50 protein-coding genes are annotated in these 53806 nt (G+C 73.5%); 19 read left to right on the forward strand and 31 right to left on the reverse strand.

Annotated features, from left to right (window positions below):
• Window positions 1-76 precede the first annotated feature (76 nt).
• Both pknB and B056_RS0111170 read left to right on the forward strand, forming a co-directional pair.
• Window positions 77-2047 (forward strand): Stk1 family PASTA domain-containing Ser/Thr kinase, encoded by a 1971-nt coding sequence (pknB, locus tag B056_RS0111165; protein ID WP_018501944.1) that lies wholly within the window; start codon window positions 77-79, stop codon window positions 2045-2047.
• 188 nt (window positions 2048-2235) lie between these two features.
• Complete coding sequence (locus tag B056_RS0111170; protein ID WP_026239566.1) at window positions 2236-4593, forward strand: DUF5667 domain-containing protein; 2358 nt, start codon at window positions 2236-2238, stop codon at window positions 4591-4593.
• 42 nt (window positions 4594-4635) lie between these two features.
• Here B056_RS0111170 and B056_RS0111175 read toward each other — a convergent pair whose 3' ends face one another.
• The 5 genes from B056_RS0111175 to B056_RS0111195 all read right to left on the reverse strand — a co-directional run bounded on the left by B056_RS0111175 (window position 4636) and on the right by B056_RS0111195 (window position 10269).
• On the reverse strand, window positions 4636-5994 hold the full coding sequence (locus B056_RS0111175; RefSeq protein WP_018501945.1) for a class II 3-deoxy-7-phosphoheptulonate synthase: 1359 nt from the start codon (window positions 5992-5994) through the stop codon (window positions 4636-4638).
• 81 nt (window positions 5995-6075) lie between these two features.
• Entirely contained in the window at window positions 6076-7101 is a 1026-nt protein-coding gene (locus tag B056_RS0111180; protein ID WP_018501946.1) for a 6-phosphofructokinase, read from the reverse strand.
• A 125-nt stretch (window positions 7102-7226) separates the two neighbouring features.
• Window positions 7227-7763 carry a polyadenylate-specific 3'-exoribonuclease AS gene (locus B056_RS0111185; protein ID WP_018501947.1) on the reverse strand — a complete coding sequence of 179 codons (537 nt, stop codon included), beginning with the start codon at window positions 7761-7763 and terminating at the stop codon, window positions 7227-7229.
• Between the two features lie 110 nt (window positions 7764-7873).
• Window positions 7874-9256, reverse strand: a complete 1383-nt coding sequence (locus B056_RS0111190; RefSeq protein ID WP_018501948.1) for a hypothetical protein — start codon at window positions 9254-9256, stop codon at window positions 7874-7876.
• Window positions 9257-9363: 107 nt separating this feature from the next.
• Window positions 9364-10269, reverse strand: coding sequence for a lysophospholipid acyltransferase family protein (locus B056_RS0111195; protein WP_018501949.1), 906 nt, complete (start codon window positions 10267-10269; stop codon window positions 9364-9366).
• Window positions 10270-10951: 682 nt separating this feature from the next.
• Between B056_RS0111195 and B056_RS0111200 the strand changes: the two genes are divergently transcribed.
• The 3 genes from B056_RS0111200 (at window position 10952) to B056_RS0111210 (ending at window position 14240) form a co-directional block, all read left to right on the forward strand.
• Entirely contained in the window at window positions 10952-11770 is an 819-nt protein-coding gene (locus B056_RS0111200; RefSeq protein WP_018501950.1) for an alpha/beta hydrolase, read from the forward strand.
• A complete protein-coding gene (locus B056_RS39400; protein ID WP_051105595.1) occupies window positions 11763-12881 on the forward strand; it encodes a hypothetical protein in 1119 nt (372 codons plus the stop codon). The genes B056_RS0111200 and B056_RS39400 overlap by 8 nt, the downstream gene beginning before the upstream one ends.
• A gap of 123 nt (window positions 12882-13004) precedes the next feature.
• Window positions 13005-14240: an ornithine cyclodeaminase family domain gene (locus tag B056_RS0111210; RefSeq protein WP_018501951.1), complete on the forward strand. Its 1236-nt coding sequence runs from the start codon at window positions 13005-13007 to the stop codon at window positions 14238-14240.
• A gap of 50 nt (window positions 14241-14290) precedes the next feature.
• Here the strand turns inward: B056_RS0111210 and B056_RS0111215 are convergent, their stop codons facing one another.
• The 5 genes from B056_RS0111215 to B056_RS0111235 form a co-directional block, all read right to left on the reverse strand.
• Window positions 14291-15262 (reverse strand): ROK family glucokinase, encoded by a 972-nt coding sequence (locus tag B056_RS0111215; RefSeq protein ID WP_018501952.1) that lies wholly within the window; start codon window positions 15260-15262, stop codon window positions 14291-14293.
• A 7-nt stretch (window positions 15263-15269) separates the two neighbouring features.
• Window positions 15270-15995, reverse strand: coding sequence for a hypothetical protein (locus B056_RS0111220; RefSeq protein WP_154676977.1), 726 nt, complete (start codon window positions 15993-15995; stop codon window positions 15270-15272).
• Window positions 15992-17206 carry an ArsA family ATPase gene (locus B056_RS0111225; protein WP_026239567.1) on the reverse strand — a complete coding sequence of 405 codons (1215 nt, stop codon included), beginning with the start codon at window positions 17204-17206 and terminating at the stop codon, window positions 15992-15994. The genes B056_RS0111220 and B056_RS0111225 overlap by 4 nt, the downstream gene beginning before the upstream one ends.
• A gap of 7 nt (window positions 17207-17213) precedes the next feature.
• Window positions 17214-17660, reverse strand: a complete 447-nt coding sequence (locus B056_RS0111230) for an SRPBCC family protein (RefSeq protein ID WP_026239568.1) — start codon at window positions 17658-17660, stop codon at window positions 17214-17216.
• Window positions 17661-17854: 194 nt separating this feature from the next.
• Window positions 17855-18622 (reverse strand): metallophosphoesterase family protein, encoded by a 768-nt coding sequence (locus B056_RS0111235; RefSeq protein WP_026239569.1) that lies wholly within the window; start codon window positions 18620-18622, stop codon window positions 17855-17857.
• 323 nt (window positions 18623-18945) lie between these two features.
• Here B056_RS0111235 and B056_RS0111240 point away from each other — a divergent pair, with 323 nt between their 5' ends.
• Window positions 18946-20760 (forward strand): AMP-dependent synthetase/ligase, encoded by a 1815-nt coding sequence (locus B056_RS0111240; protein ID WP_026239570.1) that lies wholly within the window; start codon window positions 18946-18948, stop codon window positions 20758-20760.
• A gap of 64 nt (window positions 20761-20824) precedes the next feature.
• On the opposite strand, the gene B056_RS0111245 is transcribed toward B056_RS0111240, so the two are convergent.
• The 3 genes from B056_RS0111245 to B056_RS0111255 all read right to left on the reverse strand — a co-directional run bounded on the left by B056_RS0111245 (window position 20825) and on the right by B056_RS0111255 (window position 23845).
• The gene (locus B056_RS0111245) at window positions 20825-21964 is read right to left on the reverse strand and encodes a glycosyltransferase family 4 protein (protein WP_020572440.1); all 1140 of its coding nucleotides are present in this window, start codon (window positions 21962-21964) and stop codon (window positions 20825-20827) included.
• Window positions 21965-22133: 169 nt separating this feature from the next.
• On the reverse strand, window positions 22134-22364 hold the full coding sequence (locus tag B056_RS36140) for a hypothetical protein (RefSeq protein ID WP_026239572.1): 231 nt from the start codon (window positions 22362-22364) through the stop codon (window positions 22134-22136).
• Between the two features lie 167 nt (window positions 22365-22531).
• On the reverse strand, window positions 22532-23845 hold the full coding sequence (locus tag B056_RS0111255) for an NYN domain-containing protein (protein ID WP_018501961.1): 1314 nt from the start codon (window positions 23843-23845) through the stop codon (window positions 22532-22534).
• 429 nt (window positions 23846-24274) lie between these two features.
• Between B056_RS0111255 and B056_RS0111260 the strand changes: the two genes are divergently transcribed.
• Window positions 24275-25600 carry a DUF4352 domain-containing protein gene (locus tag B056_RS0111260; protein WP_026239573.1) on the forward strand — a complete coding sequence of 442 codons (1326 nt, stop codon included), beginning with the start codon at window positions 24275-24277 and terminating at the stop codon, window positions 25598-25600.
• Window positions 25601-25696: 96 nt separating this feature from the next.
• Here the strand turns inward: B056_RS0111260 and B056_RS0111265 are convergent, their stop codons facing one another.
• Window positions 25697-26107, reverse strand: a complete 411-nt coding sequence (locus tag B056_RS0111265) for an HIT family protein (RefSeq protein ID WP_018501963.1) — start codon at window positions 26105-26107, stop codon at window positions 25697-25699.
• 302 nt (window positions 26108-26409) lie between these two features.
• Between B056_RS0111265 and B056_RS0111270 the strand changes: the two genes are divergently transcribed.
• Together B056_RS0111270 and B056_RS0111275 are read left to right on the forward strand one after the other, a co-directional pair.
• Window positions 26410-26901, forward strand: a complete 492-nt coding sequence (locus B056_RS0111270) for a VOC family protein (RefSeq protein ID WP_018501964.1) — start codon at window positions 26410-26412, stop codon at window positions 26899-26901.
• A 60-nt stretch (window positions 26902-26961) separates the two neighbouring features.
• Window positions 26962-28743, forward strand: coding sequence for a DEDD exonuclease domain-containing protein (locus B056_RS0111275; RefSeq protein ID WP_026239574.1), 1782 nt, complete (start codon window positions 26962-26964; stop codon window positions 28741-28743).
• Window positions 28744-28842: 99 nt separating this feature from the next.
• Here B056_RS0111275 and qcrB read toward each other — a convergent pair whose 3' ends face one another.
• The 8 genes from qcrB to B056_RS0111315 all read right to left on the reverse strand — a co-directional run bounded on the left by qcrB (window position 28843) and on the right by B056_RS0111315 (window position 35748).
• Window positions 28843-30477, reverse strand: a complete 1635-nt coding sequence (gene qcrB / locus B056_RS0111280; protein ID WP_018501966.1) for a cytochrome bc1 complex cytochrome b subunit — start codon at window positions 30475-30477, stop codon at window positions 28843-28845.
• Window positions 30474-31802, reverse strand: a complete 1329-nt coding sequence (gene qcrA / locus B056_RS0111285; protein WP_018501967.1) for a cytochrome bc1 complex Rieske iron-sulfur subunit — start codon at window positions 31800-31802, stop codon at window positions 30474-30476. The genes qcrB and qcrA overlap by 4 nt, the downstream gene beginning before the upstream one ends.
• Window positions 31799-32683, reverse strand: coding sequence for a cytochrome bc1 complex diheme cytochrome c subunit (qcrC, locus tag B056_RS0111290; protein WP_035751289.1), 885 nt, complete (start codon window positions 32681-32683; stop codon window positions 31799-31801). The genes qcrA and qcrC overlap by 4 nt, the downstream gene beginning before the upstream one ends.
• Window positions 32684-32688: 5 nt before the next feature.
• Window positions 32689-33327 carry an aa3-type cytochrome oxidase subunit III gene (gene ctaE / locus B056_RS0111295; RefSeq protein ID WP_018501969.1) on the reverse strand — a complete coding sequence of 213 codons (639 nt, stop codon included), beginning with the start codon at window positions 33325-33327 and terminating at the stop codon, window positions 32689-32691.
• Window positions 33328-33607: 280 nt separating this feature from the next.
• On the reverse strand, window positions 33608-34006 hold the full coding sequence (locus B056_RS0111300; RefSeq protein WP_018501970.1) for an SseB family protein: 399 nt from the start codon (window positions 34004-34006) through the stop codon (window positions 33608-33610).
• A gap of 137 nt (window positions 34007-34143) precedes the next feature.
• Window positions 34144-34755 (reverse strand): DUF3501 family protein, encoded by a 612-nt coding sequence (locus tag B056_RS0111305; protein ID WP_018501971.1) that lies wholly within the window; start codon window positions 34753-34755, stop codon window positions 34144-34146.
• 94 nt (window positions 34756-34849) lie between these two features.
• Window positions 34850-35290, reverse strand: a complete 441-nt coding sequence (locus B056_RS0111310; RefSeq protein ID WP_018501972.1) for a rubrerythrin family protein — start codon at window positions 35288-35290, stop codon at window positions 34850-34852.
• A 32-nt stretch (window positions 35291-35322) separates the two neighbouring features.
• Window positions 35323-35748 carry a Fur family transcriptional regulator gene (locus B056_RS0111315; protein WP_018501973.1) on the reverse strand — a complete coding sequence of 142 codons (426 nt, stop codon included), beginning with the start codon at window positions 35746-35748 and terminating at the stop codon, window positions 35323-35325.
• Window positions 35749-36176: 428 nt separating this feature from the next.
• On the opposite strand from B056_RS0111315, the gene B056_RS0111320 reads away from it, so the two are divergent.
• Complete coding sequence (locus B056_RS0111320) at window positions 36177-36602, forward strand: response regulator transcription factor (RefSeq protein ID WP_026239576.1); 426 nt, start codon at window positions 36177-36179, stop codon at window positions 36600-36602.
• A 129-nt stretch (window positions 36603-36731) separates the two neighbouring features.
• Window positions 36732-37955, forward strand: coding sequence for an anthranilate phosphoribosyltransferase (trpD, locus tag B056_RS0111325; protein WP_018501975.1), 1224 nt, complete (start codon window positions 36732-36734; stop codon window positions 37953-37955).
• Between the two features lie 106 nt (window positions 37956-38061).
• Here the strand turns inward: trpD and ctaF are convergent, their stop codons facing one another.
• The 3 genes from ctaF to ctaC are packed head-to-tail and all read right to left on the reverse strand — an operon-like array spanning window position 38062 to window position 41023.
• Entirely contained in the window at window positions 38062-38463 is a 402-nt protein-coding gene (gene ctaF / locus B056_RS0111330) for an aa3-type cytochrome oxidase subunit IV (protein ID WP_018501976.1), read from the reverse strand.
• Window positions 38460-40166 (reverse strand): aa3-type cytochrome oxidase subunit I, encoded by a 1707-nt coding sequence (gene ctaD, locus B056_RS0111335; protein ID WP_018501977.1) that lies wholly within the window; start codon window positions 40164-40166, stop codon window positions 38460-38462. The genes ctaF and ctaD overlap by 4 nt, the downstream gene beginning before the upstream one ends.
• Window positions 40163-41023 carry an aa3-type cytochrome oxidase subunit II gene (ctaC, locus tag B056_RS0111340; protein ID WP_020572442.1) on the reverse strand — a complete coding sequence of 287 codons (861 nt, stop codon included), beginning with the start codon at window positions 41021-41023 and terminating at the stop codon, window positions 40163-40165. Before ctaC ends, ctaD begins: the two co-directional genes overlap by 4 nt.
• Window positions 41024-41526: 503 nt before the next feature.
• On the opposite strand from ctaC, the gene B056_RS0111345 reads away from it, so the two are divergent.
• Together B056_RS0111345 and B056_RS0111350 are read left to right on the forward strand one after the other, a co-directional pair.
• Window positions 41527-42693, forward strand: coding sequence for a cysteine desulfurase family protein (locus tag B056_RS0111345; protein ID WP_018501979.1), 1167 nt, complete (start codon window positions 41527-41529; stop codon window positions 42691-42693).
• Window positions 42690-42989 (forward strand): sulfurtransferase TusA family protein, encoded by a 300-nt coding sequence (locus B056_RS0111350; RefSeq protein ID WP_018501980.1) that lies wholly within the window; start codon window positions 42690-42692, stop codon window positions 42987-42989. The genes B056_RS0111345 and B056_RS0111350 overlap by 4 nt, the downstream gene beginning before the upstream one ends.
• Window positions 42990-43020: 31 nt before the next feature.
• Here B056_RS0111350 and B056_RS0111355 read toward each other — a convergent pair whose 3' ends face one another.
• Together B056_RS0111355 and erpA are read right to left on the reverse strand one after the other, a co-directional pair.
• The gene (locus tag B056_RS0111355) at window positions 43021-44001 is read right to left on the reverse strand and encodes a carbohydrate kinase family protein (protein WP_026239577.1); all 981 of its coding nucleotides are present in this window, start codon (window positions 43999-44001) and stop codon (window positions 43021-43023) included.
• A 286-nt stretch (window positions 44002-44287) separates the two neighbouring features.
• A complete protein-coding gene (erpA, locus tag B056_RS0111360) occupies window positions 44288-44650 on the reverse strand; it encodes an iron-sulfur cluster insertion protein ErpA (protein WP_018501982.1) in 363 nt (120 codons plus the stop codon).
• A gap of 383 nt (window positions 44651-45033) precedes the next feature.
• On the opposite strand from erpA, the gene nadA reads away from it, so the two are divergent.
• From nadA to B056_RS0111375, 3 genes are read left to right on the forward strand one after another with little or no spacing between them, the layout of a single operon-like run.
• The gene (gene nadA / locus B056_RS0111365) at window positions 45034-46221 is read left to right on the forward strand and encodes a quinolinate synthase NadA (protein ID WP_018501983.1); all 1188 of its coding nucleotides are present in this window, start codon (window positions 45034-45036) and stop codon (window positions 46219-46221) included.
• Window positions 46221-46850, forward strand: a complete 630-nt coding sequence (locus tag B056_RS0111370; RefSeq protein WP_018501984.1) for a DUF3043 domain-containing protein — start codon at window positions 46221-46223, stop codon at window positions 46848-46850. The genes nadA and B056_RS0111370 overlap by 1 nt, the downstream gene beginning before the upstream one ends.
• A gap of 53 nt (window positions 46851-46903) precedes the next feature.
• Window positions 46904-47878: an aldo/keto reductase family protein gene (locus B056_RS0111375; RefSeq protein WP_018501985.1), complete on the forward strand. Its 975-nt coding sequence runs from the start codon at window positions 46904-46906 to the stop codon at window positions 47876-47878.
• A gap of 69 nt (window positions 47879-47947) precedes the next feature.
• Here the strand turns inward: B056_RS0111375 and B056_RS0111380 are convergent, their stop codons facing one another.
• The 3 genes from B056_RS0111380 to B056_RS0111390 all read right to left on the reverse strand — a co-directional run bounded on the left by B056_RS0111380 (window position 47948) and on the right by B056_RS0111390 (window position 49482).
• Window positions 47948-48574, reverse strand: a complete 627-nt coding sequence (locus tag B056_RS0111380; protein ID WP_084647138.1) for a TetR/AcrR family transcriptional regulator — start codon at window positions 48572-48574, stop codon at window positions 47948-47950.
• Window positions 48574-49092, reverse strand: a complete 519-nt coding sequence (locus tag B056_RS0111385; RefSeq protein WP_076784680.1) for a nitroreductase/quinone reductase family protein — start codon at window positions 49090-49092, stop codon at window positions 48574-48576. Before B056_RS0111385 ends, B056_RS0111380 begins: the two co-directional genes overlap by 1 nt.
• A gap of 177 nt (window positions 49093-49269) precedes the next feature.
• A complete protein-coding gene (locus B056_RS0111390; protein ID WP_018501988.1) occupies window positions 49270-49482 on the reverse strand; it encodes a hypothetical protein in 213 nt (70 codons plus the stop codon).
• 313 nt (window positions 49483-49795) lie between these two features.
• Between B056_RS0111390 and B056_RS0111395 the strand changes: the two genes are divergently transcribed.
• Window positions 49796-49978 carry a hypothetical protein gene (locus tag B056_RS0111395; RefSeq protein ID WP_018501989.1) on the forward strand — a complete coding sequence of 61 codons (183 nt, stop codon included), beginning with the start codon at window positions 49796-49798 and terminating at the stop codon, window positions 49976-49978.
• Window positions 49979-49997: 19 nt separating this feature from the next.
• Entirely contained in the window at window positions 49998-51428 is a 1431-nt protein-coding gene (locus B056_RS0111400; RefSeq protein WP_018501990.1) for a bifunctional adenosylcobinamide kinase/adenosylcobinamide-phosphate guanylyltransferase, read from the forward strand.
• 9 nt (window positions 51429-51437) lie between these two features.
• Here the strand turns inward: B056_RS0111400 and B056_RS0111405 are convergent, their stop codons facing one another.
• On the reverse strand, window positions 51438-52145 hold the full coding sequence (locus tag B056_RS0111405; RefSeq protein ID WP_018501991.1) for a TetR/AcrR family transcriptional regulator: 708 nt from the start codon (window positions 52143-52145) through the stop codon (window positions 51438-51440).
• A 208-nt stretch (window positions 52146-52353) separates the two neighbouring features.
• Between B056_RS0111405 and B056_RS0111410 the strand changes: the two genes are divergently transcribed.
• On the forward strand, window positions 52354-53793 hold the full coding sequence (locus tag B056_RS0111410; RefSeq protein WP_018501992.1) for an aldehyde dehydrogenase family protein: 1440 nt from the start codon (window positions 52354-52356) through the stop codon (window positions 53791-53793).
• Window positions 53794-53806 lie beyond the last annotated feature (13 nt).

Consider the following 53806-nt stretch of genomic DNA (forward strand, 5'->3'; position numbering starts at 1 on the left):
TCGGGTACATCTCACAGCTAATTGCGCAGTAAGACCACTGTCTGGCCGATGGGGCGGCCGATCGTAAACTGTGCATGTGGATTCCACCGTGGCCGACCCCGTCATAGGTCGACTCCTGGACGGCCGGTACACCGCCCAGGAGCGGCTCGCCGTCGGCGGTATGGCGACGGTGTACGTAGCCCACGACAACCGGCTCGACCGGTTCGTCGCCCTGAAGATCATGCATCCGAACCTCAGTCACGACCCGGAGTTCGTGGCCCGGTTCCACCGGGAGGCGAACGCGGTCGCGCGGCTGAACACGCCGTGCGCCGTCTCGATCCTCGACCAGGGGTCCGACACCAGCCCGGCCGGTGTCCTGCACTACCTGGTGATGGAGCTGGTGCGCGGGCGCTCGCTGCGCCAGCACCTGGGGATACGCGGGCGGCTCACCGTCCCCGAGGTCGTCGAGATCTTCGAGCCGGTGGCCGAGGCGCTCGCCGCGGCGCACGCGGCCGGCATCATCCACCGCGACATCAAGCCGGAGAACATCCTGCTCGGTGACGACGGCCGGGTGAAGGTCGCCGACTTCGGCCTGGCCCGGCCGGTCACCAACCCCACCGCGGCCCTCACCGGCGGGGTGGTGATGGGCACGGTCGGCTACCTGGCCCCCGAGCAGGTCACCCACGGCACCGCCGGCATGCGCAGCGACGTCTACGCGGCCGGGGTGATGCTCTTCGAGATGATCACCGGCAACCTGCCGCACACCGGCGAGACACCGATGTCGGTCGCCTACCAGTCGGTGCACGGCGACGTGCCGGCGCCGTCCACGGTCGCGCCGGACGTCCCCGCCGAGCTGGACGCGCTGACGCTGCGGGCCACCGCCCGCGACCCGAACCACCGGCCGGCCGACGGCGCCGCGCTGCTGGCCGAGCTGCGCGCGATCATGCCCTACCTGCCGGAGCCGGACGCCGGCGACGAGTACCACTCCGGTTTCACCGGGCCGCTGGCCACCCCGTCGCGACCGGCACCGCCGCGACCGCCCGCCGGGCCGCCGATCGCCCCGACGAGCATGCTCGGGACGAACCCCGGGTCGTCCTCGGGCGGGCGGCGGCGGGCCCAGCGGACCGGGCGCGGCTCGCGACTGCCGGTCGGCCCCGCCGTCATCGCCGTGGTGGTCGTCGTGTGTCTCGTGCTCGGGGTGCTCATGCTGCGGGCGCTCGTCGGCGGCGGCAAGCCCGAGGTGCCACTGCTGATCGGCCTGTCCAAGGCCGACGCCGAGCAGGACCTGCGCGACGCCGGCCTCGCGTTCACCTACGGCCCGGAGATCGCCAGCGCCACGGTCCCGCAGGGGCTCGTCGTCGAGCAGGACCCGAAGGACGGCGCCGCCGTCAGCGACGGCGCCGTGGTGACGCTGCGGCTGAGCTCCGGCGCGCCGAAGGCCACCGTGCCCGACCTGGCCGGGCTGACCGTCGACCAGGCGCTGGCGAAGCTGACCGAGGCGAAGCTGGCCGACGGCGGGCGCACCAGCGAGGCGAGCGACACTGTGCCGCAGGGCCAGGTGGTCCGCACCGAGCCCCAAGCCGGGAACGTCGTCGACCCCAGCACGCCGGTGAAGCTCGTGCTCAGCAGCGGGCCGAACTCGGTCGTCGTCCCCAGCGACATCATCGGGATGACGTTCGACGCGGCCAGGTCACGCCTGGAGTCGCTGAATCTCAACCTCACGGTCCAGCAGAGCGCCGTCGCCAGCGACAGCGTCGATCCCGGCAAGGTGGTCCGCTCGTCGCCCGACCCCGGCCAGCGGGTGAACGCCGGCGGGTCGGTGACGCTCTTCGTCGCCCAGGAGGCCGACTCCGGGGACGGCGACGGCAGCGGCGTCGTGGTCACGGTCCCGAACGTGGTGGGCAAGTCCTGGTCGGAGGCCGAGCGCGCCCTCGGCCGCCTCGGGCTGAACGCCGACCGGACGAACTGGTTCGCGGAACGGGTCACGGGGCAGAGCCCCCGGGCCGGCAGCAAGATCGAGAAGGGCAGCACCGTCCATCTCAAGACGGAGTTCCGCGTAGGCAACTGATCCCCGGGCCGGGTGCGGGCCGCGGTGCGTGCTCCGCCCGCACCGGCCACGCCGCCCGGTGAGGGTCTCGCTCGTCTCCGTGACGAGACACGCCCGGGATCGCGGTTGCCGGCACCCCCGATCGGGTACGGTCGATCTTCACCGGGACCGCGGGCCGGGGCAGGGGAACGAGGAGCGCGGGGGGCGACGTGGCGGCAGGGCGCGGACCACGCTGGCACGGCGGGCGGGCCGGCCGCGCCGCCGAGATGCTCGACGGCCGCCGGCCGCCCCTCGACGAGTCCGAACGGCAGCTGGCGCGCACGGTCGCGGCCCTGCGGGCGCTGCCCGGCGCGCTGCCCGCGCCGGCGATGTCGCCCCGGGTCCGCGCCGAGATCCGCGCGATGCTCCTCACCGAGCCGATCGGCGCCCCCGGCGCGCACCCGCGCGGCACCCACGGCACCCGTGAGACCGCCGCCCGGCTCCCGGCAGCCAGCGACTCCCCCAGCGCGCCCGGCGCGGACGCCACCGAAGGCGACGGCAGGGGAACCGCCGGTCCGATCGAGGGCACCCGGCGGGCCCAGCCGACTCGACCGGTCCGACCGCCGCGGCCCGCCGCGGTCGTCACCCGGCCGGGCGGGATGGGCGTCCGGCAGGCGCTGCGCTTGGCCCGACCGGCCCTGATCGGGGCGCTGGCCGCCTCGGTCACGACGGTGGGCGTCGCGGTGAGCGCCGAGCAGGCCCTGCCCGGCGAGCTGCTCTACGGGGTGAAGCGGCAGGTCGAACAGATCCAGGTCAGCCTGGCCGGCAACCGCGTCGACCGCGCCAAGCTCCAGCTTTCGGTCGCCCGGAACCGGATGGACGAGCTCGTCGCGGTCGTCCATCCGCAGGCCCGGCCGGCCCAACGGCCGCCGGGCGACCCGGCCGGCGGCGACCCGGCCGGCGGCGACCCGGCCGGCGGCGACCCGGCCGGCGGCGACCCGGCCGGCAGCGGCCCGGATGGCAGCGGCACCGCGCACGGCTCCGGCGCCCCGGTCGGTACCGCGGCCGGCGGGAACGGGGCCGGCGGGAACGGCGAGGCTGGCTGGAACGGCGGGCCGCCGGCGGGCGACACCGCCGGATCGCCCCCGGGCCAGCCACCTCCGGCGACGACCCCGGGCCTCGGATCCACCGGAGAGCCCCGGGCAGCGGCCGCGCCGGACCAGCCGGACGGCCCGGTGCCGACACTCTCCGCGCCCCCCGCTCCGGCCACCGCCTCCCCCGGCCACCCGACGCCGACGGGACGTCCGGCCGCGGGTGGGGAAATCGACACAGTGACCAGGTTGCTGCGTGACTGGTGCGACGAGGCCGGGGCCGGTAGCGAGGTGCTGATCGCGGAGGCCCTCGCGGGCAGCCGCGACGCCCGGGTAACCCTGAACGAGTTCGCCGCGGACCAGTCGACGCGCCTCGAGGCGCTGCTCGACGCGCTGCCGGACGGCCCGGTACCCGGCGCGGACGAGGCTCGACAGATCATCCACCAGGTCGACTCCGCGCTGACTGTCACCACCGGGGCGGGCGACGGCTCGTCCGAGACCGGCACCGCGGCGGGGCACGGCGACGCCGGCACAGTGGGCACGGCCGGAACAGCCGGCGGCGGTACCTCGCCCGACTCGATCGGCCGGGCCCGGTCCGCCGGCGGGGCGACCAGGCCGGCGGCCACTGAACGTGGTGGCTCCCGGCGGCCGCCCGCCGGGCCGCAGGCGCCGCCCACGCCGACCGCCCCGGCGACGATCGGCGGCATCGCCGGTGGCTTCCTCCCCGGCCTGCCCTTCCTCACCCCGGCCCAGTCACTGACACCGGTCCAGTCACTGACACCGGCGCAGTCGGCACCGGCCCAGTCGCTGACACCTGAGCAGCCACCGGCGTCCGGGCAGTCCTCGGCGCCGGCGCCGGCCTCGGCGCCACCCGGAACGCCCGCGGACGGCGTCCCGGCTCCCGGCGCGGCTTCCGGGGGTCCGGGCACCGCCCCGGCCGCCGATCTCCCGCTCGTCCTGGAGCCGGAGCCGTCGACACCTTCGTCGACGGACGGACCTCCTCGAGGCGACGGGACGGCGCAGGCCTCCTCGGAGCCCACCGCACCGCCGGGCGTTCTCGAGACGTTCGACGCGCCCGCGAAGGCGGCCGGCCCCGACGACGGTTCTCCCGCCGACGACCCCGGTGATGATCCGGCCGGCGGCCCCGCGGACGACGAGCCCGCCGGTCGCGGGGCCGAGCGGGCTCCAGCGGAGGGTTCGTGGTCGGACGGCCCGCGGCCGGCGGAATCCCCCGTCACGCAACCGTCACCGGCGGCGTCGGACGAACCGCTGGTGGAGGAGACCGCCTTCGGGGAGTGGCCGACCGGGGCACCGACCAGCGCGGCGGCGGCACCGGCCGGCGAAACGACACCGGCCGCCGAGACCGCGCCGAACGCGGTAACCACGGCCACCCCGAAGACCACGGCCACTCCGAAGACCACGGCCACCCCGACGGGCGAGGCCCCGGCGGCCACCGGGGATGACACCGACGAGACCGCGCCGGCCTGGCAGCCGTGACCGCCCCGCCCCGGGCCGTGCCGGGGGCGGGCGGGAGGCGGGTCAGCGGTTGTGGGTGTCGCGCTCCGCGCGGGCCTGCTGCAGCGACTCGGCCACCAGGAACGCCAGCTCCAGCGCCTGGCCGGTGTTCAGCCGCGGGTCGCAGGCCGTCTCGTAGCGGCCCCCGAGGTCGGCCTCGCCGATCATCTCCGCGCCGCCCAGGCACTCGGTGACGTTCTCGCCGGTCAGCTCGATGTGCAGGCCACCGGGGTGCGTCCCGAGCCCCTTGTGCACCTCGAAGAAGCCGAAGACCTCGTCGAGGACGTCGTCGAAGTGCCGGGTCTTCACGCCGCCGACGTCGCGGGTGTTGCCGTGCATCGGGTCGCACGACCACACCACCGGATGCCCGGCGGAGTTCACCTTGTCGATGATCGGCGGAAGCGCGTCGCGGACCCGCTTGGCACCCATCCGCGCGATCAGCGTCAGCCGGCCGGGGATGTGGTCGGGGTTGAGCCGCTCGGTGAGCTCCAGGACCTCGTCCGGCGTCGCCTTCGGGCCGATCTTGCAGCCGATCGGGTTGCCGACCCGGGAGAGGAAGTCGACGTGGGCGCCGTCGAGGTCACGGGTACGCTCGCCGATCCAGATCATGTGCGCCGACAGGTCGTAGACCTCGCCGGTCGCCTCCTCCGTCCGGGTGAGCGCCCGCTCGTACTCCATCAGCAGGCCCTCGTGGCTGGTGAACATCTCGACACCGGTCAGCGCGGCCGTCCGGTCGAGATCGATGCCGCAGGCGGCCATGAACGCCAGGGCGCGCTCGATGTCGACCGCCATCAGCTCGTAACGGCGGCCGGCGGCCGAGTCGCGCACGAACGCCTTGTTCCACTCGTGGACCTTGGACAAATCGGCGAAGCCGCCGGTCGCGAACGCCCGCACCAGGTTCAGCGAGACGGCGCTCTGGTGGTAGGCGTCGACCATCCGCCGCGGGTTCGGGCGGCGGGCCGCCGCGGTCGGCGCGATGTCGTTCACCGCGTCGCCCCGGTAGGAGGGCAGGCCGGTCGAGGACTCGATGTCGGCTGAGCGCGGCTTGGCGTACTGGCCGGCGATGCGGGCCACCTTGACCACCGGTGTGCTGGCGCCGTAGGTCAGGGCGACCGCCATCTGCAGCAGGGTCTTGACCTTGTCGCGGATCTTGTCCGCGGTGTTGGACGCGAAGGTCTCCGCGCAGTCGCCGCCCTGGAGCAGAAACGCCTCGCCGCGGGCCACCATCGCGAGACGGTCGGTCAGCGAGCGCACCTCCGGCGCGGTCACCAGCGGCGGCAGGGCCGAGAGCTCGGCGAACGCTGCCGCCAGCTCCTCCTGGTCGGGCCAGGAGGGCTGCTGCCTGGCTGGGAGGCTCCGCCAGATGTCCAGGTCGTTGCTCACGAGTCACCAGGGTACGGGTACGGCGCCGACATCTCCCGCGGTTCGGGCTCAGCGCCGCGCCCGCCGGTCACTCCCGTGACCTCACCCGAAGAAGACCTCCGCCTCGCCGTACAGGTGCTCGGGGACGGTCTTGAGCTCACCGGTCGCCTCGCGCAGCGGCACCCGGTCGATCCGGGTGCCGTGCAGGGCGACCATCGTCCCGAAGTCGCCCTCGTGCACGGCGTCGACGGCGTGCAGTCCGAACCGGGTGGCCAGCCAGCGGTCGAAGGCGGTCGGTGTCCCGCCGCGCTGGACGTGCCCGAGCACCGTCGCCCGGGTCTCCCGGCCGGTCCGGCCGCGGATCTCGGTCTCGAGCAGACCGGAGATGCCCTGCAGGCGCACGTGGCCGAAGGCGTCCAGCTCGCCCTCCCGGGCCATGGCGGTGCCGGCGATCGGCCGGGCACCCTCGGCCACCACGATGATCGGCGCGTAGCGGGTGGCGAAGCGCTGCTCGACGAAGGCGCAGACCTTGTCGATGTCGAAGGGCCGCTCGGGGATGAGGATGACGTTCGCGCCGGCGGCCATCCCGCTGTGCAGGGCGATCCACCCGGCGTGGCGGCCCATGACCTCGACGACGAGGACGCGGTGATGGCTCTCCGCCGTCGTGTGCAGGCGGTCGATGGCCTCCATCGCGATGTTCACCGCGGTGTCGAAGCCGAACGTGTAGTCGGTGGCGGAGAGGTCGTTGTCGATCGTCTTCGGGACCCCGACGACCGGGATTCCCTCCGCGTGCAGGCGCGCGGCGGCGCCGAGGGTGTCCTCGCCGCCGACGGCGACGATGGCGTCCACGCCGGTGCGGTCAAGGGTCTCCCGGATCCGGGACGGGCCGTCCGCCGCGGCGAACGGGTTCGTCCGGCTGGAGCCGAGGATCGTCCCGCCGCGGGGCAGGATGCCGCGCACGGCCGTCACGTCCAACGGGACGGTGTCGTTCTCCAGCGGTCCCCGCCAGCCGTCCCGGAAGCCGACGAAGCTGTGGCCGTACACGCCGACGCCCTTGCGGACGACGGCACGGATCACCGCGTTCAGACCAGGACAGTCGCCACCGCCGGTCAGTACACCGATCTTCACGCCCCAGGGCCTCTCTGTTCGAGTCGCCCCCGATCTGCGGCACGTCGCCGGCGGCAGCCTAGCTCCCCGCGGGCCCCGAAAGACCCCACACCACAAACACGGCGCGGCAAACCGAACCCTCTCCGTCAGTCGGCGGCGGGCCCAGGGGACTTCGGGGCGAGGCCGGCGCGCAGTGGCGCGAGGATGGCCCAGCGGGCCAGGTTGTGCCGCGCGTCGGCCAGTGCGTCGTGCGCGTCGGGCGGCGGCGGGGGCAGCCCGGGGCTGCCGACGTCCTCCCAGAGCTGGCGCAGGTCGCGGGTGAACCGCGGCAGCCGACGCGGCAGCGCGGGCATCTTCCCGAAGAGCTGGCAGAGCACGACGTGGTCGTAGGCGGCGTACCAGGCCCACAGCTCCGGCGAGCCGTCCGCGGTCAGGAAGCGCGCGACCTCGTCGCGGATCCGTTCCCGCGACATCCAGGCCGGGCTGGCCGGCGAGGGCAGCCGGTCCAGGACGTTGCGGCGCACCCAGGGGACGGCGTGCGCGGGGTCGAACTCCGTCGAGACTGCGTAGAGCTCCCGCGTCCCGTCCTCGCTGACGATCCCGATGCTGACCAGGTCGAGCCAGTGATGGCCGCCGTCGTCGCGCTCGATGAACTCGGTGTCGTAGAAGAAACGGCCGCCCACGCCTCCAGTGTGCTCCGCCCGCCCGACCCGCCGGAGACCGCCCGTCCCCAGCCCGGAACTGCGCCGGTCAGGCGCTGGTCAGGCGCCGGTCAGCGGCCGGGCGGCCACGGTCAGCGGCGGCGCAGCCGGACGAACACAGGGCCGAGCGCGGCGGCCGCGGCGGCGGCGCCCAGCAGCGGCAGGACCAGCAGGAGCAGGACGGGGTCGTCGTCGGCACCGTCGGCCCCGTCGGAGTCGTCGGCCGCGGAGGTCGCCGCGGGTGTCCCGGCGGCTCCGGCGGCTCCGGTACCCGCACCCGCGGCGGACCCCGCGGCGGCGGCGCAGTTCACCGCGCCGGCGCGGGTGGGCGCGGCCGGCGCCGGACCGCCCGCGGCCGGCACCACCTCCACGCTGACCCGGGTCGCGCCCGTGACCGCGACCACGCACAGCACCCCGGCTCCGGGCGCGGAGGTGACCTGGCCGCCGGTGACCCGCGCCTGGTAACCCGACGGATAGGCCCACGCAGGCAGGACGACCGCCGTCGGCGTGCCCGGAGGGAACGTCCCGCCGCCGGCCCGGGACGGCCGGAAGGTGAGCCGGAAGACTCCCGCGCCGTCGCGCCTGGCCGACTCCGGCACGCCCGCCACGGCGGCCGGGTAGGGCCGTACGATCTCCGCCGGCGGCGCGGCGGGGGCCCGCACCTCGCCCGGCCCGATGCCGGTCGCGGTGGGCTCGGCGGCCGGGCCGTCGAAGAACCAGCCCAGTCCGAACGTGTCCCCGGCGTCGGCCAACGCGGCGGCCCGGCGCGCGGAGCCGTCCACCCAGCCGGTGACGTACCCGGCTCCCTCGGTGGCCGCGACCCGCGCCGCCGGGTCGAACGGCGCCGGCTGCTCGACCCAGAGCGTGTGGTTCGCGTCGGCGGCCCGCACGGCGCCGGCGAGCTCCGTCGCGTCGGCGCCGGCCGGTACCTCGTAGCCGATCAGCCCGGTCACCCCGCCGAACCGGCCGGCCAGGCGGGTCAGGCCGGACGTCAGGTCGGCGCCCGAGGGGGTGTAGCCGGCGGCGCCCGGGACGATCCGCAGCACCACGGCGAACCCGCGGCCGGTCAGCTCCCGGACGACTGCGCCCGCCTGGTCGAGACCGCCCAGTTCCTGGTCGCCCGGTGGCGGGGCCTCGCCCGACGGCGGGAACAGCCCACCGCGGGTCATCGGGATCTCCAGCCGCAGGCCGGTGAAACCGAACTCGAGCCACTGCGCGATCTCGCCGGCGCTGGGAACCCGCCCGGCCGGGACGGTGACTCCGCGCGGCAGGACGACCCGTCCGTCACTGTCAGTGAGATTGGTGCCGGTGCGCGTCACGGTGCCCGGCGGCACCCGGGGGCCGCCGACGGTCGACGCGGCTGGCGCGGTCGTGGTGGCTGGGGTGGCTGGGGTGGTCGTGGCGGCGGCCCGGCCGGACAGACCGATGCCGATGTAGGACGGGAGAGGCGCGGCGACGAGGGCGGCCGCGAGCACCGCCGTCGCCCACCTGGGCGGGCGGCCGCCCCGACGGCCGTCTGCGTCTCGCGAACCACCAGCAAAGCCGCGCACCGTGCAATCTTGCCGTGCGGGTGTGGAACCGCTCAGACCGCCCTGCGGACCGGCGGCTCACCGGTGGGCGGTACGGCGTCGGAGGAGGACTCCCCCGCGCGCCGGTCCTGCAGCGGACGCGGGCCGGTATCGGAACCCGAGGTGGCCTCAGCGCGCGGGCCGGTCTCGGGGCGCGGGTCCGCCCGCGGGTCCGTCTCGGCGCGGGTGGCGACCTCGGCACGCGGGTCGGCCGGCGTCTCGGCGGCGGCCTGGGTCTCGCGGGCCGCCGCCAGGTCCTCCTTGCGCCGCTGCGCGTACATGTCGACGTACTCCTGGCCGGACAGCGACATCAGCTCGTACATGATCTCGTCGGTCATCGAGCGCAGCACGAAACGGTCGTCGGCCATCCCGGCGTACCGGCTGAAGTCGAGCGGACGGCCGATCCGGATGCCCACCCGGCGGATCCGCGGGACGAGCCGGCCCAGCGGCTGGACCTCGAACGTGCCGATCATCGCGACCGGGATCACCGGCACCCCGGCCTCCAGCGCCATCCGGGCGACACCGATCTTGCCGCGGTAGAGCCGGCCGTCCGGCGAACGGGTCCCCTCCGGATAGATGCCGAGCAGGTCGCCGTTGCCGAGCACGCGCACACCGGTGCGCAGCGCGCCCTCGCTCGCCTTCCCGCCGCTGCGGTCGATCGGGACCTGGCCCACACCGGAGAAGAACTTCCGCTTGCTCCAGCCCTTCAGCCCGACACCGGTGAAGTAGTCACTCTTCGCGAGGAAGGTGATCCGCCGCGGCACGACCAGCGGCAGGAAGAAGGAGTCGAGGAAGCTGAGGTGGTTGCTCGCCAGGATCGCCGGCCCACGCGTGGGCACATGGTCGAGACCCTCGACCCACGGACGCCAGAACACCCGCAGGATCGGCGTCAGGATGGCCTTGACGACCCAGTACAACACGCAAGCTCCCCGCTTCGTCGCACCGCCGCCCACTGACGGCATTCCCGGACGTCCGCGCCCGAACCCACCCGGCGACCGGGCGCGGGCCCGACACGGTGGGTCAGGGCGAGCGCCACGACCCCGGGACGGGGATCGGACCTGAACGGGTTGCCCGGGGTGACCATATGGACCCCTCACGACGTCGTCCACCCACGCGGCACCGACATCGGTGTGTCATTGTCCGGCGCGGGCCCGGCGAGCCGGGAGCGGGCCCGCCGCGTGTCCCACCGACAGCGCCGAGACGTCACGGCGACGTCACGGCGACGGGACGGTGGCGGAGTGGTGACGGCGAGGCGACGGCGTGCCGACATCCTGCCGGTCGGTGCCGCTGGAACGCGCCGGGCCCGCGGAGCGCACCGGAGGGAACACACTCCGGCGACGACCGGTTCGTCCGGGATGATGGAAAGGCACACGGCCATGGCCAGTCGGCCCGGGGCGTGCGAGCATGCGAGGGTCGGCGTCGTTTCCCAGCGCGGCGACGGGCGGCGCAGGTCGGCGACACAGCCCGGGCGACACAGGCCGGCAGTACAGGTCGGCGACACAGGCCGGCATGGAGCACGGCGCACGCACGGTCACCGAGGCGCCCACGTCATGAACCGCGGCGGGCGCGCGCGGGCGCTCGACGCGGAGGGAGCGGATCACCATGGCGGGAGTCCAGGGGCCGGCGATCCTGCCCGGCGCCGAGCCCTTCGATCTCGACGGCGGGAGTGCCGACGGCGTCGGCGTCCTGCTCGTCCACGGCTTCACCGGCTCGCCGCAGAGCATGCGGCTGTGGGGGGACCACCTCGCCGCGGCCGGCCTGCGGGTGAGCTGCCCACGACTGCCCGGGCACGGCACCCGGTGGCAGGACATGGCCGGCACGACCTGGCAGGACTGGTACGGCGCCGCCGACGCGGCCTTCGGCCGGCTGAGCGCCTCCTGCGACCGGGTCTTCGTCATGGGCCTGTCGATGGGCGGGACGCTCACGCTGCGCCTCGCCGAGGAGCACGGTGCCAAGGTGGCGGGGGCGGTCACCGTCAACGCCAGTCTCGGCACGGACCGGCGAACGGCCGCGCTGGCGCCGCTGCTGTGGCGGATCCTGCCGACGGTTCCCGGGGTCGCGAACGACATCCGTGATCCCGCCGCGACGGAGGTCGGCTACTCGCGCGTACCGACCAGGGCGTTCGCCTCGCTGCGGGAACTGTGGGCGGTGACCCTGGCGGACCTCGGCCGGGTGATGTGCCCGGTGCTGGCCTACCGCAGCGTGACCGACCATGTGGTCGAGCCGACGTCCGGACGCCTGCTGCTGGCGGGCCTCACGGCCGCGCCCGTCGAGGAACGGCTGCTGCACTACAGCTACCACGTGGCCACCCTCGACCACGACAAGGAAACGATCTTCAAGGGGAGCATCGACTTCGTCGCCGCGGGGGCGGGGCCGGCCGGCTCCGGTCAGCCCGAGCCGGGGCCGGGTCGTCATGCCTGAGAACCCGGCGGGTTTCGGGCAGCCGGACGCGGATCCCGACGAGATCCCCACCGAACCGACGTCACCTCCCGCCGCGGGCGCCGCGGGCGAGCCCGGGCAGGCCGGTGGTTCGGGCGCCGTGGGAGCGTCGGCATCGGGCCGTCCGGCGGAGCCGTCGAAGGCGGAGCCACCCCGGGCGGAGGCGCCGAGCGCGGAGGCGGGCGCCGCCGGCCCGGGTGAGGCGCGGGAGGACCGCACGGAGCCGGACACCGGCCCGCCGCGGACGGCGGGTTCCACCGATACCGCCGGTGCCCCGGGGCGGGCGGGGGCGGGCCAGCGCTCTCCCGGTGAGCGCCGCTCACCGGCCGCCGACGAGGCGGCCTTCCTTGAGCTGATCGCCCGGTTCGACCAGGAGCCACCGACCGGCGAGCGGCTGTGGCCGGCCGCCGAGGACGTCGACGAGCCCCGTCGGCCGTCCGTCATCATCGTCAGGCCGGCGGGCCGCCAGCCCGACGGCATGCCGCCGGACGGGCGCCACCTCGCCGACCCGGACGCCGAGCGCACCGACCCGCCGACGCCGCCCGGCACCGGCGCGGCCGACGCCGCCCCGGCGGACCTCGACGGGACAGGCCCGGACCGCGCCGGCAGCGACCCGGCCGACACCGACCGCACCGGTGCCGGCGCCGGGGACGCCGGTACGGACCACCGGCGGAGCACCGACCGGGACGAGGCCGCGGCGGCCGACGAAGCGGACCGCGCGCGACACGGCCGCGGCCGGGACAGCCGCTCCCGGCTCGACGGCATCGCGGGGCTCGACGCCGCCGTGCGGGCCGCGTTCGGCACCGCGGGCCGCGACACCCCCGACTATCCGGGCGCGGACGACGACCACTACGTGCCGCCGCCACCGCCGCCGGTCCCGAAGCTGCGGCCGGTCACCCGCTGGGCGCTGGGGTCCATCGCGCTCGGCGTCGCCATCCTGGTGGTCCCGACCCTGATCGGGCTCAACCAGTCACGTTCTCAGGACGTCGCGGGCGTCCTGCTCATTCTCGGAGGCGTCGGGACGCTCGTGGCCCGCATGGGCGACCGGCCGCCGACGGACTTCGACGGACCGGACGACGGCGCGGTCGTCTGATCGCGCCGACGGACCGGACGCGCCCCAGGCGCGTCCGGTCCGTCGGCGTTGCTCCAACCAGCCCGACCTGCCGGCGCGGCGTCGGGTACGGCGACCGACAGATGACGGCGGAAGGACGGCGGCGTGCGTTTCCACGAGCAGGTCGAGGTGCACGGGCACCTGATGGACACCGGTGTGCTGGCGCGGGTGCTGGACGACGTCGTGGCCTACGGCGGCGACTACCGGGTCGACAAGATCGACCTGGGCCGGACCCACGACGACGAGTCGCACGCCGTGATCACGGTCGGGGCGGAGTCGGCGTCCACGCTGGCCCGGATCCTGATGCGGGTCCAGGTGCACGGGGTGAACAAGCTGGTTCCCGGCGAGGCGCGGCTGTGCGTGGCCGACGCGGACGGCGTGTTCCCGGAGGACTTCTACTCGACGACGAACCTGGAGACCGTCGTGCACCTCGACGGGCAGTGGGTGCCCGTCGAGCACCCGGAGATGGACTGCGGGCTCGTCGTCTCCGGCGGCCGGGTGCGCACCGTCCCGGTGGCCGACGTCCGCGCCGGCGACGCCATCGTCTGCGGCATCGACGGGGTCAAGGTCGTCCTGCCCGTCTCGGACCACTCGACCCGGCTGCACGGCGAGTTCGCGTCGATGTCGACGTTCAGCTCCACCGCGGCCCAGCCGCAGGCCGTGCTGGTCAAGGCGATCGCCCGCCAGATCCGCGAGGTCAAGGCCGAGGGTTACCAGGTGCTGTGGGTGGCCGGGCGGGCGGTGGTCAGCACCGGTGCCTCCCGCGCGCTGACCGCCCTGGTCGAGGCCGGCTACGTCGACGTGCTGTTCGGCGGGAACGCCCTGGCCACCCTCGACCTGGAGCGGGCCCTGTTCGGCAGCACCCTGGGCCTGGGCTCCCCGCACAGCCGGCGGGTGCAGCGCGGCAACGAGCAGCACATCCGCACCGTCAACACGATCCGCCGGGCCGGGTCGATCCGGGCCGCGGTCGAGTCCGGCCTGGTCACCAAGGGCGTCATGCACGCGATGGTGAAGGCCGGCAAGTCGTTCGTCCTCGTCGGCTCGGTGCGCGACGACGGCCCGCTGCCCGACGTGTACACCGACGTCGTCGCCGGGCAGCGCGCGATGCGGGCCGCGCTGCGCGGCGTCGGCTTCACCGTGATGGTCGCGACCACCCTGCACTCGGTCGCCACCGGCAACATCCTGCCGGCATCGGTCCCGGTGGCCTGCGTCGACACGAGCCCGTCGATCGTCTCCGGCCTCACCGACCTCACCTCGGCCCAGGCCCTCGGGGTGGTCGCCGACGCCGGCCTCTTCCTCGAACAGCTGGCGACCGAGCTCGTCCCCGACTACCGGACCTGATCCGCCCCGATCCGCGCGGGAGCGCCCCGGGCGGCAGCCCGGTCGGTCGGCTACCGGCGGGCGAGGTCGGCGGCGCCGACGATGCCGGCGGAGGAGCCGAGGGTGGCCACCACCACGTCGGCCTCCGGCCGGTGCCCGCGGCCCGACAGCCCGGCCCGGTACTGGGCGCGGGCCGGCCCGACCAGCAGCTCCCCCGCGTCCGAGACGCCGCCGCCGATGACGAAGCGGCCCGGGTCGAGGATCGCCGTCAGGCTCGCCAAGCCCTGGCCGAGCCAGTGGCCGATCTCCTCGAAGCACTTCACCGCGGCCGGGTCGCCGTCCTGGGCGGCGGCGGTGACGTCCGGGCCGCTCAGCTCCTCCACGGTGCGCCCGTCCAGCATCTGGCGGGCCGCCTCCGGGGACGCGGTAGCCATCTCCTGGGCCACCCGGACGAGGGCCCGTCCGCTGGCGTACTGCTCCCAGCAGCCGCGGTTGCCGCAGCCGCACAGGTGGCCGCCGGGGACCAGCTGCATGTGGCCCATCTCGGCGCCGATGCCGAACGCCCCGCGGTGCAGCCGGCCGTCCAGCACGATGCCGCCGCCGATACCGGTGCCGACGGTGACGCAGACGAGGTCGGTCTGGCCGCGCCCGGCGCCGAAGCGGTACTCGGCCCAGGCCATCGCGTTGGCGTCGTTCTCGACGACCACGGGCAGCCCGACCCGTTGCGCGACGTCCTCGCGCAACGGCTCGTCGCGCCAGGCGAGGTTCGGGGCGAACAGCACGGTGGAGCGGTCGCGGTCGATCCAGCCCGCGGCACCGATGCCGACGGCGCGGACGTCGTACTCCTGGCGAAGCCCGGCGACGAGCTCGGCGATGGCGTCCGCGACTTCGGCCGGGGCATGGCTCGGGGTGGGTCGTCGGGCGGAGGCCAGCATCCTGCCCTGGGCGTCGACGACACCGGCGGCGACTTTCGTCCCGCCGACGTCGACTCCGATCGCCAGGTCGCCGTCCCCCTCGGGGGCGGTCGCTGACCCGGTGGTCACTGTGCGCTCACCTCACATCGATCTTCTGGACGCGGGGTCGGTTCGACCCCGCGGACGGTGTGCCGCCGGCTCCCGTCTCGCGGTGCCGGCCTGGTGCCGGAAACTCGTGTGCCGGGAAGCCGTGTGCCGGAAAGCCCGGCACCGGGAACGGCTCGTGGCCGGTGCCGCCACCCTGCCCCCTCTCGGCCGGACGAATCCGATCCTCGGTGGGCCTTTCGCCACCTTCCCGGCCGGTCGACTCGGGTCGCGGGCCAGCCGGGTCGGCCCGGTCGGTCTGGCCGGCCCGATCGGGCCGGCCGGTCGGGTCGCCCGCGGCCTGATCGTGGTGGCCGCCGGCGCCCCGGACGGCCCAGGCGGTGCGCACCGCCGCGCCCAGTGAGACGGCCGCGTCGATCAGATGGCCCGCGACCTCTGCGTGCTCCTCCCGGACGCTGGCGAGGACCCGGCAGACCGGGCAGGCGCAGCACGGCCAGGAGTCGTCCCGGCCGCCGTGCGCGTCCGGTCCCTCCGGACCGGGGGCCGTGGCGCCGGAGGCCGTGGCGCCGGAGGCTGAGCCGGCGGGCGCCGCCACGTTGGGCTGCCCGTCGGCGGTGTCGAAACGACCGTCCGCGGTGTCCGGGCCGCCGTTGGCCGCCGCCCAGTCCCGGACGGCCGCGGCCAGCAGCGCCGCCTCCTGGGCGAGCGAGCCGACGACCTCCCGGGGCGCCCCGTGGGTCCCGTCCGGCGGGCTCACGCGCGCACCCACTGGGCCGGGTCCGGGACGAACGACACGACGAGCCGCTCGTCGGCCAGCCGGGCACCTGACACGTCACATCTGCGCAGCGCGGCGGGCAGCGGGACGAGCCGCCGGTGCGCGCCGACGCTGACGACGAGGTCGTCACCGACCCGGGTGAGGTCGACCTCCGACCGGTCCACGAAGGGCAGGCCGAACGACATGGCGTAGCCGCCCTCGGTGCGTTCGACCCGTGGGGCCGCCCCCTCCCCGGACCGGTGGGCGCTGAGCACCGCGGCCGGGTCGAGGTCGCCGTAGGCCGCGGCGCCGAACGCGGCGAGCTCCTCCAGCCCGAGCGGCTCGCCGGCCCGGTACGCGGCGGTGAGCACGGGCAGCGGCGCGACGAACTCGCCGATCTCGATCAGCTGCTGACGGTGCGCCGCCGCCCAGCCGGCCCGCCAGGCGTCGCCGCCGGCCGAGGCGATCACCCGGTTCGCGACGACCGCGTCCACGCCGATGCCGTGCAGCGCCAGGGCGCTCAGGGTCCGCCGGGCCTGGGCGAGCGCGGCCGTCTCGGGGGTGAGCACCAGGCGCACGCTGGTCACGACGGGATCCGCGAGCAGGGCGCGCATGTCCCGCGCCAGGCGTGCCAGCCACGACACCGCCTCGTAGGCGGGCCCGGCGATCGCGGCCACCCGACCCGTGAGCCGGCCCGGCAGCGCCAACGACGGGCGCATCCAGCGGGCGAGCGCGCCGTCCGGGGCACCGAGCCGGCGACAGCCCCACGCGAGCGTCTCCGGGCTGGCCAGCAGCCGCAGCGCGGCGCTGGCCGGACCGGCGTCGACGACCACGACGTCGTAGCGGTCCGACTCGAGCCGGTCGCGCAGCTCCAGCAGGGTGAGCGCCTCCAGGGCGCCGGGCAGGCCGGCGAGCTCCTCGACCTCCAGGAGGTCGACACCGGCGGCGGGGGCCGCGGCCGAGATCAGCGCGCGCACCTGCGGCCAGCGTTCGGCGAACGCGTGGCGCAGGTCCAGCTGGAGGCCCGACAGCCCGGACTCGAGCTCGACCTCACCCGGGCCGAGCGGATGGTCGAGGATGCCGGCCAGGCCCGCCGCCGGGTCGGTGCAGACCACGAGCGTCCGGTGGCCGCGCTGGGCCGCGAGGGTCGCCGTCGCCGCCGCCACGGTGGTGGTCCCACCACCACCCTTGCCCGTCAGGAGCACACATCGCACCGGATGGTCAGCTCTCGGTGAGCTTCTCGACGTGCTTCCTGAGGTCCTTGAGCGCCGCGTCGACGATGCCGCCCTGCACCTTCCGGCGAAGCAGGCCGGGAATCTTGATCTTGAGTTCGACGGTGAGGTCGTAGGTCACCTCGGTACGGCCGTCACCGAGATCACGCAGCGTGTAGGAACCGTCCTGGGTGGACATCGCCTCACCGGAGACAAGGCTCCAGCTGACGTGCTCGTCGCCCTTCCAGGTGTACTCGTTGACGAACTCGTCCTTCACCACGACGGCATTGATCCGGAACCGTGCCTGCCGCGGGCGGCCGTCCGGCCCGACCTCGAGGATCTCGGCCTGCTCGATCTGACCGACCCAGGTCGGGTAGGCGGCGATGTCGGCGATGGCCCCCATGATGACGGCCGGCCGGGCCTCGATGACGATCGACGACTGCGCGTGGTCCGCCATAGCCGCCAGCACCTCCACATCTCATTGCCCCGGCGGGGCCTGGTCGGACCCGCCGGCCCCGTCCGGGCCGGGCCGCCGGCCCGTCTCGACGAGCCGTTCGGCGGACCCGTTCGGCGGACCCACGTCCCGGGCCGCCGGACGATTACCCGATCGATCGTTGAGGCTACCGGAACCCGGGCGCGGTGCCGGGTGCCCTACCACTCGAGGACGTACGGCGCGCCCCGCGCGTTGAAGTGACCGACGTTGACACATCGGGTCGCGCCGATCTCGAGCTCGGCGACCAGGGGCTGGTGCACATGACCGAACAGCACGTACCGCGGCTGTGTCTCGTGGATGGCCTCCAGCACCGCGACGCTGCCGCGCTCGAACCGGCGGGCCTGCGTGTCGTAGACCAGCTCCGGGACGTGCGGCGGGATGTGGCAGCACAGGACGTCGACCGCGCCGACCGCGGCCACCTTCGCCGCGTAGGTCTCGTCGTCGATCTCGTACGGGGTGTTCATCGGCGTGCGCAGCCCACCACCGACGAAACCGAACGTCAGCCCGCCGATGTCGACGGTCTGGCCGTCGAGGAGGGTGATCCCGTCCCGCAGGAAGTCGGGGTAGAGGTGGGGGAGGTCCACGTTGCCGTAGGTGAGGTACGTCGGCGTCGGGAACGCGGCGAACATGGCCGCGTACTGCCGCCGGATCGCCGCCTCGACGATGTCGGCGCGGTCGCCCTCGACGCTCGCCCAGAGCTTCCTGGACCACTCCCGGGCCTCGTCGAAGCGCTGCTCGGTGCGCAGTTCGATCATGCGGCCGACAGCCTCCGCGCCGAACAGGTCGCCCATGATCCCGCGGCCGTGGTCGAAGTAGTCGATGAACAGGATCAGGTCGCCGAGGCAGACGAAGGCGTCGGCACCCGCGGCGGCGCCCGGGAGCGCGTCCGACCGTCCGTGAACGTCGCTCACCACATGCACTCGCACGTCAGAGAGCTTAGGGCGAGTTGGGTCTCCTCCACAGCACCCGCACCCGAAAGCGCACAGGCGGGTCGATGCCGCGGCACCGAGAACAGCCGGGCCCGGACGGCTCGCCGTGGCCGCGCTCACAGGCTAACGTCACTTGACCAACCGCTCTCCGATCACCGACCGCCCTCCCGTCAGTGCCCCCAGGTCCGGTTCCACTCAGGTCCAGCGCCACTCATGGTCCAGTGTCACGCAGGCCCGGTGTCACGCGGCGCCAGGACAGCGTGACCCAGTGCCACACGGCACGCCACCCGGAACGGCCCGCCGCCAGCCAAGGAGTTCCCGTGCGCGAGTACACCTCTCCCGCCCGAGTCACCGTGGCGGATGACATGACTCTCAGCGATGCCGTGTTCGCCAACGCGTCACGGATTCCCGAGAAGGTCATCGTCCGCCACAAGTCGGGTGGCCAGTTCGCCGACGTGACCGCGCGGGAGTTCCGCGACCTGGTGGTGAGCACGGCCGCCGGCCTCGCCGCCCGCGGCGTGCGGCCTGGGGACCGGGTCGCGATCATGAGCCGCACGCGCTACGAGTGGACGGTCGTCGACTACGCGATCTGGGTCGCCGGCGCGGTCACCGTGCCGATCTACGAGACGTCCAGCGCCAGCCAGATCGAGTGGATCGTGTCGGACTCGGAGGCCGTTCTCGCCGTCGTCGAGTCCGACGCCAACGCCGCCCTCGTCGCCACGGTGAGCGACCAGCTTCCCACCCTGCATGAGGTCCTCGTCCTGGACGGCGGCGCGCTCGCCACCCTGGCCGAGGCCGGGGCCGCCGCCGGTGTCAGCGCGGAGGACCTCGCCGCCGCACGGGCCGGCGTGACCGCGGCCAGCATCGCCACGATCATCTACACCTCCGGCACCACCGGACGACCGAAGGGCTGCGAGCTCGCCCACCGCGCGCTGCTGTTCAACGCGATGAGCTCCGCGGCGACCATGCCGGAGGTGTTCACCGAGGACGCGTCCACGCTGATGATCCTGCCGCTGGCCCACGTGCTGGCGCGGACGATGCAGTGCACCATCATCAACAGCGGGCGCTGCATCGCCTACGCGCCGGACACCACCACGCTGCTGGCGGACCTGGCGCAGGTCCACCCGAGTTTCCTGCTCGCCGTCCCGCGGGTCTTCGAGAAGGTGCACGCCGGCGCCCGGGCGAAGGCGCACGCCGAGGGCAAGGGCCGGATCTTCGACGCCGCCGAGGCCACCGCCATCGCCTACAGCGAGGCGCTCGACCACGGCGGGCCCGGCCTGTGGCTGCGCGCCCGGTACGCGCTGTTCGACCGCCTCGTCTACGGCAGGCTGCGGGCCGCGATGGGTGGCCAGGTCGACCACTGCATCAGCGGCGGCGCGCCGCTGGGCTCCCGGCTCTGCCACTTCTACCGAGGCATCGGGCTGGTGATCCTCGAGGGGTACGGGCTCACCGAGTCCACCGCGGCCGCGACGGTGAACCGGCCGGACACCCTGAAGATCGGCACGGTCGGCCTGCCGCTGCCCGGCGTGACGGTCCGCATCGCCGACGACGGCGAGATCCTCATCCGCGGCGACCTGGTCCTCAGCGGCTACCGCAACAACGAGACGGCGGCCAAGGAGGCGATCGACGCCGACGGCTTCCTGCGGTCCGGCGACCTGGGCTCCCTCGACGAGACTGGGCACCTGCGCATCACCGGCCGGAAGAAGGAGCTGCTCGTCACCGCGGGCGGCAAGAACATCGCGCCGGCACCGCTCGAGCACCGGATCCAGGACAACCCGCTGATCAGCCAGGCGATGCTGATCGGCGACCAGCGGCCGTTCATCGCCGCCCTGATCACCCTCGACCCGGACGCCTTCGCCTCCTGGCGCGACGCCCACGGGCACCCCTCGACAGTGACCCCCGGCGACCTCGCCACCGACCCGGAACTGCTCGCCGAGGTCCAGAAGGCCGTGGACGCGGCGAACGCCACCGTCTCGCACGCCGAGTCGATCAAGAAGTTCGTGATCCTGCCGAACGACTTCACCGTCGCCGGCGGCGAGCTCACCCCGAGCCTGAAGGTGAAGCGCAACCTCGTTCTGGAACGCCACGCGGCAGTTGTGGAGACCATCTACGCGGGGGCCCGGGCCGCCTCCTGATCCCGGGCCGCCGGGGCGGGAGGCCAGGAGGCACGTGGACGTGCCGGCGCGCAGCCGGCTTCCGTCAGGCGAGCAGCAGGTCGCGCAGGTCAGCGGCCAGGACGTCCCAGCGCCAGCGGAGCTCGACCCACGCCCGCCCGGCGGTCCCCATCGAGCGGGCGCGGTCCGGATCGGCCAGCAGATCGCCGACGGCCCGGGTCAGCGCGCGCGGGTCGCGGCCGTCCACGACCACCCCCGTCCGCTGGTCGAGGACCGCGTCGGGGGCTCCCCCGCTGCGCCCGGCGACCACCGGCAGCCCGGTCGCCGAGGCCTCGAGGAAGACGATGCCGAGGCCCTCGACCTCGAGCCCGGCGCGCCGGTTGCGGCACGGCATGGCGAAGACGTCCCCCGCCGCGTAGTGGGCTGGCAGCTCCGCCCACGGCACCGACCCGGTGAACACCACGTGCTCGGCGACGTCGTTCTCCCGGGCGAGGCGGGTGAGCTCCTGCCGGTAAGGCCCACCGCCGACGAGCAGCAGCGCGGTGCCCGGGATCCGCCGGCGCAACGCCGGCAACGCCCGGATCAGCATGTCCTGCCCTTTGCGCGGGACCAGCCGGCTCACGCAGACCACCACCGGACGGCCGCCCAGCCCGTAGCGACCACGGGTCTCGTCCCGGCCCTCCCCCGGCCGGAACAGGGTCGGGTCGACACCACTGGGCAGCCGGGCCAGGTCCGGATGCGGCCCGAAGGCCGGGCCGAGGCGGCCGCGGGTGTAGTCGGTGAGATAGGTGATCACGTCGGTGGTGGACCCGATGCGCCGCAGCAGCTGCCGGGCACCGGGCAACGCGGCCCAGCCCACCTCGTGGCCGTGGGTGCTGGCCAGCACCCGGCGGGCGTCGAGATCCCGGCGTAGCCGCGCCCCGAGCAGGCCCAGCGGGGCCGCAGCGCCGAACCACAGCGTGTCGCACTTCTCCGACCGGGCGATCTCCCGCGCGCGGCGGAAGACGTCCGGCGTGGGCAGCATCAGCGACGTCGGGTGGCGCACCACCGGGAACCGCTGCGCCGCGTCGAACTCGGCGGCCCCCCGCCAGGCAGGGGCATACACCACGATCTCGTCGTCGGGCAACCGCGAGGCGAAATTGTGCACATACGCCTGGATGCCACCGGGCCGCGGAGGGAAATCATTGGTCACAGCGAGCACCCGCACGCCGCCATGCTCCCGCATCACCTCCGTCAGGACGCAGGTGGGACGCCTCCGACCAGGTACGCGCCAGCTCAGCGCCTCCGCCCGCACACAGAGCGCTGCTCCTCCCCCGGAACCGGCCGCGCCGCGCGTGCCCCGGGCACGCCCCCGGCACCCACCGACCACGGAACGGCGCCGCCCCGGGCGGGGGTCAGCCGGCGCGGCGGCGCGGCAGGGGCCGCGGCGGCTCCGGGCCGGTCGGCCGCCCGCCGGGGGCGAGACGCAACCGCGGAATGAGCCCGGCGTCGGCGAGCGCGGCCAGGGCGCGGCGCTCGTCCTCGTCCCACTCCACGCCGGTGGACGGCGGGGCCAGCAGGACGGTCACCACGCAGTCCCCGCACGCGACGCCCCGCACGGCGCACGCATCACAGTCGATCAGCATCATGCTCACCTCTCGGCTCGCCGCCCGGCTCCGCCTGACCTTTCCCCGCACCCGGCCGATCGCCGAGCCCTGTCGATCACCGCGGAACCGGACACCAGTTCGACGCGGACGACGCTAGGTGAGGGGTCCGACAGTTCCCGACGCCCGCGTGCGGGGAACGGGCGGGGCTAGCGGTCGAGGCGGGCCAGGAGGGCGTCCGAGGGGACGGTGCGGGCGCCCTGGGAGGCGCAGTTCTCCGCCACCTCGCGGTCGGAGGTCACGACGGCGACCGGTCGGCCGACGGGCTCCGCGCGCACGAGACGTCCGATCTCGTCGTCGGCCAGCTCGCCGGCCTGGCTGAAGACGACCCGCACGCCGCGGGGCATCGCGACCCCGACCGGCCGGGCCACCACCGCCGTCGCGTCGAAGACGACGGTGACCTCGGTGTCGAGGGAGCGGCCGGCCAGGGCTCCCAGCCCGGCCAGCAGGCGGGCCCGCTGGGCCTGGAGGGTCAGGGTCCCGTAGCCGCGTTTGGTGACGTTGTAGCCGTCGATGATCAGATGCAGGCCGGGGATGGCGAGGACGTCGTCGATGATGGCCGGATCGTCGGCGGAGCGCCCGCGGCCGCCGACCGCGGAGAACGGGTCGAAGGCCGGTCCGCTGTCGGAGCGGCCGACCAGGTCGGCGGGGCGCGCGACGGTGGTCGGCAGCGCCAGCTCCCGCCGGACCCCGTTCGCCGCGGCCATCAGCGTGTCGAGCAGCACCCGCAGCCGCGCCTCGTCGAGGCCGCGGGACTCGCGGGTGTCACGGCGGGTCACGGAGGCGGCGGTCTCGAGGTCGCCGACCCGCGCGCGCAGCCGCCGGACCTCGGCCTCGCTCTCCCGGGCCGCGGCCAGCGCGGCGTCCCGGGCGGTCTCGGCGGCCACGCTCACCTCCCGGGCGGCGAGCTCGGCACGCCGGACCCGGTCCGCGGAGGACCGCAGCCGGCGGCGGGCCTCCTCCGCCTCGGCCCGGGCCTGGTCGAGCTGGCCGCGCAGTTGGTCCTGCTCGGTCCGGGCGAGCCGGCGGACGGCCTCCACCTGCTGGTGCAGGCGGTCGATCTCGCGCTCGGCGTCGACGAGCCGCGCGGAGGAGACCGCCTGCTCGGACGAGCGGGCCGCCTCCTCGACGAACTCCTCCCAGTCGGGGAGCCGCAGGATGTAGGCGACCGCCGCGACCTGCGCGGGCGGGGCGGCCGGCGGCGGGCCGCCCTCGCCGGTGATCGCGGTGACCAGGTCGGGGTAGGTGCGACGCACCCATTCGGCCACCCTGCCGCGGAACTGCGCGTCATGCTCGATCGCGGCCGCCAGCGGGACGGCGCCCAGCCGCGCGCGGCGGGACGGCTTGAACCGGCGCACGGCGACCAGGCTCGGCGGGACGACCGTCTCGGCGATGTCGGCCAGGGTCTCGGCGGCGTAGGCCACGACCTGGGCCCGCACGTCCACGGGCAGCGTCTCGTTCATGTGGCGGGCCCGGCCTGGCCGGCGGGGGTGCGGATGCCGACTCCCCGTGACCGGCCGAGTGGTCGGGGCATTACCACTGGCACGGGGGACTCCGGAGCGAACGACGACAGCGACGGTCCAGGGTATCGGTCGACCGCCGGGACCTCTTCGGACACCATCGGTTAATCCGTGCCCAGCCCGCCTCGAACGGGCGCGCACCGCGCCGCCCCGACCACCGGACCCGGCGCCGCCCGGCCGCGGGACACAGCGGCGCGGGCCCGGGACACGACGGCGGGGCCCGGGACACCACGGGCACCGGCGTACCTACCGCATTTCCCGACCCAGCCGGCCATTGTGTCATGTGATATCCGGCTTATGTAGCCTCGCCGTGTCCGTCACCCTTACTCCGCTTCGTGAGAAACACGGCAATGGCCGTCGAGAGGACACCCGTTGACCGACCAGACCCCTCCTGGCCAGCCCTCCCCCGGTCCGGAGAACCAGGAGACCTGGAGGGCCCCCAACACCTCGTGGCAACAGCCACCCGATGCCGGCGGCCAGGCGGGTGCGGCGCCCGGGAGTCCCGGTAATCCCGGCGCTGCCGGCTCGGGCCAGGGCGGCGCGCCGTCCACCACGCCGCCGGCGCCCGTGCCGCAGTGGGGCACCGGTACACCGGGGCGGGAGGGCGGCGGATGGCCGTCCACCACGCCCGGCGGCGGGGTGGGCGGCGGCTGGGGCACGCCGCCGGCCGGCGGGCCCAACCCGGACGGCTCGTGGCCCGGGGCGGGACAGCAGCAGTGGCCCCAGCAGGGCACCGACACTCCGTGGGGTCAGCCAGGTCAGTCCGGCACCGGATGGCAGCAGCCCGCCGGCTATCAGCAGGGCGGCACGCCGGGCCAGTACCAGCAGGGCTACCAGCAGCCGGCCGACTACCAGCAGCAGGGCTACCAGCAGCCCCCCGCCGACTACCAGCAGGCGGGCTACCAGCAGGGCTACCAGCAGCCGGCCGACTACCAGCAGCAGGGCTACCAGCAGGGCTACCAGCAGCCCGGTTACCAGCAGGGATTCCCCCAGCAACAGGGCAACTGGCCGCAGCCCGGCGGCCCGCCCCCGGGCCGGCCCCGCCGGAATCCAGCGATGATCATCATTCCGGTGGCCGTCGTCGCGGTCATCGTCCTGGGAGTGGTGATCGCCCTCGCGGTCGGCGGTGGCGACGGCTCGAATCCGACGGCCACACCGCCGGCGGTCACGAACCTCGGACCAGGCACGGTGCCCACCCTGACGGCACCCGCCGTCCCGGGCGCCACGACGGCCCCGCAGCAGCCGTCCGGTCCCGCCGGATGCACGCCGGTCGTGCCGCAGGGCGCGCCGCCCGCCGGCGCCCTGACCCTGGGCGGGACGGGCACGGTGGTCGGGACCGCGAGCTCGTCGGTCAGCGACTTCGAGGCCAAGGTGACGCTGAACAGCATCTGCAGCACCACCGGCCCGGCCGCCGACTACTCCGATCCGCCGGTGCAGGGCGCCAACTACATCCTGAACGTGACCGTCGAGGTCGTCCGCGGCGAGACGTCGGCGTCACCGGACGACTTCTACGTCCAGACCTCGGACGGCAGCCGCTACGACGGCTCCTTCACCACGGTCGAGCCGAAGCTGTTCACCCTCGATCTGAAGGCCGGGCAGAAGGTGCGCGGCAACGTGGTCATCGACGCCCCGCCAGGTCATCACGTGCTGTCCTGGGAACCGCTGTTCGCGACGCAGCCTGCCAAGTTCCAGTTCTGACCCGGCAGGGGCCCCGTCCGGGCCCGTTCCAGCGCTGGAACGGGCCCGGACGGGGCCTCGGCGGCCCACCCGCGGCAGGGCCCGATCGTGGCCGGGTCAGACCCGGCGTGGCTCCGCCAGGGCCGCCCGAAGGCGCTCCGCGACGTCGTCCATCATCGCCGGATCGGGATCGGCGTCGGCGAGCGCGAAACTCATCTGCGACTCCGAGTCGATCGGGAACAGATGGATGTGGGCGTGCGGCACCTCCATCCCGGCGAGCATCGCCGCGACCCGCCGCGGCCTGAACACCGTGTCGATCGCCCGGCCGACGACGGCCGCGGCACCCCAGACCGCGCGCACCGTCTCGTCGGGCAGATCGATCCAGTGGTCGATCTCCAGGCGCGGCACGACGAGCGTGTGCCCGGGGCGGACCGGCGCGATGGAGAGGAACGCCACCGCCGACTCGTCCGAGTAGACGATGCGGCCCGGGAGCTCGCCGTTGATGATCCGGGTGAAGACACTGGCCATGGCCGGACCCTACCGAGATCGCCCGGGCGGCACCGCTCCGCCCGCCGGGCACCGGAAGGACCACCAGCCAAGCTGGACGCGCCCGATCGCTGCCCGCCTCATGGCCGGTCTCATCGCCGACGTCACAGCCCGTCGCGGGCTGAGGTCACGCGCTGGGATCGTGGCCGGCCGCGAGCGGCATTATCACACTCAGAACCATACGATAGCGGGCAATAGCGACTAACGGGAAACGCAATCCGCAAAGAGGTCCAGAAGGACACGCCGACAGCACTCCGGTGCGCCAACAAACCTGGCCATACGGAATGATGCTCCGGGTGGCGTGGTTTGAGACGAACGGCATCAGGGTCGCCCGTATCAGCGTCGACTGCACCGATGTGGACACGATGGTCCGGTTCTGGTCCAACGCACTCGGTTACGAGGTGTCCGAGCAGGGCGGCGACTCGGCTGTCCTGCGCCATCCCGCCGGTGCCGGGCCCAAGCTGCTGCTCCGGCGGCGGCCCGAGCCACGGGCCGCCCGCGGCGGGCAAAGACCACAACGGTGGGCCGCGCGCCGGGCCGGCCGCCGTCCGGAACCGGAGCAGGACGCCGCGGACGAGACGGGTAACCGCCTGCACCTGGAGCTGTACGCCGTCGACGCGGAGCGGGTGATCGGCTGGCTGTCGTCGCTGGGCGCGCGCCAGCTCGCCCGGTACGAGGCCGACGGGGAGACCGGTTTCGTGCTGCGCGACCCCGAGGGCAACGAGTTCCGGGTGATGAACGCCGGGCCGACCGCCTTCGCCCGGCCGTTCGCCTGAAGCACGCGGCCGGGCCGGGGGCGGCGGAGTCCTGTCGTACCCACGGCCTAGGGTGTCGCCGTGTGCCCAGTCCCCGTGCCGTCCGGCGGCGTGCCGCGTCAGGCCAGCCTGGCGGAGCTCGGCCGGCCGCTGTCGGACCTGACCTTCGTCGTCGTCGACCTGGAGACCACCGGCGGTTCCCCGGCCACGAGTGAGATCACCGAGATCGGCGCCGTGCGGGTGCGGGGCGGCCGGATCCTCGGTGAGATGTCGAGCCTGGTCCGGCCGTCGGCGCCCATCCCGGCCTTCATCTCCGTGCTCACCGGCATCACCGACGCCATGGTCGCCACCGCCCCGAGCATCGGCGAGGTCGTGCCCACGTTCCTGGAGTTCGCCCGGGGGGCGGTGCTGGTGGCCCACAACGCCCCGTTCGACCTCGGCTTCCTGCGCGCCGCCGCCACGGCGTGCGGCTACCCCGCTCCGGCCTGGGAGCACCTCGACACGGTGCGGATCGCGCGCCGCGTCATCAGCCGCGACGAGACCCGCGACTGCCGGCTGTCCTCCCTGGCCGCCCTCTTCGGCAGCGCGACCCAGCCGAACCACCGGGCGCTGGCCGACGCCCGGGCGACGGTCGACGTCCTGCACGGGCTGTTCGGGCGGCTGGGCAACCTCGGCGTCACCACGATCGAGGACCTGCACGCGTACAGCGCGCGGGTCTCCCCCGCCCAGCGGCGCAAGCGGCACCTCGCTGACGACCTGCCCACCGGCCCCGGCGTCTACGTGTTCCGCGACGGCACCGGGCGCCCGCTGTACGTCGGCACGTCCCGGTCGATCCGCTCGCGGGTGCGTAATTACTTCACCGCCAGCGAGCCCCGGAGCCGGATGGCGGAGATGGTCGCGATCGCCGAGCGGGTCGACGCGATCGAGTGCGCGCACGCGCTCGAGGCCGAGGTGCGCGAACTGCGGCTGATCGCCGAGTACAAGCCGCCGTACAACCGCCGCTCCCGCTTCCCCGAGCGGGCCGTCTACCTACGGCTCACCGACGAGCCGTTCCCCCGGCTCTCCCGGGTCCGCTCGGTCGGCGACGGTGTGACGTCGCTGGGGCCCTTCGGCAGCGCGGCCGCGGCCGAGTCGGCGGCCACGGCGCTGCTGGAGGCGATCCCGCTGCGCCAGTGCTCGACCCGGCTCTCGCCACGCCGCCCGACGACCGCGTGCGCGCTGGCCGAGCTGGGGCGCTGCGGGGCGCCGTGCGACGGCCGGGAGGGGGTCGCCGAGTACGGCCGGCACGTCGCCGCGGCACGCGGCGCGATGACCGCCGACCCGCGGCCCGTCCTGGACGTGCTGGAGGGGCGCATCGCCCGGCTGTCCGCCGACCAGCGCTACGAGGAGGCCGCCGGGGTCCGTGACCGGCTCGCGGCCTATGTGCGGGCCGTCGCGCGCATGCAACGGCTGACCGCCCTGACCGGCGTCGACGAGCTGGTCGCCGCGGCGCCGACCGCCGACGCCGGGTGGGATCTCACCGTCGTCCGCCGCGGCCGGCTGGTCTCCGCGGCCTCGGTGCCGCGCGGGATCGACCCGAGGCCCTGGGTCGACGCCGTGGTCGCCAGCGCGGAGACCGTCCGGCCGCTGCCCGGCCCCACCCCGTGCGCCTCGGTCGAGGAGACCGAGCGGATCGGCCGGTGGCTGACCGGGCCCGGCGTGCGCCTGGTCCGGCTGGACGGCGAGTGGAGCTGGCCCGCCCACGGCGCGATCCGCGCGGCGCGGCGCTTCGACGTCCGCTCCGACGTCCACTCCGGCAGCGGTTCGGACGGCGGGTCGGACCGCCGGACCGGCCAAACCACCAGGGGCCGCCCCCGTCGATGACGGAAACGGCCCCTCGGTGCTTCAGCGTGCCTGTCCTCGAGTGTGCCTGCGGGCGCCCGCCCCGGGCCCGGCGGCCGGGTCCGGGGGGCTCGCGGCGGGTCAGTGCTTGGTCTGACCGCCGCCGACCGTCGAACCGGCGCCCTCGCCGTCCGCCGGCTTCTCGGACTCCTCGGTGAAGAACCCGCCGACGGCCTTGCCGGCCCGGCGCACGAGGCCCGTGCCGTGCTGGCCGTTCCCGTGGCCGTCACCGGCCGTGAGCGCGAACCGGTCGTTCGGCACGACCGGGTAGTCGGGCACCGCCGGCGGCTTGGGCCGGTGGTCCTCGACGAACTCGCCGTTGGGCAGCTGACGGATGATGCCCGTCTCGATGCCGTGCGCGGTGATCTCCGCGTCCCGCTCGTTGAGGTGGATGCAGAGCTTCTTGGTGACCACGTAGGCGATCGGCGGCACGACGATCAGCCCGACCCGGCCCGCCCACGTCATCGCGTTCAGCGAGATGCTGAAGGTGTGGGCGATGATGTCGTTCCCACCGGAGATCCACAGCACCAGGTAGAAGCTGATGCTCATCGCGCCGAGCGCCGTGCGGGTCGGTGCCTCCCGCGGGCGCTGCAGCAGGTTGTGCGACGCCTTGTCCCCGGTGAACTTCGCCTCCAGGAACGGGTAGACCGCCAGCAGCGTGAACAGCACGCCCGGCAGGACCGCCGTCGGCCACAGCAGCGGCGGGATGGTGTGCCCGAGGCCGCGGAACTCCCACGGCGGCATGAGCCGGGTGGAGCCGTCCAGGAAGCCGATGTACCAGTCGGGCTGGGACGCCGAGCTGACCTTGGCCGGGTCGTAGGGGCCGAACGTCCAGATCGGGTTGATCTGGGCGAGGCCGCCCAGCAGCGCGAGCACCGCGAAGGTCAGCATGAAGAAGCCGCCGGACTTCACCGCGAACACCGGGAACACCCGGTGGCCGATCACGTTGTGCTCGGTCTTGCCCGGGCCGGGGAAGTCGGTGTGCTTCTGGTGCCACAGGATGCCCAGGTGGGCTCCGATCAGCGCGAGCAGCACGCCCGGCACGAGCAGGATGTGCACGACGTAGAGCCGCGGGATGAAGTTCTCACCCGGGAACTCGCCGTTGAACACCAGGAACGACGCCCAGGTCCCGATGATCGGGATGGACTGGGCGATCGACGCCGCGATCCGCAGGCCGGTGCCGGAGAGCAGGTCGTCGGGCAGCGAGTAGCCGGCGAAGCCCTCGACCAGGCCCAGCATCAGCAGGCCGATGCCGATCAGCCAGTTGACCTCGCGGGGCTTGCGGTAGGCACCGGTGAAGAACACCCGCAGCAGGTGCACCACGATCGACGCGACGAAGATCAGCGCCGCCCAGTGGTGGATCTGGCGGAACACCAGGCCGGCCCGGGTGTCGAAGCTGATGTCCAGCGTCGACGCATAGGCCCGGCTCATCTCGACGCCCTTGAGCGGCACGTACGAGCCGTTGTAGATGACCTCGACGTTCGACGGGTCGAAGAACAGCGTCAGGTAGATCCCGGTCAGCAGCAGGATGACGAAGCTGTAGAGCGCGATCTCACCGATCATGAACGACCAGTGGTCCGGGAAGACCTTGTTCAGGTTGCGGCGGATGGCCGCCTGCGTCCCGAACCGTTCGTCGATCGCCCGGTTCGCCTTGCGCGCCGGCGTCGGCCGCTTCTGGAACTTCGGAGTGGTCACGGAGGCGGGTTCGGCGGTCATGAGCGCTCCCAGAACGCGGCGCCGACGGGCTCGGTGTAGTCCCCGTCACGGGCGATGAAGTAGCCCTCGTCATCCACCGCGATGGCGAGCTGCGGCAGCGAACGGCTGGCCGGCCCGAAGATCGCCCGGCACCCGTCAGGCACGTCGAACACCGACTGGTGGCAGGGGCAGAGCAGGTGGTGCGTCTGCTGCTCGTACAGGCTGACCGGGCAGCCGGCGTGCGTGCAGATCTTCGAGTAGGCGACGTGACCGTCCACGGCCCAGTCCTCGCGGCCCTCGCGCGGCTTGTTGATGCCGGGCTCGAGCCGGATGAGGATCGTCGTGCTGTCGGCCTTGCTGTGGACGTCCAGCTTGGGCTCGTAGGAGATGCTGCCGTCGGACTCCTTGACCGGCACCGCCGGCAGCACCGTCTCGATGCCGCCGATCGCGACGTCACCGATCTTGACGTACCGGCCCTGCAGGTTGACCAGCCGAGCGCCCTTGACCCAGTGGGTGTGGTCGAGCTTCTTGCCGGGCTTGCTGTTGGTCAGGTTCAGCAACGGGATCACGAGCAGGCCACCGAGGACCGTTCCGGCGCCCAGGAGGCTGCGCCGAAGCAGCGGGTACCTGGCGAGGCCGGTGTCGGCGAAGCCGAGGGCGACCTCCTCCTCGGTGACGGCGATCTCCTCCGGCGCGGAGGTGAACTCGTGCCGCTCCTGCACCGCCTGCTCGTGCGGCATCAGGCGCTTGGCCCAGAGGATCATGCCGATGCCGAGGCCGCCGACGGCCAGGCCGAGGGCGCTGCCCATCGCCGGGGTGTAGTACTGCTTGTGCTTGTCGCCGACGAAGTTGGTGACGATGAAGCCCACCGTGCCGACGACCGAGATCAGGAACCAGAAGGCGATGAGCCGCTCGGCGCGCCGGGAGGCCCGCCGGTCGTACTCCGCGGAGTGCGGGGCCCGGGGGGTGACTCCCCCGCCGGCACCGCCGCCCGCGCCCTGGGCGGTCAGGGTCGACGTCCCGCCCGAGCGCATGACCGTCGTCTCCGGGGTCCGGGAGGAGTCGGTCTGGTGCGGGGGCGTGCCGAGCACCTCGGGCCCGTCGTGCCCCGCGTCGGGGACGTCGGGGCCACCGGCCACCCTGGGGTCGGCGCCGTCCTTGGCGTGCCCGGCCGTGTCGACCGGGTGCTTGGTCCTGTTGAAGATGCTGCTCATCGAGTCCTGGTCTGATTTGTCGGCCGGCTCTCCCTGATAGCCGGCGTAGTGCATGCGCCGCTGCGGCGAGTCCGGTGGCAGTTCGCCGCCGTCCGCGGACTCCGGCCCGGTCGGGCCCTGGTTGGCGCTCACAGCTTCTGCCTCGCTCCGATCCAGAGGCAGACGCCGAGCAGCGCGCCGATGCCTATGACCCACGCGACCAGGCCTTCGGGGACCGGTCCGTACTTACCGATCGAGGAACCGCCGGGCGACGGGGTGTCCTGCAGGTGCCGGACGTACGCGGCGACCGCGACGGCCTCGTCGTCGTTGATCTGACCGGGGCCGAACACCGGCATCGACTCCGGGCCGGTCCGCATCGCCTCGACGACCTGCTCGGGCGTGGCCTGGCTCAGCGACGGCGCGAACTTGCCGTAGGTGAGCGGGGCGCCCGCGCCGGCGGCCTGGTGGCACTGGGCGCAGTTCGCGAGGAAGAGCTCACCGCCCTCGGCGAGGTCGGCGTCGTTGAGATCCGCGTCCGTCAGCTCGGGCACCTGCGTGCCGCCGCCCAGGGTCTGGACGTAGGCCGCGACCTGGTCGATCTGGGTCTCCGAGTACGACGGGGGCTTGCGGTCGGCCTGGGCCGCCGGGGCGGCGAGCGGCATGCGGCCGGTGGACATCTGGAAGTCCACCGCGGCCGCGCCGACGCCGACCAGGCTCGGGCCCTCGGTCGAGCCCTGGGCGTTCAGCCCGTGGCAGGTCGCGCAGCCCTGCAGGAACAGGGCGCGGCCCTGGCGCACGGCCTCGTTGGCGTCCGGCGTCTCCGTCGCGTTGCCGCCGGGAGCGAGCACCGTCCACATCACCCCCGTCGCCAGCAGGCCGAGGAGAAGAACGATGGACGACGACCGCCGTCGGCGGCGCGCGGAGGTCGACCGGGATCGCCCGGCGTTCCTCACCGAGATGAGCCGGGGTCTGCCGGCCTCGCCCGCGGACGAGGTCGGGGACGCCGCGGCTCCGGATGCCTTGGATGTGGTCATGTCGCTCACTGGAGGAGGTAGATGGTGGCGAACAGGGCGATCCAGACGACGTCGACGAAGTGCCAGTAGTACGACACGACGATCGCTGACGTCGCCTTCTCAGGCGTGAACCGCCCGTAGGTCGACCTGGCCAGCACCAGAACGAAGGCGACCAGCCCGCCGATCACATGCAACCCGTGGAAGCCGGTGGTCAGGTAGTACACCGACCCGTAGCCGTGCGACGCCAGGGTGAACTCGTTCTCCTTGAAGTACTCCCAGGCCTGGCCACCGACGAAGACAAGCCCCATCAGCAGCGAGATCAGGTACCAGCGGCGCAGACCGATGACGTCGCCGCGCTCCGCGGCGAACACCCCGAGCTGGCAGGTCACACTGGACAGGACCAGGATCACCGTGAAGAACAGCGCGTAGGCGACGTGCAGGTGCACGGGACCGATCTCGGACCCGGCGGGGTCACCGGTGACCGGCGGCCAGTTGCCGCTGTTGACCGAGCGGATCGTGTAGTACATCGCGAACAGGGCCGCGAAGAACATCAGCTCCGACGACAGCCACACCACTGTGCCGACCGAGACCATCGAGGGACGGTTGGCCGCCGGGTGCGCTGGAGGAGCCTTCTCGAGGACAGGGGCTGAGGCCACGACGGTCATTCTGGCATGTGACGCCGCACGCGCCACCGTAGGTTCGACAATCGGTAGGACTACACGGCGTCGACGACGCCCGGATCGCCTCCCGGCGCGGCCGGAAATTTTGCTCCACGACCACGAAGCTCCTGCTAACACGCAGGTTCTGGTACCTGACGAGACGTCGGCCACGCCCGGCGGCGACCCGGGAATCCGCCTGTTGTTGTGTCCCTCACCCGGGGCGCCGCGCCGCGCCGAGGGTGGCCCGGACGGCTCAGTCCGCGCGGGGTGGTGACCGTTCGGCGGCTCAGTCCGCGAGGGCGGCGAGCGCCCGGACGCCCTCCGCGGGGAGGGTGATCCCCTCCTCCGTTCCGGGGTCGACGGCGAGCATGAGATCACCGGCGGGCCACGTCCGCAGCAACGCGGCCAGTGGCACCCGGCGGTAGCGCCCGACACTCGGCAGCGCGTCGACGAGGCGCCGCTCCGAGGTGAAGGTGGGGACGAACTGCTGACCGTCGGGCTGCTCGGCGACGGGCAGTCGCACCACGCGGGCGTCGCCGTTGTCCCTGGCCGGGTCGCTGACGTCCGGAACGAGGACGTCCGAGGTGGCGAGCGCGCCCAGCGCGGCCGTGTCGTCCTGGTCGTGCGCGAGCCGGTGCAGGGCGTCGCCCGCCCGGGTGGTCTCCTCGTTGGCGTCGTCGGTCACAGCGGGCTCCTGTCGATCCGGGAGGCGTGCCTTCTGTGGCCACGCATACCCGGCTCCGGCCGCGCGTACCCGGCTCCGGGGCACGGACCCGGGCCCGACCACACAGGCCCGGCCCGGGACAGCCGGCCCGCGTCGGGTCAGCTCGGCAGCGCGAGATCCGCGATCAGGCTCCGGCGGGCGGCGCCGACGATGGGGGTCGCGTCGCTGTACGCGGGATGATCGACCACCAGTTCCGCGGTGACCGCCGGGTCGCGGAAGGCGTCCCTGGTCCCGTCGGTGAGCGGGAACCGGAGCATGTGCACCGACACCGTCTCGCTGGGCTGGTCGGGGTCCTCGTCCACGCCCGGGATCTCGACGGCGGGCACGGTCACTCCGCCGATCTCCAGCGCCACCCGACGCTGGACGCCGGACAGGCGGGCCAGCTCCTCGCGCACGGTCTCGACCTGGGTGAGCTCGATGAACATCGTGGCCGTCAGGGAGTGGCTGGACGGCAGCAGCCGGGAGTAGGTCTCGACCTCGTGGGCGACGTCCCCGGGAGTGGTGAGCCGCTCGGTGTAGACCATCTCCTGCACCTGGTGGCGCAGCGTCTCGGCGTTCTCGAACTCGAAGAGCAGGATGTCGCCGATCCGGACGCGCCGCTCGGCGCGGATCGGGATCATCCTCGACCGGGCCTGGACCCGCTGCGCGGAGTAGGCGGTGTGGTCGGTGGTGATGTCGGCGGCGGTGAACGCCACCGTGCTGGACCCCATCGTGCTGGCTCCTTCCCCGTCGCGAGGACGCGTCTGGCCGTCCCGGGTGGCGGGTGGCGGGCCCGGGTGACCCCGGGCCCGCTCCGCGCGCCACTCAGGCGTCGGCGGTCTCCTCGGCGATCACCGCGTCGAGGGCCTTCTTGAACCGACCGGCGTGGGTCTTCTCGGCGCGGGCCAGCGTCGAGAACCACTCGGCGATCTCCTCGAAGCCCTCCTCGCGGGCGGTCTTCGCGAAGCCCGGGTACATCGCGGTGAACTCGTAGGTCTCGCCGGCCACCGCGCTGGCCAGGTTCTTCGACGTGTTGCCGACCGGCTCGCCCGTCGCCGGGTCGCCGACCTCGGCGAGGAAGTCCATGTGCCCGAACGCGTGGCCGGTCTCGCCCTCCGCGGTGTCGCGGAACAGGGAGGCCGCGTCGGTCAGGCCCTCGATGTCCGCGCGGCGGGCGAAGTACAGGTAGCGACGGTTGGCCTGGCTCTCGCCGGCGAACGCCTCCTTGAGGTTCTCGTGGGTCTTGGTGCCGTCAAGCTTCGGCATACGGAACTCCTTCTGCGTAATGGTGTCGGGCTCTACCGCCGGACCGGGCGATGACCCTCGCCGGCGGTCTGACACTCCGGGCACAGGCCCCTGAACTGCAGGTCGTACCCGGTGATCGTGAAACCGGACCGGCGCGCGATCTCGGCCACCATGCCGTCCGGCACGGGGTGGTCGATGTCCGCGGCCCGGCCGCACCGCTCGCACACGGCGTGGTCGTGCCGGCTGGTGTTGGCGTCGTACCTGGCTGCCGCGCCGTCCCCGAGGTTGAGCTCGAGGGCGTGCCCGGTCTCGACGAGCAACGCGAGGGCGCGGTAGACGGTCGCGCTGCCGATCCCGGGGGCCGCGAGCCGCACACGCTCGTAGACCTCGGCCGCCGTCGGATGATCATCGGCGGCCTTCAGCACCTCCAGCACACGGGTGCGCTGGGGGGTCAGGCGTAGTTCGGTCCGCTCCGCCATCGGTCACGTCCGTCATCGGTCGGCGCCGCCCGGGGGCGTTCGTCCCGCGTCCCGGTGCCGGGTGGCGGGGTGCCGTGGCAACGGGCGACGGTCGGAACCGGCGCTCGGGCAAACATTGAGAACGAGTCTCAGTATCGCGTACATCACCACCCGATGGCAAACTCCACCGACGTCCACCCCCGAACGGCACGACCGTACCCACCGCCCGGCCAGGCCGGGAAGCCGGATGGCGTCGCGACCGGCGGGCGGCGAGCAGATAGCCTTCGGGGCGGATACCGGGACGGTGCGACACCCGCCGCCACGCGCCGGGCCACTCCGGCGACGCCCGGAGCCGCCCGACGGGGACCGGTGCCCGCGCAGTGCCGGTACCGGCAGTCGTTCCCGATCGCCGACCATGGCGGTCGCCCATCGAGAGGCCCGTGGACGCCATGAGCACCGTCCTCGTGTACGCGAGCAAGGCCGACGTCCGAGAGCGTGTCCTGGCCGCGCTCGGGCGCCGTCCCGCGCCCGACCTCGACGAGCTCGAGCTCGTCGAGGTCTCCGACGCGGAGACGCTGATCGACGCCATCGACCACAGCGAGGCGGACCTCTGCATCCTCGACGCCGAGGCCACCCCCTCCGGCGGCATGGGGCTGGCCCGCCAGCTCAAGAACGAGGTCGCCGACTGCCCGCCCATGCTGCTGCTCGTCGCCCGGCGCGACGACCGCTGGCTGGCCACCTGGTCGCAGGCGGACGCGGTGGTCGGCCACCCGATCGACCCGGGCGAGCTGACCGACGCGGTCGTCGGGCTGCTGCGCGCGCGGGCCGGCGGGGTCGCCGTCCGGCGCCCGGTGGTCAACACCCGGCAGCACTGACAGACCCGTTCGAGCAGACCCGTTCGGCCGGCGCGACGACGCGGTCGCGCCCGGCCACCGGACCGACGTGAGCAACGCGGACAACGCGGACAACGACGCATCGCGAACAACGACGCATACGGACACCTCATGACGAGCACCGCCTCGGAGCCGCGGGCGACGACGACCGCAGCCTCCCCCGCCCCGACGACCGTTTCCTCCCCGGGCACGCCGCCCGGCGCGCCCGGGGGGCCGCGGGCCACGGCCGAGAGCTGGCCGGAGCTGATCACCGACCTGATCTCCGGGCAGGCCCTGGCCGCCGACCGGACGGCGTGGGCCATGGAGCAGATCATGGGCGGGCTGGCGACGCCGTCCCAGATCGCCGGCTTCGTGGTCGCGCTGCGGGCCAAGGGCGAGACCGCCGAGGAGATCAGCGGGCTGGTCCGCACGATGCTCGGCTTCGCCGAGCCGCTCGCCCTCAGCGACGAGCTGCGCGCCGCCGCGGTCGACACCTGCGGAACCGGCGGCGACCGCTCCAACACGGTGAACCTGTCGACCATGGCCGCGATCGTGGCGGCCGGCGCCGGGGCCACCGTGGTCAAGCACGGCAACCGCGCGGCGTCGTCGGCCAGCGGGTCGGCCGACGTGCTGGCCGAGCTCGGCGTCGTCATCGACCTGCCGCCGGCCGGGGTGGAGGCGTGCCTGGCCGCCGCGGGGATCGCCTTCTGCTTCGCCCCGGTCTTCCACCCGGCGATGCGGCACGTCGGCACCACCCGCAAGGAGCTGGGGGTGCAGACCGCGTTCAACATCCTCGGCCCGCTGGCGAACCCGGGGCGGCCGGGCGCCCAGACGATCGGCGTGGCCGACGCGCGGCTGGCCCCGATCGTCGCCGACGTGCTCGCCGCGCGGGGAACCCGGGGCCTGGTGTTCCGCGGCGACGACGGCCTCGACGAGCTCACCACGGCCACCACGTCGACCGTGTGGGTCATCAGCGCGCCGCCGGCCTCGGCCGAGGCCGGCACGGACGGGACCGGCACGGCCGCCCGGTCACGGGTGCGTTCGGAGCGTTTCGACCCCCGTGACCTGGGCCTCGCGCAGCCGGACGCGACCGCGCTGCGCGGCGCGGACACGGCCTACAACGCGTCCGTGGCGCGGGCCCTGCTCGCCGGGGAGACCGGGCCCGTCCGCGACGCCGTGCTGCTCGCGGCCGCGGCCGCTCTGGTCGCCGTGGCCGGCCCCACCGACGCGCCGCTGGCCGAGCAGCTCGGGGCCCAGTTCGGCCGGGCCGCCGAAGCCGTCGACTCGGGTGCCGCCGCGACGGCGCTACGGCGCTGGGCCGAGGCCAGCCGGATCGCGGCCACCGCCCGGGGCTGAGCCCCGCGCTCCCGACCACCACCGGGTGGGCCCGGAACGACTCAGGGGCTGTGGGCTTCAGGTGATCACCTGAAGCCCACAGCCCCTGTTGTGTCCGGGCCGCCGGTCAGTCCTCGGGAAGCGGCGGGTTCCAGAAGTTCTCCATCACCAGGCAGACGGCGAAGGTGAACGTCAGGACCGCGCCGAGGATGGTCAGCCAGATACCGAAGGCGAGCCCCATCGCGGCCACCGCGGCACTCGCGGCGAGGAAGAACGGGTAGTAGCTGCCCGGGGTGAAGTGCCCGAGCTCCCCGACTCCGTCGACGACCTCCGCGTCCGGCAGGTCCTGGGCACGCATGCCGATCCGCCGGCCGGTGAAGGTCAGATAGCCCCCGACGAGGAAGCCCAGCCCCGCGCACAGCGTGAGCGCGGCCGTCCCGGTCGGGTCCTTCGCCCAGAACCAGTAGACGAGAGCCACCGCCCCCGCGAACGCACCGAAGAAGTTGAAGATCAGGCCTTCTACCTTCATCGCGCGGCTCCCTGACCGAGTTCCGGTGTGGCGTGGTAGTCCGCCCTGCCGGCGACCGCCGGGTAGTGCAGGTCGAACGCGGGTCGCTCGGAGCGGATACGCGGCAGCGACCGGAAGTTGTGCCGGGGCGGCGGGCAGGAGGTCGCCCACTCCAGCGAGTTGGAGTAGCCCCAGGGGTCGTCGACCGCGGCGAGCGGGCCCTTGCGGTACGAGTACCACAGGTTGTAGAGCAGCGGCAGCGTGGACAGGCCCATCAGGAACGAGCCCGCCGTCGCGACGGTGTTCAGGGTGGTGAAACCGTCGTTCGGGCCGTAGTCCGCGAACCGCCGGGGCATGCCCTGGGTACCCAGCCAGTGGAACACCAGGAAGGTGGCGTTGAAGCCCAGGAACAGCGTCCAGAAGTGCAGCTTCGCCAGCTTCTCGTTCAGCATCCGGCCGGTGACCTTCGGGAACCAGAAGTAGACACCCGCGAAGGCCGCGAACATCAGGCCGGCGACGACGTAGTGGAAGTGGCCCACCACGAAGTAGCTGTCGCTGACGTGGAAGTCGATCGGCGGGCTGGCCAGCAGCACACCGGTGAGACCACCGAACAGGAACGTCACCAGGAAGCCGACCGCGAACAGCATCGGCGCCTCGAAGCTGATCTGCCCGCGCCACATCGTGCCGATCCAGTTGAAGAACTTGATGCCGGTGGGCACCGCGATCAGGAACGACAGGAAGGCGAAGAAGGGCAGCAGCACCGCACCGGTGACGAACATGTGGTGCGCCCACACCGCGACGGACAGGGCCCCGATGCCGATGGTGGCGAACACCAGGCCCTTGTAGCCGAACAGCGGCTTGCGGGAGAACACCGGGATGATCTCACTGATGATCCCGAAGAACGGCAGCGCGATGATGTAGACCTCGGGATGCCCGAAGAACCAGAACAGGTGCTGCCACAACATCGCGCCGCCGTTCTCGGCGTCGAAGATGTGGGCCCCGAACCTTCGGTCCGCCGCCAGCGCGAGCAGCGCGGCGGCCAGCACCGGGAACGCCACCAGCACCAGGATCGAGGTGACCAGCAGGTTCCAGCAGAAGATCGGCATCCGGAACATCGTCATGCCGGGGGCGCGCAGGCACAGGATCGTGGTGATGAAGTTGACGGCACCGAGGATCGTGCCGAGCCCCTGCACCGTCAGGCCGAGCACCCACAGGTCGGAGCCGACCCCGGGCGAGTAGAGCTGGTTGCTCAGCGGCGCGTAGGCGAACCAGCCGAACGAGGCCGCACCGCCCGGGCTCAGGAACCCGGCGAACACGGTGAGGCTGCCGAACAGGAACAGCCAGTACGACAGGGCGTTCAGCCGCGGGAACGCGACGTCCGGCGAACCGATCTGCAGCGGCACGAGGTAGTTGGCGAACGCGAACGCCAGCGGCGTCGCGAACATCAGCAGCATCAGCGTGCCGTGCATGGTGAAGAACTGGTTGTACTGGTCGTTCGAGAAGTACTGCAGACCCGGACGAGCCAGCTCGGCCCGGATGAAAATCGCGAGAATGCCGGCGATGACGAAGAACGCGAACGACGTCAGGAAGTACATGATCGCGATGTCCTTGTGGGACGTCGTCCTCAGGTAGCCGAGCAGGTTCGCGATCGGCGGCTTCTCGTGGTCCGCCGACTCGTGGGCGTGCCCCGCCGGCCCGGCGGGCGACTCGTGCAGAAGGGTCACTGGACACTCCCGGTGGTGACGCCGGAGGACGGCGACGCGCTGATCGCGGCGCTCTGGCGTTCCTCGATGAAGCGGTCGTACTCGGCACCCGGCACGACCTTGACGTAGAAGGTCATCCGGTCGTGGTCGGTGCCGCACAGCTCGGCGCACCGGCCGACGAAGGTTCCCGTCTTCGTCGCGGTGAGTTCGAACTGGCCGACGCGCCCGGGGACGACGTCCCGCTTGAACAGGAACTCGGGCACCCAGAACGAGTGGATCACGTCCGGTGACGTAAGCACGAACCGGACGGACCGGTCCTGGGGCAGCACGAGCACGGGTGCCTCACCGGGACGACCGGTGACCTCGACCTGGTTGCTGCCGGGGGTCTTGCCGGTGTCCAGGTACTGGAACTGCCAGTTCCACCGGAATCCGATGACGTTCACCGTCACGTCGGGCTTGTCCGAGAGCTTGGTGATCTCAGACTCGTCGCGAGCGGTGTAGTAGAACAGGCCCGCCACGATCACGACGGGCACGACGGTGTAAAGGATCTCGACGGGAAGGTTGTACCGGACCTGGCGCGGCAGAACATCACTGCGCTTCCGGAACACGACGACCGCGTAGAAGATCAGGGCCCACACGAACACACCGACGGACAGGGCGGCGATCACCGAGCCCTGCCACATGCTCAGGATCCGTGGGGTGTGGTTGGTCACACCGTCCGGGAATCCGAAATTGGGGACGTCGCAGGCGGTCGCCAGCAGGCCGACGGCCACCAGCGTGGCGCCCAGGCGCGCGTTGACGCGGCGCCGGCGCGGCCGTCGGTGCCCAACCCGACGGCTCGGCGACGCGTCCGCGTCCGCGGTGTCAGCCGGGGCCATCGGCGTGTCCTCGACATCCGCGAGCGACGGCCGGGTCCGACCGAAGGATCTCCTCACCAGGTCCTGCCTCCCACGACTAGCGGTCGCGCGGCCGGCGGAGGAGATCTGAGCCCCGCCACCGCCTCGTGACCGCGTAAACGCTTCGCGGGCCGGCCGGTCCAACCGGCCTCGCTGCTTCGTCTTCCGACTGTCTTCGACACGCTGTAGATGGTGCGGCAGCAGCGTATCCCAGCAGCGGACGAGCTTCTCGCCGCAGGCCCCGTCCGGAGCTGTGAGACACGACCCGCGGGGCATCCTGGACGGGCCACAGGGCCCTTGACCCGGGTAGGACGACGGGCGGGCGGTGGGCGCGTTCCGGCTACCGGCGGGCGTATCCGCCACCGGCATTGTTCGTGGCACCCCGCGGGCCCTTTCCCGCACCGCCCCGGCTGACCGCGCGAATGCCCCCACGCGGCCCCGCAACACCCGGCCAGCTGCTCCGGGACGGGCGTAGCGTCACTGACGTGCCGGCCTATCTCGACCACGCGTCGACCACGCCGCTGCATCCGGTCGCCCGGGAGGCCCTGCTCGCCGCGATCGACGACGGCTGGGCGGACCCCGCGCGGCTCTACCGCGAGGGCCGCCGCGCGCGGATGCTCCTCGACGCCGCCCGGGAGACCGTCGCCGGCGTCCTCGGCGCCCGGACCAGCGAGATCAGCTTCACCGCGAGCGGGACGGCCGCCGCCCACCAGGCCCTGCTCGGCACCGCGGCGGCCCGCCGCCGGGCCGGGCGGGTGGTTGTGGTCAGTGCCGTCGAACACTCCAGTGTCCTGCATGCCGCGCAGCGCCACGAACGTGCCGGCGGCGAGGTCGTCACGATCGGCGTGGACGGCCTCGGTCGCGTCGACCCGGCCGCGTTCGAGGCCGCGCTGGACGCCCACCCGGGAACGGCCGTGGCGGCCCTGCAGCACGCCAATCACGAAGTGGGCACCGTCCAGCCGGTGGCGGCGGTCGCGCGGGCGCTGCGCCGGCGCGGGGTGCCGCTGCTCACCGACGCGGCGATGACGGTGGGGCGGGTGCCCGTCGACCTCGCCGAGCTGGGCGCGGACCTGCTCACCGCGAGCGCCCACAAGTTCGGCGGGCCGCCCGGGGTGGGCATCCTCGCCGTCCGCACGGGCACCAGGTGGGCCAACCCGCTGCCGGCGGACGAGCGGGAGCACGGGCGGGTTCCCGGCTTCCCGAACGTTCCCGCCGTCGTCGCGACGGCCGCCGCGCTCGCCGTGCGCGCCACCGAGATCGACGCGGAGGCGGCCCGGCTCGCCGGCTATACCGGGCAGCTCCGTCGGCGCCTGCCGCAGCTGGTCGAGGACGTCGAGCTGCTCGGCCCCGGCGGCACCGACCCCGCGGTGGGCCTGCCGCACATCGTGGCCTTCTCGTGCCTTTACGTCGCGGGAGAGGTGCTCCTGGACGAGCTCGACCGGGCCGGGATCGCGGTGAGCTCCGGGTCGAGCTGCACCTCGGACACCCTGACCCCCAGCCACGTCCTGGTGGCGATGGGGGCGCTGACCCACGGCAACCTCCGTGTGTCCTTCGGGCGGGACTCCACCGACGCCGACCTGGCCGCCCTGCTCGACGCGCTGCCGCCCGCCGTGCGCGCCGTCCGCGAGCGCGCCGGGGCGGCGGGCCTGTGACGGGCGGGGCTGCGCCGGGCGGGCCGACACACGACGGGCCCGCTCCCGCCGCCGGCCGGCCGGCGGCGGTCGTGGACGCGCGCGGGCGGCGCTGCCCCATCCCGATCATCGAGCTCGCGCGGCGGATCGGCGACGTCGAGGTGGGCGGGATCATCGAGCTGCTCGCCGATGATCCGGCCGCCGCGGCCGACGTGGCCGCCTGGTGCCGGATGCGCGGCCACGACCTGCTCACCGCCACCGCACCCGGCCCCACCGCACCCGGGGCGGCGTCCTACCTCGTCCGCCGCCGGGGCTGAGCCACCCGGGCCGAAACGGCCCCCTCTCGGGTCAGAACGCCCGAAGGTGTGCCGCGACCTCCGCGGCCGCCTCCGGCCCGTAGGCCTCGGTGAGGCGCTTCACGATGTCGTCCTGCTCGGCGCTGTACTCCTGGGTGCCGACCGTCTCCAGCACCAGGGTCGCCAGCAGGCAGCCGACCTGGGCGGACCGCTCATGCGACAGCTCCCAGGACAGCCCGGCGAGGAACCCGGCCCGGAAGGCGTCCCCCACCCCGGTGGGGTCGGGGGTGCTGCGCGCCGGGACCACCGGCACCTTGACCACCGCGGCGCCGGGCGCCTCGATGACGACGCCGTCCTTGCCCAGGGTGGTGACCCGCACGCCGACCCGGCCGAGGATCTCCTCGTCGGTCCACCCGGTCTTCGACGCGAGCAGCGCCTTCTCGTACTCGTTGCAGAACAGGTAGGCCGCGCCGTCGATCAGCGAACGGATGTCGTCGCCCTCCATCCGGGCGAGCTGCTGGGACGGGTCGGCCGCGAAGGCGTAGCCGCGCTCGCGGCACTCCTCGGTGTGCCGGACCATCGCCTGCGGGTCGTTGGGGCTGATCACCACCAGGTCGAGCCCACCGAAGCGCTCCGCGACCGGGCGCAGCTCGATGCTGGCCGCCTCGCTCATCGCGCCCGGGTAGAAGGACGCGATCTGGCAGAGGTCGTTGTCCGTGGTGCACACGAAGCGGGCGGTGTGCGCGATCTCGCTCACCCAGACCGACGCCGTGTCGACACCGTGCCGGTCGAGCCAGGAGCGGTAGTCGGCGAAGTCCTCCCCGACCGCTCCCACCAGGACCGGGTGCAGGCCGAGGCGCCCCAGACCGAAGGAGATGTTCGCGGCGACCCCGCCGCGGCGGATCATGAGCTCGTCCACCAGGAACGACAGCGAGACCCGCTCGAGCTGGTCGGCGAGCAGCTGCTCGGCGAACCGCCCGGGAAAGCGCATGAGGTGGTCGGTGGCGATGGAACCAGTCACGGCAATACGCACGATCGAGCAGCCTACCGCCAGCCCGCGCGCACTCCGGAGGGACGTCGCCCCGCGATGGGCCCGCGTCCGGTATTCGGCCGTTTGCGCGGGTCGGGCACACGGCGGGTGAGGCGGGTCAGACAGGTGACGGGTGAGGCACACCGGACGGGTGACGGGCCGGAAATGGCGGAACCCGGTGTGGCAGGAAACACCACACCGGGTTCCGTATCGAGGGATCAGCCGCCTCCCCCGCAGATCGGAGACGAGACGCGGCCCGCCGGAACGGTTCGCGCCCGCCCGCGCCCGATCAGTGGAAGGAGTCGCCACACGCGCAGGAACCCTGCGCGTTCGGGTTGTCGATCGTGAAGCCCTGCTTCTCGATCGTGTCGACGAAGTCGATCGTCGCGCCGCCGAGGTAGGGGTAGCTCATCCGGTCGACGGCCACCTTGACCCCCGAGAAGTCGAGCACCGTGTCGCCGTCGAGCTGGCGCTCGTCGAAGAAGAGCTGGTAGCGCATGCCGGAGCAGCCACCGGGCTGCACGGCGATCCGGAGCTGGAGGTCATCCCGCCCCTCCTGCTCGAGCAGGGTCTTCACCTTGCCGGCGGCCGTGTCGGTGAGGTTGACGCTGCTCGGCCTGGTCTCGGTCTCGGTTGTGTCCTGCACGGTCATAGGGGCTGCTCCCTGCCCTTGTGGACGTGCCTGGCCACCAGACCTGCTGGTGCCCAGGGCTGCTTACGCGGGAAGACGCCGGCGAACAGCGACCTCCCACGGGCGGCACCTGCTGTGCCGCCGTTCCTGCTCAACACCACGAGCCAGGATCCGCTTCCCATCGTAGCCAGCGACTCGTGGCCCGGCCACGACGCGCAAGTGACATCCGTCCGTCCCGCGGGGTCTGACCGGACCCGGCCCGGCGGGCCCGACCGGACCAAGTTCGCGCAGACCAGGCGTTCCGGAGTTAGAGTCTCAACGACCATTAGCAGACGGCCCACAGCGAGGCCACGAGCGGCGAGCGAGGCGGCCGGGCCCCCGGTCGGTCGCCCAAAGGAGCGGACATGACCACCAACCCGGCCCTGGAACGCCTGGGCGTCACCGCCTCACCGCTCACCATGCTCCTGCTCGGGCGGAACGCCGACCCGGCGAGCGAACGGGGCGTGGAGTGCCCGGGCGACCTCCCCCCGGCCGCCGACCCCGACCTCGCCAGACGGGCCGCCGCCGCCAAGACCGCGCTCGGCGACGACGTCTTCGTGCTGGGCCACCACTACCAGCGGGACGACGTCATCGCGTTCGCGGATGTGACCGGAGACTCCTTCAAGCTCGCCCAGCAGGCGGCCGCCCGACCGGCGGCGAGCGCGATCGTGTTCTGCGGCGTGCACTTCATGGCCGAAAGCGCCGACATCCTCACCGCCGACCACCAGCGGGTGATCCTCCCGGACCTGGCCGCCGGCTGCTCGATGGCCGACATGGCCACCGCCGAGCAGGTCGAGCAGGCCTGGGACGACCTCCTCGACGCCGGCGTCGCCACCGGAACCGTGCCGGTCAGCTACATGAACTCCTCCGCCGCGATCAAGGCCTTCACCGGCCGCCACGGCGGCACGATCTGCACCTCGTCGAACGCCGAGCGGGCGCTTGACTGGGCCTTCGGCGAGCGGGGCGGCCAGCGGGTGATCTTCCTGCCGGACCAGCACCTGGGCCGCAACACCGCGATCGACAAGCTGGGCATGTCCGAGGCCGACTGCGTGGTCTACGACCCGCGGCGCCCCGGCGGCGGCCTGAGCCGCGCGCAGCTGCGCGACGCGCGCATGATCCTTTGGCGCGGGCACTGCTCGGTGCACGGGCGGTTCACCCGGGAATGCGTGGACGAGGTGCGCGAGCGGGTCCCGGGGGTACGGGTACTGGTGCACCCGGAATGCCGGCGCGACGTCGTGAGCGCCGCTGACCTGGTCGGTTCCACCGAGTACATCATCAAGGTCGTGGACGAGGCCCCGCCCGGGTCGGCATTTGCCGTGGGAACCGAGCTGAACCTGGTACAACGGCTGGCGAACCGCCATCCTGACAAGAAGATCGTCTTCCTCGACCGTACGGTGTGCTTCTGCTCCACGATGAACCGCATCGACCTGCCGCACCTGGTGTGGGCGCTCGAGGCGCTCGCCCGCGGTGAGACCGTCAATCGCATCACCGTCGACCCCGAGGTCGCGACCTATTCCCGGAAGGCCCTGGACCAGATGTTGAGCCTGCCCTGATGGCGCTGCTGAAGAAGCGGGGCCGCGAACCCGACCCCGCCCCGGCGAGCGGGGAGCCGTCCGACGACGCGGTCGACCAGGCCGACGGAGACGCCGGCGCGAGCGCCCGGGTCACCGCCGGCAAGGGCCGGCCGACCCCGAAGCGGTCGGCGGCGCGAGCCGCGCGGACCCGCGGCGGCGCGGTGCGCACCCCGGCGAACCGCAAGGACGCCCGCAAGATCGACCGGGAGGACCGGCGCGCGCAGAGCCAGCAGTACCGGGCCGCGATGATGGCCGGCGACGTCAGCCGCCTGCCGCCCCGCGAGCGGGCGCCGGAGCGCGTCCTCGCCCGGGACTTCGTCGACACCCGGATCAACGTGGGCCCGTTCTTCCTGGCCGCGGCGGTGGTCTACTTCGTCGGCGGGCTGGTGCCGAACTCCTACATCCGCCTCGTCGCCACCTACGTGATGCTGCTCGGGATCATCGCCGTGGTCGCCGACTCGATCGTGCTGGCGCGGCAGGTGAGCCGGCGGGTGGCCGAGAAGTACCCGGACTCCAACGTCCGGGTGCGCGCCTACGCCGCGCAGCGGGCCCTGCTGCCGCGCCGCTGGCGGCTGCCCCGCCCCCGGGTGTCCCGCGGCGACGGCTGACGAGGCACGGCCGACGTTGTCCGGGCCCGGGACCTGGTGCGTAGTGTTCCGGTGTGAAGCATCGACGCCTCGGGCGGAGCGGACTTTCCGTCAGCGAGATCTCGTACGGCAACTGGATCACCCACGGTGACCAGGTCGAGGCCGACACGGCGAAGGCCTGCGTGCACGCCGCGCTCGACGAGGGAATCACCACCTTCGACACGGCGGACGTGTACGCCCAGACCCGCGCCGAGTCGGTTCTCGGCGAGGCCCTGGCCGGGGTCCGCCGGGAGTCCTACGAGCTGTTCACCAAGGTCTTCTGGCCGACCGGCCCCGGCGAGAACGACAGAGGCCTGGGCCGCAAGCACATCATCGAGTCCGCGCACAACTCACTGCGCCGGCTCGGCACCGACCACATCGACCTCTACCAGGCCCACCGGTACGACCCGACCGTCCCGCTCGAGGAGACGCTGCGCGCCTTCGACGACCTGGTGCGCGCCGGCAAGGTCCTCTACGTCGGTGTCTCGGAGTGGACGGCGGCACAGATCACCGAGGCCGCGCGGATCGCCGCCGACCTCGGCCTGGACCGGATCATCTCCAACCAGCCGCAGTACTCGATGCTGTGGCGCACCATCGAGGTCGACGTGGTCCCGACCTCCCGCACGCTGGGCATCTCCCAGATCGTCTGGTCGCCGATCGCCCAGGGGGTGCTCACCGGCAAGTACCTGCCCGGGCAGCCGCCCCCCACCGGCAGCCGGGCGACCGGCGGGACGGGCGCGGGCTTCATCGCCCGGTTCATGACCGACGAGGTCCTGACGGCCGTGCAGAATCTGCGCCCGATCGCCGCGGAGGCCGGCCTGACGATGGCGCAGCTCGCCGTCGCCTGGGTCCTGCAGAACGACAACGTGGCGTCCGCGATCGTCGGGGCCTCCCGGCCCGAGCAGGTCAAGGACAACGTCGGGGCGGCCGGTGTCGTGCTGGAGCCGGCGCTGCTCGCCCGCGTCGACGAGGTGCTCGCCGGCGTGGCCACCACCGAGCCGGAGGCCTGACCGCCGCCGTGCGGCGCCTGGGGGCCACGCGGCGCCCAGGAGTTCAGGAGTGCCCAGGGGTTCAGGGGTTCAGGGGGCGGTGAAGGCCGCGGCCAACGCCGCCCACGTCCGGTCGAGGTCCGTGCCGGGCAGGAACCGGCTCGCCAGTTCCAGCACCACCGCGCCGTGTGCCGCGGCCCACAGGGCCTGCGCCACGTACGGCTCACCGGTAGCCCGGTAGAACGGCTCCCCCGACCAGTCCTCCAGGCCGGGCGGCAGGCCCTCGCGCCCGAGCGGGTCGAGCGCGGTGAGCCGGTACAGGTTGGGGTGCGCCAGGGCGTACCGCCGGTACTCGGCCAGCAGCCGGTCGACGACGTCGCCCGGGCCGGCCCCGTCGACCACCCGGTGCAGCGCGTCCCCCACCTCCCACAGGGCCGTCTCCACCAGGGCCGTCTCCACCGCGTGCTTGCCCGGCAGGTGCTTGTACAGCGACGGCGCGCGGATGCCGAGCACCTCGCCGAGCCGGCGCATGGTGAGCGACCCCGCGCCCTCGTCCTCCAGCAGGCGCCGGGCCGCACCGATGATCTCCGTCGCCCGCGGCGACCGGGTGGGCGGCGTCGGGCGCACCGCGATCCGCCCGAGCGGCACGGCGGGCACAGCCGGCTGGCCCGGCTCCGCCGGCGGACACCGCTCCACCGGCGGACACGGCCGCGTCATCAGGCGGCGGTGAGGACGAAGACCGGGTGCCGCGGCGCGATCCGGCCCAGCTCCTCGTCGGTCGACTCCGGACCCACACCGTCGAAGAACACGCCGACCTCCGCCTTCCACTTCTTCAGGTACGCCCGCAGCACCGGGACCTTCTCGACGCCGGCGAGCTCGACCGCACGGTAGCGGACCCGCCGGCGCCCCAGGACGAGCGCCAGCTCGCCGTCGGCCGCCCGCACGTTGCGGACCCACTGGCTGTGCCCGCGCGCGGAGACCAGGTACTGCCGCCCCTCCAGCGTGAGCAGGTTCACCGGCACCCGCCGGGTCTCGCCGGACGTCCGGCCGCGGACCTCGAGCACTCGGCTCCCCCACAGGCTCAGCCCCGCCCGGGTGGCCAGCGCGACCGGCCGGTTGAGGAACGTGTTGGTGAACCAGTTGGGCCGCCGGTAGTGCCGGGCGTCGGCGGAGCCGCTCTCGGGCCGGGTGCTCTCGGCCCCGGCGTCGGTCGGGTTCGCGTCGCTGCTCGCCATGGTGATCTCCTCTGTCGTCTCGGACCCGTTCATTGGCTAACGCCGTTAGCCAACAAGGCAAGGCTAACATCGTTAGCCATAGGGGTGTCAACCCGTTCGGGCCCGTTCGACAGGCCTTGATCCGCGGGCTCTGCTACCCGCGGGCAGGGGCCGGCCCGGCAGCCGCGGCGGCGGCCCTCAGGTCACCGGGCGCAGGCTCATCGGCCCGTAGACGCGCCGGTCCGCCTCCAGCAGACTCACCTGCGTCACGCCCAGATCCAGCAGTTCCCGCCAGGATTCGCCGATCCACGTCTCGGCGTCCCCCTGACTGGTGAACGACTCCGACCCGTCCGCGCCGCCGACCGCCACGACCGAGCCGTCCTCTCCCTCATAACGCCAGGTCCAGCTCACGGTCCACGTCCTTCCCGACGTCCGGCGGCGTCGGCCGCCGAGCCGGGGCCACCACCGACCCCGGGAAATGCCCACCGCACCATCAAAGCGTGTCCGGACCGGACGCGAGGCCGTCCCGCGCCGCTGGCGACGAGCAACTCATCGCCCGGCGTGACCCGCCCACCGAACGGGACGGATCCACACCGACCCGTGGATCGGCCCACGAGCAAGGCACCGGTGACCCGGAGGTCGGTAACGTCGGGATCCGCGAGCGCACACGAGCAGCACGCCTCAGCCCGGAGACACGCTTCAGCCCGGAGAAAGGAAGGCACCAGTGACACCCGCCTACACCGCCGCGGCGGTCCTCGCCGAGACAACCGAGCACCACGACGGGGGCATCGTCTGGTGGGCCGCCTGCCTGCTCACCTTCGGCGCGATCGCGGCGCTCGCCGTGGTCCTCACACTGATGACGCTGTGGGAGCGCAAGCGCCACCCGCACTCGCACTCGCACTCCTGACCGGCCGGGGCTCGGCGCGGTGCGGCTGACGCTGCTGGGCACGGGCTCGGCCGACGGATGGCCGAACCCATGGTGCGAGTGCGCCTCCTGCGCGTGGGCCCGCGCACACGAGCCCCGCGGCCAGACGGCCGTCCTGGTGGACGACCGGCTGCTCATCGACTTCGGTCCGGACGTGCCGCGGGCCGCCTCCCGGTTCGGGGTGAGCCTGGCGGGGCTGCGGCACGTCCTCGTCGGGCACGCCCATCCCGACCACCTCGGCCCGGAGGCGCTGATGTGGCGGTCCTGGTCGACGGTCGCCGACCGGCCGCTGGACGTCGTCGCGCCGCCGGCCGCGCTGGAGGTGTGCCGGGCGTTCCTGCGCCGCTGGGAGGGCACCGAGCCCGGCGGGGACGGCTCCCCGCTGCGGCTGCTCCCAGCCGTCGCCGGCGATCACCTCGAGCTCGCCGGGCCCGCCGGGCCGGGTTATCTGGTCCGCCCGGTGGCGGCCCGGCACGGTGACGACAGCATCGGGCCGGCGGTGCTGTACGACGTCACCGCGCCGGACGGCGCCCGCCTGCTGTACGGGTGCGACACCGCCGTCCCGCTGCCGCCCGCGACGCTCGCCGCGCTGGCCGGCCGCGCGTTCGACGTCGTGCTGCTGGAGGAGAACAACGGCGACCGGCCCGGGTTCGGGGAGCATCTCGACCTTCCGGACTTCGCCGAGCTGGTCGCCGAGCTGCGCGCACTGGGCGCGGTCGTGCCCTCGACCCGGGTGCTGGCCGTCCACCTCAGTCATCGCAACCCGCCCGGTGGCGAGCTGACGTCCCGGCTGGCCCGCGTCGGCGCCGAGGCCCCGCCGGACGGCAGCGTCCTGGAGATCCCGCCCGGCGGCGGGCGCCGCCCGGCCGGCGGCACCGCGCCCGGCGACACGGGGGTCAGCGGCACGGAGGCCGGCGGCACCGCGGCACCGCGCCGGGTGCTGATCACCGGTGGCACCCGGTCGGGGAAGTCCGCCCAGGCCGAGGACTGGCTGCGGGCCGAGCCCGAGGTCGTCTACGTCGCGACCGGGTGGGCGCCGGACGGGTCCGATCCCGAGTGGGCCGCGCGGGTCGCCGCCCACCGCGAGCGCCGGCCGGCCCGGTGGCACACCCTGGAGACCCAGGAGCTGGAACCGCTGCTGCGCTCCCCCGGGCCGGCGCTGCTCGTCGACAGCGTCTCGCTGTGGGTGGCGGCCCGGCTCGACGATCCGGACTTCGGGACCGCGGTCGACCGGCTCGTCGCGGCCTGGCGCGCCGCTCGGCGGCGGGTGGTGGCGGTGACGGACGAGGTCGGGTCGGGGGCGGTGGCGCCGACCGCCGCCGGACGGCGCTTCGCCGACCGCCTCGGCCAGGTCAACGCCCGGCTCGCGGCCGAGTCCGACGAGGTGTGGCTGGCCGTCGCCGGCCTGGCCACCCGGCTCCGGCCCGCCTGACCCGCCGGATCATCGCGCGGGCGGCCGTGGCTGTGCCGGTGCCGGTGCCCGTAACGGCTGCGGCTGGAGCGGCCGTGGCTGCGGCCGGTGGTCGGCGCGGATGCCGTCCGCCAGCAGGTCCAGGGCCCAGGTGACGGCGCCCGTCGCCGCGTCCAGGTCGAGTTTCCAGGCGGTGACGAGCCGTTCGTAGACGTGTCCGGTCCACAGGATGTCCAGGATCGCGGCGGCCATCCGCCGCTGGGTGTCGGTCCACTCGCCCGTCGACGGGGCCACCGCGCGGGCGAGCGCCTCGCGCCGGCGCCGGTCGGCGGCGAGGGTCGGCTCGATGGCTTCCCCGCTCAGGCCGGGCGAGGCGGCGAAGCGGTCCAGGGTCGCCAGGCCGCCGGCCGCGGTGTCGGCGAGATTGTCCAGGTCGAGGCCCTCGTAGACGACCCCGGCCTCCTTCTCGATGTTGCGCAGGATGGCGTCGTGCAGCTCGCCCTCGGTGGCGAAGTAGCGGTGCACGGTCCGCTTGCTCACGCCGGCGCGCTCGGCGACCGCGCGGAAGGTCAGACCCCGCCAGTCCCAGGTCGGGAACGAGTGGACCAGTGCCGTCCCGGCGGCGACTATCCGCTCCCGGGTCCGCTCGGTCTGCGCCCGACGCACCGGACTGTCATAGCGGCGCGGCTGCCGGGCCGGATCACTCCCGTCCGCGTGCTGGTCGACCGGAAGGCTCATGGCGGTTCCTCGGGCTGTCGTGACGGGGCGGGAACAGGCGGGAACAGGCGGAGCGACAGGAACGGCGGGAACGGCGCAGGTCGGTTGACGCTCCAATTAGTGTCACTATTGTAGTGACATGAAAGCTCCCGGCGTTCGTGCCGCGGTGCACCAGCGTCGGCGCGCCCAGCGGCCCACCGGGAGCCCACACGATCAACGAGGAGCGGCTGTGAAGCGGTTACTGATCGACGGAAAGCTTGTCGAGACCGAGCGGACGGTCGACTCGATCAACCCCGCGACCGGTGAGGTCATCGGCCAGGCCGCGGAGGCGACCGTCGAACACACCACCGCCGCGGTCAAGGCCGCCCGCAAGGCCTTCGACACCACCAACTGGTCCACGGACGTCGCGTTCCGCGTCCAGTGCCTCAACCAGCTCCACGACGTCCTCCTCAAGCACAAAGAAGAACTCCGCGAACTCACCATCGCCGAGGTCGGCCACCCCCGCATGATCACCGACGGGCCCGCCCTCGGTGACCCCATCAACCTCGTCAAGTACTACGCCGACCTCGCCGCCGGCTACCAGTTCACCCAGGACCTCGGCACCGTCGAATCCCGCGGCGCCCAACACCACCGCTGGGTCGAACGCGAACCCGCCGGCGTCGTCTCCGCGATCGTCGCCTACAACTACCCCACCCAACTCGCCCTCGCGAAACTCGCCCCCGCCCTCGCCGCCGGCTGCACCGTCATCCTCAAAGGCGCCCCCGACACCCCCCTGCTCGCCCTCGCCCTCGCCGAACTCATCGCCAACGAAACCGACATCCCCCCCGGCGTCGTCAACGTCATCACCTCCCTCGACATCGACGCCGCCGAAGTCCTCACCAGCCACCCCGACGTCGACCTCGTCACCTTCACCGGATCCACCGCCGTCGGCCGACGCATCATGGAAGTCGCCAGCAGGACCGTCAAAAAGGTCTTCCTCGAACTCGGCGGGAAATCCGCCCTCGTCGTCCTCGACGACGCCAACCACGACATGGCCGCCATGATGGCCGCCTTCACCATCTGCTCCCACGCCGGACAGGGCTGCGCCATCACCAGCCGCCTCGTCGTCCCCCGCGCCCAGCACGACGCCATCGTCGAGAAGGTCGCCGCCACCCTCGCCCAGATCAAGGTCGGCGACCCGTCCGCACCCGACACCTACATGGGCCCCCTGATCAGCGAGAAGCAACGCGACAAGGTCGACAACATCGTCCAGCGCGCCATCACCGCCGGCGCCACCCTCGTCACCGGCGGCCAGAAGATCAACCCCGGGTACTTCTACACCCCCACCCTGCTCGCGAACGTCGACCCCGACAGCGAGATCGCCCAGGAAGAAATCTTCGGCCCCGTCCTCGCCGTCATCCCCCACGACGGCGACGACCACGCCATCGCGATCGCGAACAACTCCATCTTCGGCCTCTCCGGCTCCGTCCTGTCCGCCGACACCGACCGCGCCCTGAACGTCGCCCGCCGCATCCGCAGCGGCACCATCAGCGTCAACGGCGGCAGCTGGTACGCCCCCGACGCCCCCTTCGGCGGCTACAAGCAATCCGGCATCGGACGCGAAAGCGGCCTCCTCGGCCTCGAGGAATTCCTCGAAGTCAAAACCATCGCCACCCCAGCCGGAACCTGACCCACCAACACCA

This window comes from Parafrankia discariae (assembly GCF_000373365.1).
Taxonomy (GTDB): domain Bacteria; phylum Actinomycetota; class Actinomycetes; order Frankiales; family Frankiaceae; genus Parafrankia; species Parafrankia discariae.

What these genes read in the sequence shown, in the direction of transcription:
- B056_RS0111200 (WP_018501950.1), top strand. Translation starts at nt 10,952, where the DNA reads ATGGCGGGAGTCCAGGGGCCGGCGATCCTGCCCGGCGCCGAGCCCTTC.
- B056_RS39400 (WP_051105595.1), top strand. Translation starts at nt 11,763, where the DNA reads ATGCCTGAGAACCCGGCGGGTTTCGGGCAGCCGGACGCGGATCCCGAC.
- B056_RS0111230 (WP_026239568.1), bottom strand. Translation starts at nt 17,660, where the DNA reads ATGGCGGACCACGCGCAGTCGTCGATCGTCATCGAGGCCCGGCCGGCC.
- B056_RS0111245 (WP_020572440.1), bottom strand. Translation starts at nt 21,964, where the DNA reads ATGCGGGAGCATGGCGGCGTGCGGGTGCTCGCTGTGACCAATGATTTC.
- B056_RS36140 (WP_026239572.1), bottom strand. Translation starts at nt 22,364, where the DNA reads ATGCTGATCGACTGTGATGCGTGCGCCGTGCGGGGCGTCGCGTGCGGG.
- B056_RS0111255 (WP_018501961.1), bottom strand. Translation starts at nt 23,845, where the DNA reads ATGAACGAGACGCTGCCCGTGGACGTGCGGGCCCAGGTCGTGGCCTAC.
- B056_RS0111265 (WP_018501963.1), bottom strand. Translation starts at nt 26,107, where the DNA reads ATGGCCAGTGTCTTCACCCGGATCATCAACGGCGAGCTCCCGGGCCGC.
- B056_RS0111270 (WP_018501964.1), top strand. Translation starts at nt 26,410, where the DNA reads ATGATGCTCCGGGTGGCGTGGTTTGAGACGAACGGCATCAGGGTCGCC.
- qcrB (WP_018501966.1), bottom strand. Translation starts at nt 30,477, where the DNA reads ATGACCGCCGAACCCGCCTCCGTGACCACTCCGAAGTTCCAGAAGCGG.
- qcrC (WP_035751289.1), bottom strand. Translation starts at nt 32,683, where the DNA reads ATGACCACATCCAAGGCATCCGGAGCCGCGGCGTCCCCGACCTCGTCC.
- ctaE (WP_018501969.1), bottom strand. Translation starts at nt 33,327, where the DNA reads ATGACCGTCGTGGCCTCAGCCCCTGTCCTCGAGAAGGCTCCTCCAGCG.
- B056_RS0111305 (WP_018501971.1), bottom strand. Translation starts at nt 34,755, where the DNA reads ATGGGGTCCAGCACGGTGGCGTTCACCGCCGCCGACATCACCACCGAC.
- B056_RS0111310 (WP_018501972.1), bottom strand. Translation starts at nt 35,290, where the DNA reads ATGCCGAAGCTTGACGGCACCAAGACCCACGAGAACCTCAAGGAGGCG.
- B056_RS0111315 (WP_018501973.1), bottom strand. Translation starts at nt 35,748, where the DNA reads ATGGCGGAGCGGACCGAACTACGCCTGACCCCCCAGCGCACCCGTGTG.
- B056_RS0111320 (WP_026239576.1), top strand. Translation starts at nt 36,177, where the DNA reads ATGAGCACCGTCCTCGTGTACGCGAGCAAGGCCGACGTCCGAGAGCGT.
- trpD (WP_018501975.1), top strand. Translation starts at nt 36,732, where the DNA reads ATGACGAGCACCGCCTCGGAGCCGCGGGCGACGACGACCGCAGCCTCC.
- ctaF (WP_018501976.1), bottom strand. Translation starts at nt 38,463, where the DNA reads ATGAAGGTAGAAGGCCTGATCTTCAACTTCTTCGGTGCGTTCGCGGGG.
- ctaC (WP_020572442.1), bottom strand. Translation starts at nt 41,023, where the DNA reads ATGGCCCCGGCTGACACCGCGGACGCGGACGCGTCGCCGAGCCGTCGG.
- erpA (WP_018501982.1), bottom strand. Translation starts at nt 44,650, where the DNA reads ATGACCGTGCAGGACACAACCGAGACCGAGACCAGGCCGAGCAGCGTC.
- nadA (WP_018501983.1), top strand. Translation starts at nt 45,034, where the DNA reads ATGACCACCAACCCGGCCCTGGAACGCCTGGGCGTCACCGCCTCACCG.
- B056_RS0111370 (WP_018501984.1), top strand. Translation starts at nt 46,221, where the DNA reads ATGGCGCTGCTGAAGAAGCGGGGCCGCGAACCCGACCCCGCCCCGGCG.
- B056_RS0111380 (WP_084647138.1), bottom strand. Translation starts at nt 48,574, where the DNA reads ATGACGCGGCCGTGTCCGCCGGTGGAGCGGTGTCCGCCGGCGGAGCCG.
- B056_RS0111385 (WP_076784680.1), bottom strand. Translation starts at nt 49,092, where the DNA reads ATGGCGAGCAGCGACGCGAACCCGACCGACGCCGGGGCCGAGAGCACC.
- B056_RS0111405 (WP_018501991.1), bottom strand. Translation starts at nt 52,145, where the DNA reads ATGAGCCTTCCGGTCGACCAGCACGCGGACGGGAGTGATCCGGCCCGG.